The 57,671-nt window shown below is 71.1% G+C and carries 44 protein-coding genes and 2 pseudogenes (2 of these 46 running past the window's edge); 25 read left to right on the top strand and 21 right to left on the bottom strand.

What is annotated here, in order from left to right; all coding sequences use genetic code 11:
* Positions 1 to 497 carry the 3' portion of a hypothetical protein gene (locus OG329_RS24395; RefSeq protein WP_405798065.1) on the top strand. The gene continues 208 nt to the left of window position 1, outside the view, so only the last 497 of its 705 coding nucleotides appear in the window; the start codon falls outside the window, past its left edge; the stop codon is at positions 495 to 497.
* A 94-nt stretch (positions 498 to 591) separates the two neighbouring features.
* On the opposite strand, the gene OG329_RS24390 is transcribed toward OG329_RS24395, so the two are convergent.
* The gene (locus OG329_RS24390; protein WP_405798064.1) at positions 592 to 1,929 is read right to left on the bottom strand and encodes an FtsX-like permease family protein; all 1,338 of its coding nucleotides are present in this window, start codon (positions 1,927 to 1,929) and stop codon (positions 592 to 594) included.
* A 3-nt stretch (positions 1,930 to 1,932) separates the two neighbouring features.
* Complete coding sequence (locus tag OG329_RS24385) at positions 1,933 to 2,712, bottom strand: ABC transporter ATP-binding protein (protein WP_405801991.1); 780 nt, start codon at positions 2,710 to 2,712, stop codon at positions 1,933 to 1,935.
* A 228-nt stretch (positions 2,713 to 2,940) separates the two neighbouring features.
* Between OG329_RS24385 and OG329_RS24380 the strand changes: the two genes are divergently transcribed.
* The 4 genes from OG329_RS24380 (at position 2,941) to OG329_RS24365 (ending at position 9,638) form a co-directional block, all read left to right on the top strand.
* Positions 2,941 to 3,504, top strand: a complete 564-nt coding sequence (locus OG329_RS24380) for a dihydrofolate reductase family protein (protein ID WP_405798063.1) — start codon at positions 2,941 to 2,943, stop codon at positions 3,502 to 3,504.
* 107 nt (positions 3,505 to 3,611) lie between these two features.
* The gene (locus tag OG329_RS24375; protein WP_405798062.1) at positions 3,612 to 8,918 is read left to right on the top strand and encodes a DUF6531 domain-containing protein; all 5,307 of its coding nucleotides are present in this window, start codon (positions 3,612 to 3,614) and stop codon (positions 8,916 to 8,918) included.
* 54 nt (positions 8,919 to 8,972) lie between these two features.
* A complete protein-coding gene (locus OG329_RS24370) occupies positions 8,973 to 9,155 on the top strand; it encodes an e9imm peptide (protein ID WP_405798061.1) in 183 nt (60 codons plus the stop codon).
* A 120-nt stretch (positions 9,156 to 9,275) separates the two neighbouring features.
* A complete protein-coding gene (locus OG329_RS24365; protein WP_405798059.1) occupies positions 9,276 to 9,638 on the top strand; it encodes a hypothetical protein in 363 nt (120 codons plus the stop codon).
* 54 nt (positions 9,639 to 9,692) lie between these two features.
* On the opposite strand, the gene OG329_RS24360 is transcribed toward OG329_RS24365, so the two are convergent.
* Positions 9,693 to 11,264, bottom strand: a complete 1,572-nt coding sequence (locus OG329_RS24360; protein WP_405798058.1) for an MFS transporter — start codon at positions 11,262 to 11,264, stop codon at positions 9,693 to 9,695.
* A 98-nt stretch (positions 11,265 to 11,362) separates the two neighbouring features.
* On the opposite strand from OG329_RS24360, the gene OG329_RS24355 reads away from it, so the two are divergent.
* The gene (locus OG329_RS24355; protein ID WP_405798057.1) at positions 11,363 to 14,218 is read left to right on the top strand and encodes a BTAD domain-containing putative transcriptional regulator; all 2,856 of its coding nucleotides are present in this window, start codon (positions 11,363 to 11,365) and stop codon (positions 14,216 to 14,218) included.
* Between the two features lie 144 nt (positions 14,219 to 14,362).
* Here OG329_RS24355 and OG329_RS24350 read toward each other — a convergent pair whose 3' ends face one another.
* Entirely contained in the window at positions 14,363 to 15,031 is a 669-nt protein-coding gene (locus OG329_RS24350; protein WP_405798055.1) for a DNA-binding response regulator, read from the bottom strand.
* A gap of 67 nt (positions 15,032 to 15,098) precedes the next feature.
* Here OG329_RS24350 and OG329_RS24345 point away from each other — a divergent pair, with 67 nt between their 5' ends.
* The 4 genes from OG329_RS24345 to OG329_RS24330 all read left to right on the top strand — a co-directional run bounded on the left by OG329_RS24345 (position 15,099) and on the right by OG329_RS24330 (position 20,439).
* A complete protein-coding gene (locus tag OG329_RS24345; RefSeq protein ID WP_405798054.1) occupies positions 15,099 to 15,995 on the top strand; it encodes an oxidoreductase in 897 nt (298 codons plus the stop codon).
* A gap of 65 nt (positions 15,996 to 16,060) precedes the next feature.
* Positions 16,061 to 19,162 carry a hypothetical protein gene (locus OG329_RS24340; protein ID WP_405798053.1) on the top strand — a complete coding sequence of 1,034 codons (3,102 nt, stop codon included), beginning with the start codon at positions 16,061 to 16,063 and terminating at the stop codon, positions 19,160 to 19,162.
* Positions 19,163 to 19,220: 58 nt separating this feature from the next.
* Positions 19,221 to 19,913 (top strand): hypothetical protein, encoded by a 693-nt coding sequence (locus OG329_RS24335; protein ID WP_405798052.1) that lies wholly within the window; start codon positions 19,221 to 19,223, stop codon positions 19,911 to 19,913.
* Positions 19,897 to 20,439 (top strand): DinB family protein, encoded by a 543-nt coding sequence (locus tag OG329_RS24330; protein WP_405798051.1) that lies wholly within the window; start codon positions 19,897 to 19,899, stop codon positions 20,437 to 20,439. Before OG329_RS24335 ends, OG329_RS24330 begins: the two co-directional genes overlap by 17 nt.
* A 28-nt stretch (positions 20,440 to 20,467) precedes the next feature.
* On the opposite strand, the gene murJ is transcribed toward OG329_RS24330, so the two are convergent.
* Positions 20,468 to 22,204, bottom strand: coding sequence for a murein biosynthesis integral membrane protein MurJ (murJ, locus tag OG329_RS24325; RefSeq protein WP_405798050.1), 1,737 nt, complete (start codon positions 22,202 to 22,204; stop codon positions 20,468 to 20,470).
* A 693-nt stretch (positions 22,205 to 22,897) separates the two neighbouring features.
* On the opposite strand from murJ, the pseudogene OG329_RS24320 reads away from it, so the two are divergent.
* The 5 genes and pseudogenes from OG329_RS24320 to OG329_RS24300 all read left to right on the top strand — a co-directional run.
* A pseudogene (locus tag OG329_RS24320) lies at positions 22,898 to 23,352 on the top strand (helix-turn-helix domain-containing protein); the annotation flags it as partial.
* Between the two features lie 184 nt (positions 23,353 to 23,536).
* Positions 23,537 to 24,313 carry a phosphotransferase enzyme family protein gene (locus tag OG329_RS24315; protein WP_405798049.1) on the top strand — a complete coding sequence of 259 codons (777 nt, stop codon included), beginning with the start codon at positions 23,537 to 23,539 and terminating at the stop codon, positions 24,311 to 24,313.
* 230 nt (positions 24,314 to 24,543) lie between these two features.
* The gene (locus tag OG329_RS24310) at positions 24,544 to 26,073 is read left to right on the top strand and encodes a CehA/McbA family metallohydrolase (RefSeq protein ID WP_405798048.1); all 1,530 of its coding nucleotides are present in this window, start codon (positions 24,544 to 24,546) and stop codon (positions 26,071 to 26,073) included.
* A gap of 301 nt (positions 26,074 to 26,374) precedes the next feature.
* Positions 26,375 to 29,410, top strand: coding sequence for an AfsR/SARP family transcriptional regulator (locus OG329_RS24305; RefSeq protein WP_405798046.1), 3,036 nt, complete (start codon positions 26,375 to 26,377; stop codon positions 29,408 to 29,410).
* 291 nt (positions 29,411 to 29,701) lie between these two features.
* Positions 29,702 to 29,872, top strand: coding sequence for a sigma-like protein (locus tag OG329_RS24300; RefSeq protein ID WP_405798044.1), 171 nt, complete (start codon positions 29,702 to 29,704; stop codon positions 29,870 to 29,872).
* A 170-nt stretch (positions 29,873 to 30,042) separates the two neighbouring features.
* On the opposite strand, the gene OG329_RS24295 is transcribed toward OG329_RS24300, so the two are convergent.
* Positions 30,043 to 30,549, bottom strand: a complete 507-nt coding sequence (locus OG329_RS24295) for a hypothetical protein (RefSeq protein ID WP_405798042.1) — start codon at positions 30,547 to 30,549, stop codon at positions 30,043 to 30,045.
* 182 nt (positions 30,550 to 30,731) lie between these two features.
* Here OG329_RS24295 and OG329_RS24290 point away from each other — a divergent pair, with 182 nt between their 5' ends.
* Positions 30,732 to 31,379, top strand: a complete 648-nt coding sequence (locus tag OG329_RS24290; protein WP_405798040.1) for a hypothetical protein — start codon at positions 30,732 to 30,734, stop codon at positions 31,377 to 31,379.
* 30 nt (positions 31,380 to 31,409) lie between these two features.
* Here the strand turns inward: OG329_RS24290 and OG329_RS24285 are convergent, their stop codons facing one another.
* Positions 31,410 to 33,887: a PQQ-binding-like beta-propeller repeat protein gene (locus OG329_RS24285; protein ID WP_405798038.1), complete on the bottom strand. Its 2,478-nt coding sequence runs from the start codon at positions 33,885 to 33,887 to the stop codon at positions 31,410 to 31,412.
* 246 nt (positions 33,888 to 34,133) lie between these two features.
* The gene (locus OG329_RS24280; RefSeq protein ID WP_405798036.1) at positions 34,134 to 34,919 is read right to left on the bottom strand and encodes a VOC family protein; all 786 of its coding nucleotides are present in this window, start codon (positions 34,917 to 34,919) and stop codon (positions 34,134 to 34,136) included.
* A 402-nt stretch (positions 34,920 to 35,321) separates the two neighbouring features.
* Here OG329_RS24280 and OG329_RS24275 point away from each other — a divergent pair, with 402 nt between their 5' ends.
* The gene (locus OG329_RS24275; protein ID WP_078076684.1) at positions 35,322 to 35,969 is read left to right on the top strand and encodes a TetR family transcriptional regulator; all 648 of its coding nucleotides are present in this window, start codon (positions 35,322 to 35,324) and stop codon (positions 35,967 to 35,969) included.
* Between the two features lie 95 nt (positions 35,970 to 36,064).
* Here the strand turns inward: OG329_RS24275 and OG329_RS24270 are convergent, their stop codons facing one another.
* Positions 36,065 to 36,679 carry a TetR/AcrR family transcriptional regulator gene (locus tag OG329_RS24270; RefSeq protein ID WP_405798035.1) on the bottom strand — a complete coding sequence of 205 codons (615 nt, stop codon included), beginning with the start codon at positions 36,677 to 36,679 and terminating at the stop codon, positions 36,065 to 36,067.
* 108 nt (positions 36,680 to 36,787) lie between these two features.
* Between OG329_RS24270 and OG329_RS24265 the strand changes: the two genes are divergently transcribed.
* Positions 36,788 to 37,480: a pyridoxal 5'-phosphate synthase gene (locus tag OG329_RS24265; protein WP_405798033.1), complete on the top strand. Its 693-nt coding sequence runs from the start codon at positions 36,788 to 36,790 to the stop codon at positions 37,478 to 37,480.
* Between the two features lie 5 nt (positions 37,481 to 37,485).
* Here OG329_RS24265 and OG329_RS24260 read toward each other — a convergent pair whose 3' ends face one another.
* A complete protein-coding gene (locus OG329_RS24260) occupies positions 37,486 to 37,869 on the bottom strand; it encodes a winged helix-turn-helix transcriptional regulator (protein WP_405798032.1) in 384 nt (127 codons plus the stop codon).
* 116 nt (positions 37,870 to 37,985) lie between these two features.
* Between OG329_RS24260 and OG329_RS24255 the strand changes: the two genes are divergently transcribed.
* A complete protein-coding gene (locus OG329_RS24255) occupies positions 37,986 to 38,393 on the top strand; it encodes a RidA family protein (protein WP_405798030.1) in 408 nt (135 codons plus the stop codon).
* Positions 38,394 to 38,450: 57 nt separating this feature from the next.
* Entirely contained in the window at positions 38,451 to 41,729 is a 3,279-nt protein-coding gene (locus OG329_RS24250) for an ATP-binding protein (protein ID WP_405798029.1), read from the top strand.
* Between the two features lie 630 nt (positions 41,730 to 42,359).
* On the opposite strand, the gene OG329_RS24245 is transcribed toward OG329_RS24250, so the two are convergent.
* Together OG329_RS24245 and OG329_RS24240 are read right to left on the bottom strand one after the other, a co-directional pair.
* Positions 42,360 to 43,166 (bottom strand): ABC transporter permease, encoded by an 807-nt coding sequence (locus OG329_RS24245; protein WP_405798028.1) that lies wholly within the window; start codon positions 43,164 to 43,166, stop codon positions 42,360 to 42,362.
* On the bottom strand, positions 43,163 to 44,194 hold the full coding sequence (locus OG329_RS24240) for an ATP-binding cassette domain-containing protein (RefSeq protein WP_405798027.1): 1,032 nt from the start codon (positions 44,192 to 44,194) through the stop codon (positions 43,163 to 43,165). Before OG329_RS24240 ends, OG329_RS24245 begins: the two co-directional genes overlap by 4 nt.
* Positions 44,195 to 44,343: 149 nt before the next feature.
* On the opposite strand from OG329_RS24240, the gene OG329_RS24235 reads away from it, so the two are divergent.
* On the top strand, positions 44,344 to 45,492 hold the full coding sequence (locus OG329_RS24235; RefSeq protein WP_405798025.1) for a flavin-containing monooxygenase: 1,149 nt from the start codon (positions 44,344 to 44,346) through the stop codon (positions 45,490 to 45,492).
* 19 nt (positions 45,493 to 45,511) lie between these two features.
* On the opposite strand, the gene OG329_RS24230 is transcribed toward OG329_RS24235, so the two are convergent.
* A complete protein-coding gene (locus tag OG329_RS24230) occupies positions 45,512 to 46,852 on the bottom strand; it encodes an MFS transporter (RefSeq protein ID WP_405798024.1) in 1,341 nt (446 codons plus the stop codon).
* A 73-nt stretch (positions 46,853 to 46,925) separates the two neighbouring features.
* On the bottom strand, positions 46,926 to 48,248 hold the full coding sequence (locus tag OG329_RS24225) for an MFS transporter (protein WP_405798022.1): 1,323 nt from the start codon (positions 48,246 to 48,248) through the stop codon (positions 46,926 to 46,928).
* A 59-nt stretch (positions 48,249 to 48,307) separates the two neighbouring features.
* Between OG329_RS24225 and OG329_RS24220 the strand changes: the two genes are divergently transcribed.
* Positions 48,308 to 49,483: a GlxA family transcriptional regulator gene (locus tag OG329_RS24220; RefSeq protein WP_405798021.1), complete on the top strand. Its 1,176-nt coding sequence runs from the start codon at positions 48,308 to 48,310 to the stop codon at positions 49,481 to 49,483.
* A gap of 77 nt (positions 49,484 to 49,560) precedes the next feature.
* On the opposite strand, the pseudogene OG329_RS24215 reads toward OG329_RS24220, so the two are convergent.
* The 3 genes and pseudogenes from OG329_RS24215 to OG329_RS24205 form a co-directional block, all read right to left on the bottom strand.
* A pseudogene (locus OG329_RS24215) lies at positions 49,561 to 49,986 on the bottom strand (ATP-binding protein); the annotation flags it as partial.
* A 518-nt stretch (positions 49,987 to 50,504) separates the two neighbouring features.
* Positions 50,505 to 51,017, bottom strand: coding sequence for an EF-hand domain-containing protein (locus tag OG329_RS24210; protein ID WP_405798020.1), 513 nt, complete (start codon positions 51,015 to 51,017; stop codon positions 50,505 to 50,507).
* 106 nt (positions 51,018 to 51,123) lie between these two features.
* Positions 51,124 to 51,498 carry an STAS domain-containing protein gene (locus OG329_RS24205; protein WP_405798019.1) on the bottom strand — a complete coding sequence of 125 codons (375 nt, stop codon included), beginning with the start codon at positions 51,496 to 51,498 and terminating at the stop codon, positions 51,124 to 51,126.
* Positions 51,499 to 51,756: 258 nt separating this feature from the next.
* Here OG329_RS24205 and OG329_RS24200 point away from each other — a divergent pair, with 258 nt between their 5' ends.
* Together OG329_RS24200 and OG329_RS24195 are read left to right on the top strand one after the other, a co-directional pair.
* Positions 51,757 to 52,338: a sigma-70 family RNA polymerase sigma factor gene (locus OG329_RS24200; RefSeq protein WP_405798018.1), complete on the top strand. Its 582-nt coding sequence runs from the start codon at positions 51,757 to 51,759 to the stop codon at positions 52,336 to 52,338.
* Positions 52,335 to 53,882 (top strand): maleylpyruvate isomerase N-terminal domain-containing protein, encoded by a 1,548-nt coding sequence (locus OG329_RS24195; protein ID WP_405798016.1) that lies wholly within the window; start codon positions 52,335 to 52,337, stop codon positions 53,880 to 53,882. The genes OG329_RS24200 and OG329_RS24195 overlap by 4 nt, the downstream gene beginning before the upstream one ends.
* Before the next feature lie 62 nt (positions 53,883 to 53,944).
* Here OG329_RS24195 and OG329_RS24190 read toward each other — a convergent pair whose 3' ends face one another.
* The 3 genes from OG329_RS24190 to OG329_RS24180 all read right to left on the bottom strand — a co-directional run bounded on the left by OG329_RS24190 (position 53,945) and on the right by OG329_RS24180 (position 56,048).
* Positions 53,945 to 54,220: a hypothetical protein gene (locus tag OG329_RS24190; protein WP_405798015.1), complete on the bottom strand. Its 276-nt coding sequence runs from the start codon at positions 54,218 to 54,220 to the stop codon at positions 53,945 to 53,947.
* Positions 54,221 to 54,448: 228 nt separating this feature from the next.
* Complete coding sequence (gene purU / locus OG329_RS24185; protein ID WP_405798013.1) at positions 54,449 to 55,345, bottom strand: formyltetrahydrofolate deformylase; 897 nt, start codon at positions 55,343 to 55,345, stop codon at positions 54,449 to 54,451.
* 169 nt (positions 55,346 to 55,514) lie between these two features.
* A complete protein-coding gene (locus OG329_RS24180; protein WP_405798011.1) occupies positions 55,515 to 56,048 on the bottom strand; it encodes a hypothetical protein in 534 nt (177 codons plus the stop codon).
* 87 nt (positions 56,049 to 56,135) lie between these two features.
* Here OG329_RS24180 and OG329_RS24175 point away from each other — a divergent pair, with 87 nt between their 5' ends.
* On the top strand, positions 56,136 to 57,443 hold the full coding sequence (locus OG329_RS24175; protein ID WP_405798009.1) for an ABC transporter substrate-binding protein: 1,308 nt from the start codon (positions 56,136 to 56,138) through the stop codon (positions 57,441 to 57,443).
* A 55-nt stretch (positions 57,444 to 57,498) separates the two neighbouring features.
* Here OG329_RS24175 and OG329_RS24170 read toward each other — a convergent pair whose 3' ends face one another.
* On the bottom strand, positions 57,499 to 57,671 hold the 3' end of the coding sequence (locus tag OG329_RS24170) for a hypothetical protein (protein WP_405798007.1). The gene runs 1,549 nt beyond the window's last position; 173 of the gene's 1,722 nt are visible here — the last part of the coding sequence; its start codon lies off the right edge, out of view; its stop codon occupies positions 57,499 to 57,501.

The raw sequence follows: 57,671 nt of genomic DNA, 5'->3' as shown, positions 1-57,671 counted from the left end.
CCCGGATCGGGGACGTGTCGCAGGAGGCGTACGACGTGCTGGGCTTCGAGCACGACATCCGGTCCGAGGCGGGGAGCGGTTTCTGCTACCCCGACGGCCTGGAGAGCATCGCCGACGAGCCGGTGGACGGCGCGTACGCCCTGTCGCAGGACTGGTCGGTGGACGGTGTGAAGGAGAGCGAGGCCGCGTCCGCGCTGGAGCGACTGCACGGGCATCTGAAGGACGAGGGCTGGGACATCGACTCGTACGAGAACGGGGCGGACGGGGCGGGCGCGGCGGGCGCGGCGATGGGGCTGGAGCTGCGCGCCTCGCGCGGCGGCCCGTCCGACGACGGCGGCGACATCAGGCTGGTCTTCGACTGGCGGGACTACCAGGAGCGGTTCGAGGGCAGTGTCCATGCCCCGTGCGCGTACGACCCCGAGGCGGAGCCGGGCACGGATGCGGCCACGGAGGCCGGGGAGTTGGTGGAGTCGCCGGATCTGCGGTGGGCGGGGTGAGTGCGCTGAAACGCCCGGAGGGGCAGTCGCGGTGTGCGACTGCCCCTGGGCGGCTTCTGGTGTCGTGTCGCCGTGTCGTCGTGCGGTGTCATGTTCAGGCGGCCAGTGTCACCGCCTCGACGGCCGGGACGCGCAGGCCGCGGTACGCCGTACCGACGCTGGTGACGATCGTCGCCGCGGCGCCGATCCCGACGACCAGCAGCCAGATCCCCGGGCTCTGGTCCGGGAGGGCGGTGTCGGTGCGGACCATGCTGAAGGGGATGACTCCGGCGACCGCCGCCACCGTCGCGAAGAACACACCGGTCACGGTCAGGATCAGCGATTCGAGGCCGACCATGCCGAGGATCTGCGCCGAGGTGGCTCCGGCGAGGCGCTGCTGGCCGAACTCCTGGATGCGGTAAGTCGTCGCCGCGTAAAGGCTGTTGATCAGCATGACGCAGGCGAAGACGACGATGATCCCGACGACCACGTAGTTCAGCGTCTCGATGTTCTTGTCCTCGCCGGTCGGGCTGATGCCGGACGCCTTGGCCGCGTCGCTCTGGATGGCCTGCATGTAGAGCGTGGCGCAGGAGATGGCGATGAAGAGGATGAGCGGCATCAGGACACCGGAGAGCTGGGCGGCGCGCTGCCGCATGTTGTGCACGGTGAGATAGCCGCTGGCGCCGGTGAGCGCGATGAGGGGCCGGGCCAGTCGGCCGAGCAGGGACTTCAGCAGGACCGGTGAGAAGACCGCGAATCCCACGGAGATCAGGACCGCGCCGTAGACCGGTCCGGCCATCAGCGCGGCGTCCGTCTTCTTCATCGCGAAGGTGGACAGGACCCCGCCGACGCCCAGGGCGAGGGCGGCGAATCCGGCGAAGTGCCGTGCGCGGCCACGGGGCTTGGCGCCACCCGCCGCGGCCTTGGTCGCCCGGCGTACCGCGAGGAACGCGGCGCCGACGGAGGCCACCAGCGTGATGCCGAACCCGGACGCCGTCGCGATCGGGCCGAAGCTGAAGTCCACGCCCGCGGTGACCTGGTCGGTGTCCTTGAAGAGTTCGAGCAGCCGCCCGCCGCCGAGCATCGCGGGCCCGATCGCCAGCAGGGTGCCGACGACGGAGACGGCGGCGGCCTCGCTCACCACCATCCGCTTGATCTGCGCGGGAGTCGCCCCGCTGCGGCGCAGCAGCGCGATCTCCTCGCCGCGCTGGCGGACGTTGACGGTGAGGGTGGAGGCGACGGCGAAGAAGACGAGGAACGTGCCGTAGCCGCCGACGACACCGGCCGCGATGGTGAGGGTGTCCTTGCTGAGGGCGTCGATGCCCGGGGCCGAGGGGGTGTCGTGCATCGAGTTGAAGGTCATGACGACGACCGCGCCGAGGAACGTCGAGAGCAGGGTGGCGATGAAGCGCCCGGGGCGCTGGGCGATGGAGCGCATGGCGAGAGTGAACATGGCTCACACCCCCGCGTACGTGTCGTCGCCGAGGTGGGCGAGGCGTTCGGCGACGGTGTCGACCGTGGGGCGGTCGAGGTGTCCGGCGAGGCGGCCGTCGGCGAGGAAGATGACGGAGTCGGCGTACGAGGCGGCGACCGGGTCGTGGGTGACCATGACGACGGTGCGGCCGTAGAGACGTACGGTCTCCTGGAGCAGCCGCAGCACATCGCGTGCGCTGCGGATGTCGAGGGCGCCGGTGGGCTCGTCGGCGAAGACGACGCTGGGCTCGGTGACCAGGGCGCGGGCGATCGCGACGCGCTGCTGCTGACCGCCGGAGAGCTGGTCGGGCCGGTGGCCGAGCCGGTCACCGAGACCGACCTGGGTCAGGATCTCCTTCGCGCGGGCCTTGTCGATACGGCGGCCGGCGAGCTTGAGCGGCAGCACGGTGTTCTGCGCGACGGTCAGCGTCGGCAGGAGGTTGTAGCGCTGGAAGACGAACCCGATCCGGCGCCGCCGGAACTTCGTCAGCTCCGCCTCGCTCCCCCCGGTCATCTCCTCCCCGTCGACCACGACCCGCCCCCGGTCGGGCCGGTCCAGCCCGGCCGCGCACTGCAACAGGGTCGACTTGCCGGAACCGGACGGCCCCATGACGGCGGTGAACGACCCGGCCGGAAGGCTCAGCGACACACCGTCGAGAGCGGTCACGGCGCTGTCCCCCGCGCCGTAAACCTTGCTCACACCCTCCAGCCGCAGCGCTTCCGCACTCCTGCCCCGACCGGTAGTGCTCTTACGACGAAACATGACCCGCTCCTTCTTCTCGGACACTCCCTGTGCCACGACTACGAAGTTACGGACGCCGCGGGTCGACCACATTGGGCGTACGACCCGAGTCACGGGTGTCGCTGGGTACACCCCCCGCCGTGAACGGGCCCACGGATCGGCGCAGGATCCCGCGAGTCGCGATGAGTTCTGCGGCGTTCGGCGGTCGTACTGTCGTGCGGTCGAACCCGTTCCTGAGGAGGACTTCTGATGCGCAGCGTGACGTATTCGATGGGCGTCTCACTTGACGGCTACATCGTCGGGCCGGACGGCGGTTTCAACTGGTCGGAGCCCGACGAGGACATCTTTCGCTACACCACCGACGAGGTGCGGGGGGCCGGCGTCCATCTGATGGGACGGCGGCTGTACGAGGCGATGCTGTACTGGGAGCCGGTCGAGCAGGTTCCGTCACTCGACTTCTCGACGGTCGAGTTCGCCGCGCTCTGGAAGGCGCTCCCCAAGGTGGTCTTCTCCACCACGCTGTCGGAGGTGCGGGGCAATGCCCGGCTGGCCTCCGGCACTGTGGCGCAGGAGATCGAGCGGCTGCGGGCCGAGCCCGGGGACGGCGACATCGCGATCGGCGGCGCGGCGCTCGCCGCCGAGGCCGCCGCGTCGGGTCTGATCGACGAGTACCGGCCCAGGGTCTATCCGGTGCTGGTGGGCGGTGGCGTTCCGTACTTCCCGCAGGACGAGCGCCGGGTGGATCTCGAGCTCGTCGAGACCCGGACCTTCGCTTCGAAAATCGTCGCCCTCCGCTACCGCGTGGCGCGCTAGGCGCTGTCCGCAGGGCCTGTCCGTAGGCCCTGTTGACACACACTCCGCCCCCACCTACGTTCAATTCACAAACGCAAACGTACGGGGTGGGGTTTGTGGCGTTCTGGATGGCTGCCGCGTCTTTGTGGTGCGTGCTGCAACTGCTGTTGCTGTCGTGGCCCGCGCGTACCGTCGGGTGGTCGACCGTACTGCTCGCCTTCGGGGTGGGGGCGTACGGCTGCGGTGTCTTCTCGGTGCTCATCGAGACGGTCGTCACCCGCCAACTGGCCGCCGCCGACGAGACGTCGATGCGCACGGTCATGGACACCGTCATGTGGACGACCGCGCCGGGCGTCGAGGAGTTGCTCAAGATCGTCCCGCTCGCGCTCGCCGGCTGGGCGTTGCGCGGCCGGGTCCAGTGGGGTCTGACGGACTTCGTGGTGCTGGGCGCCGCGGTGGGTGCGGGGTTCGGGCTGCTCGAGTCTGTGCTGCAATTCGCGTTCGCACCGGATGTCCGTGTACAGCCCATCGAGTCGGCCGGTGGCTGGTCGGTCGCGACGCGACTGTTCGAGGTGCCGTTCGTCTCGGGCTTCCCCGAGCTGCTGGGGCACTGGTTCCCGGCGGGCGTGGGCACCCTGGAGCTGGGCTCCGCCACGGCGAGCGTGCCGGTGGACACCCATGTCGGGTGGTCGGCCCTCGGCGGTCTGTCCGTGGGGCTGGTCGTGTGCGGACACCGGTGGTGGGTACGGGCGTTGGGGCTGCTGCCGCTGCTCGCCGCCGTCGGTCTGCACACGGCCGTGAACTACATCGCCGCGCTGCCGAGCACCCACGGGGCACCGCGCGAGTGGTACGACCGGATCGTCGCGAGCGGGCTCTGGCTCGTGCTGGGCTGTCTCGTGGCGGCCCTGGTGTGGGACATACGTACGCGGCGGGCCGGGCGGTCGCGTGAGCCGGGCGTACGGCTGCGCGGCGAGGGTGCGGCCGAGGGCCGGGGCGGGGGCGGGGGCTCGTCGGCCGGGCTGCTGAACTACGCGCTGCTGCGCGCCCCGTGGACCACGTTCATCGCCCTCAGGTACGCGCGACAGCGCCGGGCCCTCCTCCACGTCACCACGCACCCCCGCGCCCGCCCGGAGCACGTCGCCGCGCTGCGGGACGAACTGGCCGCCCGTACCGCCGAGTTGGACGCCACCGCGACCCCGGAGTCATGGCGTGGCACCTCCGTACGCGAGGCATGGCGGCGGGTCCGGGCACGCGGGGACGGGCGGCTGCCGTGGTGGGAGAAGGCCGTCCTGGTCATGGGGCTGCTCCTACTGATCCCCTCCGCCCTCCTCGCCGCCACCTTCGCCTTCGAAGGGACGGAAGGGCTGGAGGAGTTCTTCACCGAGGGCCAGGGCTGGCGGCTCCTCATCGGCTGCGCCCTGGCGGGCCTGGTGCTGGCCGTGTTCCGGCTCGTACTGACGTGGCGCTCCCTGCCCCGTACCCGCGCCCTGCCGCCGGCCGAGCCGTACGCCGCCGCGCTGCTGCGGCTGGCGGTGGTCACCGGTGGCCTGTGCGCCGGGGCGCTGCTGTTGTCGCGCGCGGGCAGCATCGCCGAGTTCGGCAGGGTTGTGCCCGACCATCTGATCGTCTCCTTCGTCCTGGACAAGTTCCTGGACGTGGCCCCCGCGCTCATCCTCACCCTGCTGATGTTCGCCCTCCCCTACGCGCTGCCGCTCGGCCTCGCCACGGGTGGACTCGGCGCCCTGGCAACGGAGTTGCTGGTGACGGCGGCGGGCCGCGTGCTGGCCCCGGTGGCCGCCCGCGCCGCCGCCCAGGTCGGCGCGCGGCTCGCGGGCCGGGGCGCGCTGGCGTGGGCGCGGGGCGCGCTGCGCGGCGGCCGGGGCCGGTTCACCCGGCGTCCGGACGAGGTCAGGCACGGGCGGACGGACCCGGTGGATGTGGCGACGGGCCGGATGTTCCTGCCGGTGACCGATGCCGAACTGCCAGGTGTGCTGCCGCTGTTGTTCACGCGGCGGGTGGACTCCGGCTACCGGGGCGGCCGTTGGTTCGGTCCGATGTGGGCGTCGACGGCGGACCAGCGGCTGGAGTTCGACGAGCACGGCGCGGTGTTCTTCACCGAGGACGGTCTGCTGCTGGCGTATCCGCACCCGGTGCCGGGCGGCGACGCGGTGCTTCCCGGGGAGGCGGCGGGGCGGGCGCGGTGGCCGCTGGCGCGGGCGGCGGACGGCTCGTACACCGTCACCGACCCGGAGGCCGGGCAGGTGCGGACCTTCACCGCGCACGGCGAGAGCGGTGTGGCCCTGCTGCGTACGGTCACCGACCGGCACGGCAACCGGATCACGTTCACGTACGACGCGGAAGGCGCGCCGGTCGAGATCGCGCACAGCGGCGGCTATGTGCTGCGGCTGACGCGGGACGCCGAGCGCGTCACCGGTCTGTGGCTGGGCGACGTGCGGGTGACGGCGTACGGCTACGACGCGGACGGCCGCCTCACTCAGACGTACAACTCCTCTAATCTCCCCCTGCGCTTCGCGTACGACGCGGCGGGCCGCGTCACGTCGTGGACGGACACCAACAACCGCTCGTACACCTACGAGTACGCCGGCGCCGACGACGACCGGGTGGTCGCGGAGGGCGGCGAGGGCGGTCACCACAGCTTCCGGTTCGCCTACGAGGGATCCGAACCGGCCCTCCCCGGCCTCGCGTTGACGACTCTGACCGCTCCCGACGGCTCCACCACCCGCTATCTGGTCGATGAACGCGCCCTGGTGGTGGGCGAGATCGACCCGAACGGTGCCGTGTCGCGTACCGCCTACGACGCGGCGGGCCGTGTCACCGCCGAGACGGATCCGCTGGGGCGCACCACGCGGTTCACGTACGACGAGCGCGGTCATCTCACCGGCGTCGTCCGCGCGGACGGCAGCACGGTCGGGGCGGCCCTCGACGCCGAGGGCAGGCCGCTACGGATCACCGACCCGGCCGGGCGGGTGTGGCGGCAGACGTTCGACGCGTCCGGCAACCGCACCTCGGCCACCGACCCGACCGGCGCCACGACCCGGTGGCTGTACGACGGCCGGGGCGCCCCGCTCGCGATCACCGATCCGCTGGGCGCCACCACGCGCGTACGGTGCGACGCGGCGGGTCTGCCGGTCGAGACGACGGACCCGCTGGGCGCGACGACGCGACTGGCGCGTGACGCCTTCGGCCGGGTGGTGGCCGTCACCGACCCGCTGGGCGCGGTGACGCGCTTCGAGTGGTCCACGGAGGGCCTGCTCCTGCGCCGTACCGCCCCGGACGGCACCGCGGAATCCTGGACCTACGACGGCGAGGGCAACACCGTCACGTACACCGACGCCAACGGCGGTGTCACGCACCACGAGTACACCCACTTCGACCTGCTGACGGCCCGCACCGACCCGGACGGCGCGCGCTACTCCTTCACCCACGACGCGCAGACGCGGCTCACCCAGGTCACCAACGCACAGGGCCTGAGCTGGAGTTACACCTACGACGCGGCCGGACGTCTCATATCGGAGCGCGACTTCGACGGCCGTACGGTGACATACGAACTCGACGCGGCGTCCCAACTCGTCGGCCGGGTCGACCCGTTGGGTGTGCGTACCGACCACCGTTACGACGCGCTGGGCCGCCTCGTCTCGCAGGACGCGGGGGGCGAGGTCACCACGTACGACTGGACGGCGGGCGACGACCTGGAGCGCGCGAGCGGGCCGGACGCCGAACTGCTGCGTACGTACGACGCGGCCGGGCGGCTGCTGACGGAGACGGTGGACGGGCGCGAGCTGCGGCTGTCGTACGACCCGGCGGGACAACTGTCCGGCCGGCGCACCCCGGCGGGCGCGATCACGACGTACGCGTACGACCTGGCGGGCAACCGCACCGAACTCACCGCGTCGGGGCGGTCGTTGACGGTGACGCGCGACGCGGCGGGCCGCGAGGCCCGGCTCGACTGGGGCGCCGCGCTGTCCCTGACGCAGACGTGGGACCCGGCGGGGCGCGTGCGGTCGCGGTCGTACACCGGCGCGCCCGTCCCCGCGCTGACGTACACCTGGCGCCCCGACGGCCACCTGCTCGCGGCGGGCGACGCGCGCTACACGCTCGACCCGGCGGGCCGGGTCACCGAGGTCCGGGCGGCGGGCTGGTCGGAGTCGTACGCCTACGACCCCTCCGGCAACCCCACCCACGCCGCCTGGCCGGCCGACCTCGCGTACCCCGAGGCGACGGGCCCGCGCACGTACACGGGCACCCGGGTGGGGACGGCGGGCACGGTCCGCTACGAGTACGACGCGGCGGGCCGCACCACCCTGCGCCAGAAGCCCCGCCTCTCCCGGAAGCCGGACAACTGGCGCTACACGTGGAACGCGCGGGATCAGCTCACGGCGGTCACCACGCCGGACGGCACGACGTGGCGCTACGCGTACGACGCGCTGGGCCGCCGCGTCGCGAAGCACCGCATGGCGGCGGACGGTTCAGTCGCCGAGGAAACGCGCTTCACCTACCACGGCACCACCCTGATCGAGGAAACATCGGCCTCCACGGACTGGCCGGGCGCCCAGACGCTGACCTGGGACCACGACGAGTCGTCCCTGATCCCGCTGGCCCAGACGACCCGCTACACCCCCGAGTCCCCTCAGCACGAGACGGACACCCGCTTCTACGCGATCATCACGGACCTGATCGGCACCCCGACCCACCTGATAGACGAATCGGGCACGATCGCCTGGCACACCCGCCGCACCCTCTGGGGCACCACAACCTGGCCCCCCGACGCCACGGCGTACACCCCCCTGCGCTTCCCGGGCCAGTACCACGACCTGGAATCGGGCCACCACTACAACCTCCACCGCCACTACGACCCGGAATCCACCCACTACCTGACCCCGGACCCGCTGGGCCTGGCCCCGTCCCCGAACCCGACGGCGTATGTCCACAACCCACTGACGTGGTGCGACCCGATGGGGCTGGCGCCCTCATGCACCGGGCTATCCGCCTCACGTACAGCCACTCAACTGAGAAACAGTCCCGGAGCGACAACGGGCGGGTCGCAGCTCCGCGACGTGACAGGAACCTGGCTCAGAGGATCGGCCGGGAATGCCGGCCGAATACCTGGTCAAGTCGCAAGAGCCCTGCAAGGGAGAGAGTTCAACACTTTCAACGATTTCAGAAGAGCATTCTGGAGAGAGGTTGCTGACGCGCCAGAATTGGCCCGCCAATTCAGCCCTTCCAATGTCTCTCAAATGGCCGACGGCATGGCTCCGCGAGTCGTCCTGGATCAGCAAACGCCAGGCCAGCTTTGGTATACTCTCCATCACATAACACCCATACAGCACGGCGGGGGAGTATACGACCTCGACAATCTTGTCGTTGTGACACCCAGATTCCACAAGGAAATTCTTAGCGGCAGTTACCACTACTAGAATGAAAGTAAGCGCACCATGAAAGCAACTCCGCCAAGAGACAGACTGATCGAAATGGTTGAGAGAATCATGTCTGGATCGACCGGCTCCGAAGAACAGGATCTTGCCCTCATGAAAGAACTGGAGGCAAGTGTTCCGCATCCACGGGTCAGCGATCTCATCTTCTATTCGGATCCCCCGATGTCTGCGGAGGAAGTTGTCGAAGAAGCGCTCTCATATCGACCGATCGAACTCTAGGATCGGGTTGCCCGACAAGGGACGGTTACCGCTCGACAGCAAGGGCTGATTGCCGTGACACGGACGAGTGACATAGAATTCACATTCGCGGAACCACTCTCGATCCGCGAGGTGCTCCATGTGCTTCAAGAGGCCGGTCTGACACTGGCCGAGAGCGATCAGGTCTCGTACGTGATCGACCGCGACAAGATGTTTGATTGGACGACGGCGAACGCGTCACGCTTGCCCGACGTTATCGATGAGGCGGATCAAGCAGACTCGCGGTTGACGACTTTCGGCATCACCTCCTACTTCGGAAATGGCACCCACGGCGGCGATCTGCTGTTTCACCAGGGCCGCAAGGAGATTTCCTTCATCGTCACCGTCAACAAGCGGACCATGCTCGATTCCGTGTTCTGCGATTTCGGCTGGTACTTGAGTCGACTGGTTCCTCCCTTTGAACGGTTGGGACTTGTCGAGTTGACCGCAACGGATCTTCATTGACCATGAGCCGCCCCGGACGAGGGCCGGGGGGCTGGGGCCGGTTCCGACGTGCCGTCAGACTTTTGGCTTGGCGGGGGCCGCCGAAGCGCGCTCCGCAAGGTCCGGCTCGGCCGTGCCGATCACGCCCACGTGCCGCAGCACCACCGCCGACAGCAGCGCCAGCACCGCCGTGCACACCGCCGCGACCAGCATCGCGAGGTTCATCCCCGAGGTCGCCGCCTCCTTCGCGTGGTCCAGCCAGCCGGCCGGCAGCCGGTGGGCCGACGCAGCCGCGCCGGCGAGGCTGTCGACCGCCGTGTCGGCAACAGCGGTCGGCGTATCCGCCGGGGCGGCGGCCACGCGGTCGCGGTAGACCGCCGTGGCCAGGCTGCCCAGGATCGCCACGCCCAGGGCGAGGCCCAGTTCCTGCACGGTCTCCGACAGGGCCGAGGCCGAGCCGGCCTTCTCCGGCGGCGCGGCTCCGACCACCAGGTCCGTACCCAGCGCGGCGATCGCGCCGAGGCCGAGGTAGACCAGGCCGAATCCGATCACCATCAGGGCGATGCCGCCAGAAGTGTCCACCCGGGTGAGCAGTACGTACCCGACCGTGGACAGGGCCAGGGTGGCGGCCACCACGATTCCCGGCGGCACGCGGCGCGCGAGAAGCGGCGACCCGATCGCCGCCAGGAACATCAGCAGCGCGGGCGGCCCCATCCACAGGCCTGCCTCGACGGGTGGCAGTCCCTCCACGAACTGAAGCTGTTGGGTGATCAGCAGCATCGAGCCGCCGACTCCGACAAGGCCGACGAGCAGGACGCTCAGCGCGGCGCTGAACGTACGGTCGGTGAACAGGCGCACGTCGAGCAGCGGGCTCGCCAGCCCGCCCTGGCGCCGTACGAACAGGACCGCGAAGAGCAGCCCGATCACGGCGGCGGCGAGCGTGGGAGCGTCGAGGCCGTCCTTGGCGAACCGCTTCACCGCGTAGATCACCGGCAGGATCGCGATCAGCGACAGCACGACACTGAGCAGGTCGAACCGCCCGCTGTGCGGCGCCCGGTACTCGGGGATCAGGACCGGCGCGGCCACCAGCAGCACGATCGCGACCGGGACCGCGAGGAGGAACGCCGACCCCCACCAGAAGTGGTCCAGCAGCACGCCGCCGACCACCGGCCCGAGCGCCATGCCGAGCGCGAAGCTCGTCGCCCAGACCCCGATGGCCAGTGAGCGTTGGCGCTGGACGGTGAACATGTTGCTGATCAGGGCCAGAGTGGACGGCATCAGCGTGGCCCCGGCGATCCCCAGGGCCGCGCGCGCCGCGATGAGCGTTTCGGCGCTGGTGGAGTACGCGGCCAGTACGGATACGGCCCCGAAGGCAACGGCCCCGATCACCAGCAGCTTGCGGCGGCCGATCCGGTCGCCCAGCGTGCCCATGGTGATCAGGAAGCCGGCGATCATGAAGCCGTAGGCGTCCATGATCCACAGCTCCTCGGTGCCGCTCGGGCGCAGATCCTCGGCCAGCGAGGGAAGCGCCAGGTACAGCACGGTGACGTCGAGGCCCAGCAGCACGGTGGGCAGCGCGAGGACGGCCAGCCCTCCCCACTCCCTGGCACCGGCCCCGCGTACGCCGCGTACGGTCGTTGTGCTCATGGCACTCCCCTGCGTCTGATGTTTCGGGAACGTGCTGCGCACTGTGCCGACCGTCACGCACGATTTCCTGATGGTCACCCGGCGATAGACTGGCGACCATGCGTTACGGGGTGCTCGGCCCGCTGGCCGTCTGGGACGCCGGGGGTCGGCCGGTCAGGGTCCCGGAGGTGAAGGTGCGCGCCCTGCTGGCGAATCTGCTGGTCCACGGGGGCGGACCGGTACCGGCGGACCGTCTCATCGAGGACCTGTGGGCGGGCAACGCACCGGGCGGGTCGGTCAACACGCTCCAGACCAAGATCTCCCAGCTTCGCCGCGTACTCGGGGGCCGGGAGCAGGTGGTCCGTGAGCCCGCCGGCTATCGGCTGCTCCTCGGCGACAACGACGACGCGGTCGACGCGCTGCGGTTCCAGGAGCTGGCCGAGCGCGCCCGCGCCCACGACGAACCGGCCGTGAAGGGGGGCCTGTTCGCGGACGCGCTCGCGCTGTGGCGGGGCCCGGCGTACGCCGACGTGGCCGAGTCCCTGTTCGCCCACGGTGAGATCGCCCGGCTGGACGAGCTGCGCCTCACCGTCGTCGAGGACCAGGCCGAAGTACGGCTGACGCTGGGCGAACATACCGCGCTGGCAACGGAGTTGGGCGAGCTGGTGGCGCGGCATCCGCTGCGCGAGCGACTGCGCATGGCCCATATGCGCGCGCTGTACCGGGCTGGGCGGCAGGGCGACGCGCTGCGGAGCTTCCAGGAGTTGCGGGGCCATCTGACGCGGGAGCTGGGGGTGTCACCGGGGCCGGGAGTCACCGCGCTGCATATGGCGATCCTGCGCCAGGAGCCACGACTGGCCACGCCCGCGCTCGAGTCGCTGTCGTGCCGTACCAACCTGCCCACGCCGCTGACCCCGTTGATCGGCCGGCGCGAGGCGGTCGAGCAGGTGCGGGCACAACTGGGCGCCGGCGCGGGCACCCGCCTTGTCACGCTCACCGGTCTCGGTGGAGTGGGGAAGACGCGGCTGGCGATCGCCGCGGCGCGCGAGGTGGCCGAACGGTTCGCGGACGGCGTGTGGTTGGTCGAACTGGCCGGTCTGAGTGCCACGTCGACCCCGGACGACATCGCCGAGCGGGTCATCACGACCCTCGGTCTGTGCGACACCGCGGCGACGGAGCCGAACCTGGACGACCTGGTGGGCTGGCTGTGCCAGGCGGTGGCGGACAAGCACCTGCTGATCCTGCTGGACAACTGTGAGCACCTGGTCGAGCCGGTCGCCGTGCTCGCCGGCGCCGTACTGTCGGCGGTGCCCGCCGGGCACCTGCTGGTCACCAGCCAGGAAGCCCTCGACGTCCCCGGCGAATCGGTACATCAGGTGCCGCCGCTGGCGTTGCCGGACGGGGGGCCGGAGCGCACCCGTCCGGAGGCGGTCGCCCGGTCCAGCGCCGTAGAGCTGTTCGTGGAGCGGGCGGCGGCAGCGGCGCCCGGCTTCGTCCTCGACGCGGACAACGCGGCGGCCGTTTCCGTCATCTGCCGTCGCCTGGACGGTATTCCGCTCGCGCTGGAACTCGTGGCGTCCCGGCTGCGGACGCTGAGCCCGGAGGAACTCGCCGACTGCCTGAGCGACCGGTTCGCCCCGCCGCCCGACGTCCGGGTACGTGGGCTTCCGGCCCGGCAGCAGACGCTGCGGAGCATGCTCGACTGGAGCTGGCAACTGCTGACCGTGGACGAGCGGACCGTGCTGCGGCGCCTCGCGGTGCACGCGGACGGCTGCACCCTGCCGGCCGCCGAGGCGGTCTGCGCGGACCGTGACCTGGGCGCCGGGCGGGTGGCCGACCTGCTGGCCCGGCTGGTGGACCGCTCGCTGGTGGTACGTGAGGGGAACCGGTTCCGGCTGCTCGAATCGGTGGCCGCCTACTGCGCCGAACGACTGGCGGAGGCGGGTGAGGAGGCTGCCGTACGTGCGCGATTCCTGCGCTGCTACACCGAGTTGGCCGAGCGGGAGAGCGAGCGGCTGCGCGGCCCGGACCAGCGGTGCGCCCTGGAGCGCCTGGACGCGGAGACCGTCAACCTGCGCCGCGCCCTCGACCTCGCGGTCGCCGGGAACGCCACCGGAGACGCGGTGCGGCTGGTGAACGCGCTGACGTGGTACTGGTTCCTGCGCGGCCGGCTCACCGAGGCGCGCAGGTCGCTCCGTACCGCGCTGGCCGCCGACGTCGACGCCGCCCCGACCGCGCGCCTGACGGCGCGGGCCTGGCTGACCGGCATCGAACTGCGCACGTCGACCGCCAGTGACGACCTGGGTGAGGACCCGACGGCCGGTGTCGAAGATCCCGCGCTGCGCGCCCGGTTGCGGTGGTTCGTCGGCACCGGTCTGACCGGCCACGGCCACCACCGCGAGGGGCGGCGGATGGTGGAGGCGAGCCTGGCCGACGCGCGCGCCGCCCGCGACCGCTGGAGTGAAGCCGCGGCACTGGTCGAACTCGCGGGCCACGCGGAACTGGGCGCCGCGGAACTGGGCGCCGCGCTGTTCCATGAGGTCGGCGACCGCTGGGGCCGGCTCCGGGCCGGCCGGTCCCTGGCACTCGCGGCCGGACGCGACGGTGACCACGCGCGGGCGGAGCGCCTGCACCGGGAAGGTCTGCTGATGGCCGAGGAACTCGGGCTGTGGACCGAGGTGGTCGAGACACTGACCCGCCTCGGCGAAGCCGCCCTGGCAGGCGGCCACGCCCGGCGGGCGACGGAACTGTACGAACGCGCACTGTCCGTGTCCGCCGAACGTGCCTACAGCAGGGGCGAGATCCGCGCCGAGACCGGCCTGGGGCACGCGGCACGCCTCCGGGGCGACCGGGAGGCCGCCGAGCGCCATCTGAACCGCGCCCTGGCCAAAAGCCGTTCATCGGGCCACGCCGCCCATGCCACCCAGGCCGCCGATGCCGCAGCGGCACTGGCGGAGCTGGCGGAACTGGCCTGACCGCTACAGGTTGTTGGTCCAGACAGCCCAGTCGCGGTACTTGTCCTCAGTGCTGTTGTGCGGGCAGACCTGGAACCAGTACTTCGGCCCCTCCGGGAGGTCGTACGCGCCCCCCGTGACTTGGACGTTCGGTAAACGCACAGCTCAGCGTGGCAGCCCCAACTCGCCCGCGCGCAGCCCCGCCTGGTAGCGGGAGTCTGCCTCCAGCTTGACCATCAGTTCGGCCACGCGACGCCGGTAGGTGCGCAGCGAAAGGCCGAGCTGTCCGGCCGCCGATTCGTCGGTCAGCCCCGAACCGAGCGCTTTGAGGACCATGCGGCCGTCGGCGTCGAGGTGGGGGATGTTCTTCCGCAGATAGGTGTCGGGATCGACGGCCGTGTCCCAGACCGCCTGGAACAGCGAGTGCACGCCGTCGATCAGGATCCGCGACGTCGTCACGGTGTACTCACGGCCGGTGGGCGTCCGCGCCCCGGCGAGGATCATCACGCGCCGGTCGATGATGATCGTCTCGTGCGGCAGCGGCGAGCCGCTGATACGTACGAGAGCCCCGTGGTCCCGCACCAGCCGCAGATGCGCGCGGGCCTCCTCGTCGGCGAGCGCGACCGGGCTGAGCAGCTTGCGGGGGATGAGGTCCGGGGGGCGCGCGGCGCGCATCCGGTCGCGGATCGCGGCCCTGGCCCGCGGCTGCGAGAAGGTCTTGAGGTCTCGGGCGGCGCACAGGAACTCGCTCCGCGCGGACTCGAAGAGATGGCCGGCACGCACCATCAACTCCGCGTCCCCCCGGACGGAGAACAACACCTGCTCGTTCCGCATACCTCAAGTCTGGCAGCAAGCTGCCACACGCTCGCGGGACGTCGTGGCGGCGGACAGCCTGAGCCTTATGACGATCAAGAGGCACGACAAGAGGAACACGACGTACAGGACATACAAGACCTTCTCCCTCGGCGGAGACCTGACCGTCGACCGGCTCGGCTTCGGCGCGATGCGTCTGGCGGCCGGCACCTTCGAGGGCCCGCCGCGAGACCCCGAGAACGGCATCGCGGTGCTCCGGCGCTCCGTGGAACTGGGCGTGAACCACATCGACACGGCCGGCTTCTACCGAAGGGGTGCGGTACGGGCCAACGAGCTGATCCGCAGGGCGCTTTCCCCGTACCGCGACGATCTGGTGATCGCGACGAAGGTCGGCCCGCTGCCCACGCCGGACGGTGTGCCGAGTGGGCAGGCGGCGCCTGATCAGTTGCGCGGCCTGGTCGAGGCGGATCTGCGCGCCCTCGGGCTGGACCGGCTCGACCTGGTCTATCTGCGGGTGGGCGGGATGACAGGGCCGGGCGGCGAGTCGATCGCCGAACGCTTCGCGGTGCTGGCCGAGTTGCGGGCGGAGGGGCTGATCCGGCACCTGGGCGTCAGTAACGTCGACGCCGTCCAGTTCGCCGAGGCCCGGGGGATCGCGCCTGTCGCGGCGGTGCAGAACCGGTACACCGGTGACCTGGGGCTGCTGGCGGAATGCGAGGCGGAGGACATCGCGTACGTGCCGTACTTCCCGCTGGGCGGTGGCGTCACGCCGCTGGACACCGAACGGCTCGGCAAGGTCGGCAAGGTCGCGGCTCGTATGGGCGCGACCGTCACGCAGGTGCGGATCGCCGCGCTGCTGGCGGCCTCGCCGTCACTGCTGGCGATTCCGGGCACCGGTTCGCTCGATCATCTGGAGGAGAACGTCGCGGCGAAGGATCTCGTCCTCAGCGACGAGGACCTGTCCCGGTCCGACCTGTACGGCTGACCCGGCCCGCCGTCCGTCCACAGGTCCCCCGGCCGTTGTCAGTGCCCCCTCCTAAGATCGCTGCCATGAATTTACGGGGACGCAATGTTGTGCTGTACGGAGACTTCACGTCTGTCGGGGGAAGGGCCAGGGCGGTAAGCCGGCTCACCGCGCTCGGCGCGCGGGTGGCGGACGCGGTGACCGACGAGACCGACCTGATCTTTCGTACGCTTTTCGAGCGGGGCCCGATTCCCCGCACGGACGTAATGCTCCGCACGCCTTATTTCGACGAGGAAGCGCTGCTGGGCATGTTGGAACGCGCGGAGGAGCAGGTCAACCCAGCTACCGCCGCTACCGCCGCCGCCACCGCTACCGCCACCGCCACCGCTCACGACGACCGGCCGCCGCCGTTCCTGCCGCCTGCGGCCCTCGCCGGCGCGGCCGACTCGGCCGCTCTGAGTGCCCTCTTGGGCGACGCCGACTGGTCCGCCTTCACACCGGAGCGCGATCTGCCGCCGCTGCGCGCCCGGCTCGCCGAGCTGGAGCGCGCCGAGGGCGTGACCGACGCCCACCGCCTGGCCACCGGACGGGTGCGCGACGTCGGCGAGGCGACGCTGCTCCACCCGTACGGGCACGACGGGGAGATCGTGGGCCACGCGCTGAGTCCGGACGGCCGCTATCTCGCCACCGGTAGCTGGGTGACCGACGACTACGACGAGGGAGGCGTTCTACAGGTCTGGGAGGTCGCCACCGGACGGTGCGTCAGCACCGTGCGCGACATCGAAGGCGGCATCGGCTGGCCCGACTACGCCAACACGGTCCAGTGGTCCGCCGACTCCACCCGGCTCGCCATGTCCTACCTCACCAACTCCGTGGGGGTGTGGAGCCCCACGGGGGAGACCGGCAGCCCGATCGCGTCGATCGACGTGTCGAACGGCAATTCCCGCCCGTCTGAGTTCGCGCTCTCCCCCGACGGCCGGAGTGTCTACTACCACTGCGGTACGAACGGCGACGGCGGGCTGCAAGGCTGCCTTGTCCCGCTCGACCGCGGTGAGTTGTCCTGGCTGCCCAACCACCTGAAGGCCGACCACCCGTACGCCATGTCCCGGGATCTCCCGGAGGCGGTGCGCGAGAAGTTCGAATCGACCGGGACACACCGCGACGACGACAACGACTTCGAGGTCGGGGAGTGGATCGAGGGCCCGGTCTGGTCGCCCGACGCCACGCGTCTGTACGGCACCAACGCGATCGCCGTGGACGCCGAGACCCGCCGCGTCATCTGGTACGCGCCCGCCAGGACCGCCCGGTTCAGCCCGGCCCGCGACCGCGTCGCCACCGTCACCCACCGCGGTCTGTTTTTGCGCGACGCGGCCGACGGACGGATCCGCTGCGGCCCCTTCGCGCTCGGCAAGCCCTGCTCCCTGCGCTGGGCCACCGGGCCCGCCCACCGGCTGGCCGTCCTGACGCCCGGTTCGGACACCGCCCTGCCCGCCGTCCATGTCTTCGACGGCGACCGCCATGTCGGCACCGCCTCGATCGCCCATCCCGAGTGGGAGGACGGCGAACGGTGGACCGGCGACCGCAACGCCTGGGACTGGGCGCCCGGAGGGGACCGCGCCGCCTGCCTGACCAGCGAGGACACCGTCGAGGTCTGGTCCTTCACCGATCCCGCCGACGCCCGGCGGCTGTGGACCATGCCCGCGGCCGGGATCCACGCGGTGCACTGGGGCGCGGACGACACGCTGGTGCTGGTCGGAGAGACGAGCGTGCGGTTCGTCGCGGCCGGCACCGCCGGGTCCGTGGGCGACTTCACCTTCCTGCGTGTCCCGCAGGAGCCACGCCCGGTGGAGGGGGAGATCGCCGAGGAGTACGTCACCGACGACGCACAGTTCGGCAAGCAGGTCTTCGCCCTCGACGACCACACCTGGGCGATGACGCTGGTTCCGGACGCCGTCATCGCGTCGGCCGGCAGTGAGGACGCCCTGCGCTCCGTCCTCGCCTGGGCGGTGGGCCGCCGCCACGCCTGGCCCGTACGGTGGGGCGAACTCCAGGTGTTTCCGGACGCGTTGACCGCCGCCGACCTCCTCGATTCCGAGGACGGTGAACTGCTCCGGGAGTACCGCGAATCCCTGGCGGAGCTCGCCGACGCCGGTGACCCCGGCCCGTGGCCGCCGCCCAGCACCGCGCGGATCGAGGATCTGTACGAGGCGGCGCGCCGTACCGTCGCCCATCTCGACGCGGACCGCTGGGGATTCGCCATCGGCCCGTACACACGTGCCGCCGCCCGGCTGCGCGCCCGGCACGGCTCGGCCGATTCGGCCGCGGCGGCCCTGGCGCTGGTCGAGGAGATACCCGACGTGCTGGACCGCGTCGGCGCGGCGTCCGACGTCGCCGTGATCCTGGCCCGCGCGGGACAGGGCGAGGCGGCCCGTGCGGCGTTCGACCGGGCCGAGGCGCTGGTCGCCGAGGCCGGGGGCAAGGAGCTGAACGCCGACACCGCCTCCTCCTTCGGCGCCGCCCACCACGCCCTGGGCGACGTGCGCCACGCCGAGAACTGGCTCCGGCGCGCCCGCGCGGCCATCGATGTCGAGCCCAACCCGTGGCAGGAGCATCTGGCGGTCCTGCATGCCCTGTTGGAGTGCGGACGCGACGACCTCGCCCGCGAGATCCTGGCGGACCGGGCCGGCCATCCGCCGGTCGGCTACACCTCCGAGCCGCAGTGGCTGGTGTATCTGGTCCGCACCGGGCGCATCGACCTGGCCCGCGAATTCCAGGCACTTCCGGGATGGGAAGTCCCCTACGAGGTACTGACAGCGCTCGCCGAGGCCGGGCGCCCGGATCTGCTGGAGGAGTGGGGAGACCACAACTGGGCGCTCGGCGACGACCTGCCCGAGCGGGCCCGACGCGCCGCCACCGCCGGCACCCCACCGGTCCGGCCGCTGACACCGAGCGAGCGGGACATCGAGGAGCTGGCCGAGGGATACGCGGAGATTCAGCGCACCCCGCACGCCCATCGCGAACGCCCCATCGAGCTGCTGGCCCAGCGCGCCGCCGAGTGCGGGCATCTCTCGGCCGTACTCGACCTGCTCGAACTGCTCCCGGAGAACGGCGAGTTCAACGGCCGCCCGAGCGCCGCCTTCGACGCCCTGTGGCTCGCCCTCACCGGCTTCAGCCGCCCCCCGTGGTGACGGCGGCGAGACCCTGACCATCCCCCGTCCCCGCTCACCGCTGAACAACGGAGCCCGCATGGCCGCCCTCAACGCCACCGAACGACGCCTGCGCAGGATGCTCGGCGAATTACAAAAGGCACCCGATATCGAAATATTCTCCCCAAGGACGGGAGAGATTGCCCTCACAGACCAAGACACCGACGCGCCGTTCGCCGAGAGGTGCCTGGTCCGCTTCGACCAGATCTCCGCCCACTGGGATCTGGAAGGCTCCGGACTCTCCGGCGAGTTCTGCGTCTCGCACCCGGCCACCGCGCTCACCACAAAGGCTCCGCCCGACGCGACGGAGCTGATGACGCCGGCCGTACGGCAGCGGTACGCGGAGTTCCGGGTGCTCGACGATCACCCGGTGAGCGGCACGGGAGAGTTCGCGGCTCTGCGCATCCGCCCGGAGACTCCTGCCCCGGAGATCTGGTACCACGCGTCGGAATTCCGCCTGGGTGGATACCGGATGGACCTCGACTACTGCCAGTACCTGGAAGCGCTGACCCTCACCAAGGGAACATTCGGCTGGCAGTATCTGTTCTGCGACGTCTCATTCACGGATGACGATTTCTCCGGGATCGCTGCCGACCTGGAGGAAATGCTGGACGTCTTCCCGGAGTTGTTCCCCGACCACAACTACGAACCGCTCAGCTCACGCCTCACCGAACGCCTGCGCCGACCGCACCGACCGCACAGCGAAAATGGCGACCATGACACCCAGCGGTAAGCACACGGACAACACCCCGGACACCCGCGTAGGCCCTCCCCGCCTCGGCGATGAACGCGAGACCCTGCGCGCCTTCCTCGACTACCACCGCGCGACGCTCGCCATGAAGTGCGCCGGCCTGAGCGACGACGACCTGCGCCGCCGGTCGATGCCGCCCTCGACGCTGTCCCTGCTCGCCCTCGTACGACACCTGGCCGAGGTCGAACGCGCCTGGTTCCGCCGGGTGTTCGAGGACAACGCGGCGCCGATGCTGTGGTCACCCCCGGGCGAGGTCAACTTCCAGTCGGCGTACGACGCGAGCACCTCGACCCGCTCCGAGGCGTTCACCGCCTGGGAGGCCGAGGTCGAGAACTCACGCCGCGTCGAGCGGGCCGCCGACTCGCTGGACATGACGGGTCACCAGCCACGGTGGGGCGAGGACGTCTCACTGCGGATGGTGATGCTGCACGTCCTGCTGGAGTACGCCCGCCACAACGGCCACGCGGACCTGCTGCGCGAGGGGGTCGACGGGACGGTGGGCGCGTAGCGGGACCGCCCAGGTAACGCGTCAGGGATCAACGGCCCAGCCTGGCCCGCGCCATGGCCGTCAGTGCCGTCAACTCCGGGAGGCGCAGGAGGCGGGCGGTTGCCAGGAAGGTGCAGAGGAAGACCGTTCCGCCCGCCGTCAGGGACAGCAGCGAGGCCGGTGCGCCGTTGCCCAGGGTGTGGGTGAGGGCGAACGCCGCCGCGCCGCCCGTGAGCGCCGCCGGGAGCGAGGCCGTGATCAGGCGGGCGTACGTCCGCAGGACGCGGGTGCCGTCCAGGTCACCGCCGAGGCGCCGTCGCAGGCGGCGCCAGGCGATGCCGACACCGAAGGCGTAGCCGAGGCCGTACGACGCGGCCATGCCGACCACCGCCCAGCGCGGCGGGAGGACGGCGAAGCAGAGCGCCGACGCGGCGGCGTTGACCAGGGCCACGACGAGGGTGTTGTAGAAGGGGGTCCGGGTGTCGTCGTACGCGTAGAAGCCGCGCAGCACCACGTACTGCACGGAGTACGGGACGAGTCCGAGCCCGAAGGCCATCAGCGCGTAGCCGATGCCCCGCGCGCCCTCGGCGCCGGACCCCGCGTAGAGCAGCGTCGCCATCGGGACTCCCAGCGCCAGGAAGGCGAATGCGCACGGCACGATCGCGACGGCCGAGGTCCGCAGGCCGTACGAGATGTCGTCGCGTACCGCCGCCGTGTCGCCGTCGACGGCGGCGCGGGAGATGCGCGGGAGGACGGCCGTCATGACGGAGACGGTGATGATGGCCTGCGGCATCTGCCACAGCAGCAGGGCGTAGTTGTACGCGGTGATGCCGGTCCCGGTGAAGCCGGCCCGCTCGGCCGCCGCGCCCGCCTTGGTGGCGAGCTGGGTGACGACGACCATGCCGAGCTGGTTGGCGAGCACGAACAGCAGCGTCCACTTGGCCAGGCCGATGGCCCTGCCGAGCCCGTGGCCGCGGAAGTCGAAGCGCGGACGGAGCCGGAAACCGGCGTCGCGCAGATACGGCAGCATGGCGAGCGCCTGGACGGCGAGCCCGAGCAACGTACCGAGGCCGAGGAGCCGGACGCCTTCGGGGGTGATGGTGGCGGGGGTGAGGCCGGAGGCGGTAAAGCCGCCGAAGGCCCAGATGAAACCGCCGAACGCCGCGATGATCACTATGTTGTTGAGGAGCGGCGTCCACATCATCGCGCCGAAGCGTCCGCGCGCGTTGAGGATCTGGCCGAGCACGACGTGGGCACCCATGAAGAACATGGTCGGCAGGCAGTAGCGGGCGAAGGCCACGGTGACCGCCATCCGGCGCGGATCGTCCGCGATCTCCGGGGACATGAGGTGCACGAGGAGCGGCGCGGCGAGGACGCAGAGCGCGGTGACGGCCGCCAGCGTGACCATCACGAGGGTGAGGAGGCGGTTGGCGTACGCCTCGCCCCCGTCGTCGTCCTTCTTCATGGCGCGCACGAGTTGCGGCACGAAGACGGCGTTCAGCGCCCCGCCGCCGACGAGGACGTAGATCATCGTGGGCAGGACGTTGGCGACCTGGTACGAGTCGTTGAGCGTGCCGACACCGATGGCCGCGGCCATGACCAGGGTGCGGGCGAAGCCGGTGATCCGCGAGACGACGGTCCCGGCGGCCATGAGGGCACTGGCCTTGCCGAGCCCGGCGGAGCCGCGCGACGGAGCGGGCACGGGCGCGGACGTCGGGGCCTTTTGACCGGGGACGCCCGGGGGCAGCCGCAGCGTCACGGTGTTGTTGTCGTCCGGCGCGCTCATGCGCACACTATTTCACTTGCGGGTCGGACAAATGATCAAGTAATGAGCGTGGGAGGGGAGTTGGTCACGAGATCGGCGAACGAGAGCCTTGGCCATCTCGGACGTCACCGGTCCGTCGGGTGTCTCCACGGGGCGAACCGCCGGTCCGTCATCGGAGGCCACACGCATGGCAGTGCGGGTGATTTCGGAGTTCCGCATTGCACTCCCGCACAGTCACCGCCTTGCCGTTCTGCCGCGCCTCCTCGCGCTGCGCGGCCAGTGCTCCGCACACTCCGCACCCCTCGACGGGAACGGGCTCAAGAGTCGGCGCGACTGAGCGCTTGTCGAGCGTCATGGCATCAACCGCCGCGGTCCGCGTTCGACGTCCTTCAGGACCTCGCGGGTAACAGCGTCGTACACCCTGGGCACAGACTCGGGCACCGGACGCCAAAAGCCCCCGCCGTGAATCGTGGTCTCAAGTTCGCTGTCCGGCCCAACGGTTGATAGCGCGACGGATTGGGTAACCGGTCTGCCGCGACGAAGTCGCCGGGGGTTGCTCTGTTCATACGCCGCCATCCCGGCACCTCCACCCGATTCCGATGCAATGAGCATCGCGGTGGCGACCCCAGGCGCGTAGGGGCATCCCCAGGGGCAAGTAGTGCCGATCGCCCGCCAGTTCGGCCCCGAGGGCGCCTGTGAGGGCAAGATGGAGCTATGGGAATTGCTCGGCTGATCAGGGAACTGAGGAAGGTTCGCGGTTGGAGTCAGGGGCGGCTGGCGTCGGAGATCAACGAGGCATTCGGTACTTCGCTTGAGCGGGAATATGTGAGCCGCTGGGAGCGTGGCAAAGTGACGGCGGACCGTCCGGTGAGGCGTGGGAGGCGAAACTCGCCACGTACGGCACGCGGTACATGAGCCTGGGCGCCGCCGATATCCAGCGGCGGGTCGCGGGCGAGCTTGTGCTCGTACAGCAGCAGCTCGACTCCCCGCAGCTCTGGTCGGTGGCGGCCCGGCTCATGACCCTGTACGCGAAGACGTTTCCGGGATCCGACGGCGCCAGGGCGGTCAACTGGTACCGGACCGCCGCGCGCGCGGCCGACGAGAGCGGCGACGAACAGGCACGCGTCTGGGTACGCGGGCGGGCGGCCATCGCCCTGGGCTACGAGGGTGTCGGGGGCATCGGTGGTCCCGCTTTCCCCGGTGTCGTGGAGTGTGAGTTGCGTTGAGTGGGATGAGTAGGTCGTCAAGAGGAGTTGGCGTTCCTCGGGTCTACGGGGGCGCCCGTAACCAGGTGCCAGACTCATCCGTACTGCGGACCGCAGTGCGCCACAGCGACCGGGAGGGAACGCGCGCATGGACCGGGAGAGCCTTCAGGACGGTCCCCGCCCCGTCGTACGGATCGGCGACACCGTCCACCGCCCGGTCCAGCCCTGGACCCCCGCCGTCCACGCGCTGCTGCGCCATCTGGAAGCGGTCGGCTTCCCCTACTCCCCTCGTGTGCTGGGCTTCGACGGCGAGGGCCGGGAAGTCCTCACCTTCATCGACGGCGAGTCGGGCCCCGCGGTCTGGGCCAAGATCGTGAGCGACGACGGTCTGGCCGCGTTCGCCCGGCTGTTGCGCGCGTATCACGACGCCTGCGCGGGCTTCGTCCCTCCGGCCGGCACCGAGTGGTGCACGGGCGTCGGCGCCCCTGCCGCCGGCCAGATCGTCTGCCACGGGGACTTCGCCCCGTGGAACACCGTCTGGGACGGCGACCGTCCCGTCGGGATCCTCGACTGGGACTTCGCGCGCCCGGCGGCGCGGATCCACGATGTCGCCTACGCCCTGGAGTACGTGGCGCCGTTCCGGGACGACAAGGAGTGCGTGCGGTGGCTTCGGTACCCCGAGCCGCCGGACCGGCGACGGCGGTTGGAGCTGTTCTGCGACGTGTACGGTCTCGGCCGGGCCGACCGCCCCGCCTCCGGCATGGTCGACGCCGTCATCGCCGCGCAGTTGGACACCGCCGCCCTGGTGCGACAACTCGCCTGCCGAGGGCTGGAACCCCAGGCCACCTGGGTCGCCGAGGGGCATCTGGCGGTGCTGGCCGGCCGGGTCGAGTGGAGCCGGGCGCACCGGAGTCTCTTCAGGTGACGTGACCGGCAGCCGGTCCGGACGGTCACGGTGCGTACCCGGCGGTGGCGGGCGGGCCTGGTCGCGGGCCTGGTCGGGCGGGCCTCGTCGATACCGGCAATGTGCGCACCATCTGTCGACCCCCTTCCCTTGCACCGCCGTTCACGGCTCAATACCAGGGTTCGAGTGCACCACTCCCGTCCACTCCTGTTTCGTCCCGTCACTCTCGACACTCCTGGGGAGCCGCCCGCATGTGCAACGACCACACCGAACACGCGATGGGCAGACGCGCTCTGCTCGTGACCGGGGCCGCCGCGGCCCTTACGTTGAGCAGCGTGAGTTTCGCGAACGCCGCGCCAAGCAGTGGTGAGACGGAGACCAAGACCGTGCGCGGCACCCTGCCGACCGGCTCCCCCGACTTCGTCTATCTCCCCGTCGACGTGCCGCGCGGTGTGCGGGAGATACGGGTCGCGTACAGCTATCAGCGGCCCACCATGCCCGCCGGTACCCAGGGCAACGCGCTCGACATCGGCATCTTCGACGAGCGCGGCACCAAGCTGGGCGGGGACGGGTTCCGGGGCTGGTCCGGCGGGGCGCGTACGGAGTTCTTCATCCGTGCCGACGAGGCGACCCCCGGCTATCTGCCCGGCCCGGTGCGGTCCGGCACGTGGCACATCGCGCTCGGGCCGTACACCGTCGCGCCCGAGGGTCTGCCGTACGAGGTCACGATCACCCTCACGTACGGCTCCCCCGGCGCCACCCCGCGCCCGGTCCACCCGCCCGAGCGGGCCAAGGGGCGCGGGCGCGCCTGGTACCGGGGCGACTGTCATCTGCACTCCGTGCACTCGGACGGCAGGCGCACCCCGGCCGAGATCGCGGCGGGCGCGCGGGCCGCCGGGCTGGACTTCATCAACAGCAGCGAGCACAACACGTCCTCCGCGCACACCGCTTGGGACGGGCTGTGGGGCGACGACCTGCTCATCCTCACGGGCGAGGAGATCACCACCCGTAACGGCCATGTCGTCGCCGTCGGCATGGACCCGGGCACGTTCGTCGACTGGCGCTACCGCGCCCGCGACAACCGTTTCGGGCACTACGCCCGCGAGGTACGGCGCGCGGGCGGTCTGGTCGTGCCCGCGCACCCGCACGCCACCTGTATCGGCTGCAACTGGAAGTTCGGCTTCAACGACGCCGACGCGGTCGAGGTGTGGAATGGTCCCTTCACCCCGGAGGACGAGGTCGCCCTCGCGTCCTGGGACAACACCCTGGTCTCGTCGGCCCGTTCGGGCCGGCCGTGGACCCCGGCGATGGGCAGCAGCGACGCGCACCGCGACCCCGACCCGATCGGCACCCCGCAGACGGTCGTCCTCGCCGACGAGCTGTCCCGCGAGGCGATCCTGGCGGGCATCCGCGCGGGCCGCAGCTACATCGCGGAGTCGGCGGCGGTGTCCGTGACGTTCGGCGCCTCGGGCGGTCGCGGACTGCACGCGGGCATCGGCGAGCGGCTGAAGGTGGCCGACGACGACCCGGTGACGGTACGGCTGGAGGTCACCGGCGCCCCGGCGGGCAGCACGGCGCGCATCGTCACCGACCAGGGGACGCTGCACACCGCGGCGCTGCCGCAGTCGGGCACGGGCACGGTGGAGTGGCGTACGACGGCGGAGTACGCGACGTACGTACGCGCGGAGGTACGGCGTCCGCCGGCGTCCCCGGGCGTGCCCGGTGTGCCGGGGCCGTTCGTGGCGCTCACCAACCCGGTGTTCCTCGGGCAGGGTTCCTGAGCGAACGCGGCGCCGGCGCCGGCGCCCTTCAGCACACGAACTGAAGTACGGGCGGGAGTACGGATCGCGGTACGGATCGCAGTACGGAGCGGCGGTGCGGAATCGCGGTGCGGCAGGCCCTTGGCGGCCGGCCGCCCCGCCCGCCCGCCGTCTCGCCACCCGCAGCCGGATTTACCCGGAGGGGTCCCGTCCTTTACCGTGTCGAGGGCTTGTGCAGACCCCCGCCCGAGGCTGACGCCGCCACTGGGGACAAGGCAGACTGTCGGGGGCGATACCGGCAGTTCGGCGGGCAGGGGGAGCTATGGACCGTGACAGCGGGCCGCGCGTACCGGAGCAACGGGCTCCGGCCACACCGAACAGCGCACAGAGCAACGAACAGGCCGACGCGCGGGCCGACTCGCGGACCGACACACCCGCCGGTCCCCCGGCCCCCTCCACCCAGCTCCGTTTCGCCGTGCTCGGACCCGTACGGGCCTGGCGTGGCGGCGAGTCGCTGGCGTCCGGTTCACCGCAGCAGCGCGCGCTGCTCGCCGCCCTGCTCCTGCGCGACGGCCGTACCGCCACCGCAGGTGAGCTGATCGACGGCATCTGGGGCGACACGCCGCCGCCGCAGGCCCTCGCCGCCGTACGGACGTACGCCTCCCGGCTGCGCAAGGTCCTGTCCGCCGGTGTCCTGGTCAGCGAGTCCGGCGGGTACGCCCTGCGCACCGCGGCGGACGCCCTGGACCTCAACGTGGCACGGGAGTTGGCCACCGCCGCTGAGAAGGAGCGGACGGCGGGGAACCGGCAGCAGGCCCGCGTACTGATCAACAAGGCGCTGGGGCTGTGGGACGGCGAGCCGCTGGCGTCCGTGCCCGGTCCGTACGCGGACACCGAGCGCGCCCGGCTCGTCGAGTGGCGCCTCCAGCTCGTCGAGGGCCGGCTGGACATCGATCTGGAGCTGGGCCGGCACGCGGAGGCCGTCTCCGAACTCACCGCGCTGACCGCCGCGCACCCGCTGCGCGAGCGCCTGCGCGAACTGCTGATGCTGGCCCTCTACCGCAGCGGCCGGCAGGCCGAGGCGCTGGCCGTGTACGCGGACACCCGCCGCCTCCTCGCCGACGAGCTGGGCGTGGACCCGCGCCCCGAACTCGCCAGGCTCCAGCAGCGCATCCTCCAGGCGGACGCCGAGCTGGCCCGCCCGGTGGAGGAGGCCGCGCCGGTCGTCACGTTCACCCGGCCCGCCCAACTGCCCGCCACCGTGCCGGACTTCACCGGACGGGCGCTGTTCGTACGGGAGTTGGGCAACCGCCTGGCCAGCGCCGAGGGTTCGGTGATGGCTGTCTCCGCGCTCGCCGGTATCGGCGGCGTGGGCAAGACGACGCTCGCCGTGCATGTCGCGCACGCGGCCCGACCACGCTTCCCCGACGGCCAGTTGTACGTGGACCTCCAGGGCGCGGGCGCGCGCTACGCCGAACCGGAGGCGGTGCTCGGCTCGTTCCTGCGCTCGCTCGGCACGCCCGACTCGGCGATCCCGGACTCGCTGGACGACCGCTCCGCGCTCTACCGCTCGGCGCTGGACGGCCGCCGGGTGCTGATCCTGCTCGACAACGCGCGCGACGCCGCGCAGGTACGCCCGCTGCTGCCCGGTACGGAGGGCTGTGCCGCGCTCGTCACGAGCCGGGTGCGGATGGTCGATCTGGAGGGCGCCCATCTGGTCGACCTGGACGTGATGTCACCGGAGGAAGCACTCCAGTTGTTCACCCGCATCGTCGGCAGGGAGCGCGTCAGCTCCGAGCGCGAGGCCGCGCTGGACGTCGTCGCCGCCTGTGGTTTCCTGCCGCTCGCCATCCGGATCGCCGCCTCCCGGCTGGCCTCGCGCCGCACCTGGACGGTCTCGGTCCTGGCGGCGAAGCTCGCCGACGAGCGCCGGCGGCTGGACGAACTGCAAGCGGGCGACCTGGCGGTGAAGGCGACCTTCGAGCTGGGTTACGGCCAGTTGGAGCCCGCCCAGGCCCGCGCGTTCCGGCTGCTGGGTCTGGCCGACGGGCCGGACATCTCGCTGGCGGCAGCCGCCGCCGTACTCGATCTGCCGCCCCACGAGACCGAGGATCTGCTCGAGTCGCTGGTGGACACCTCCCTCCTGGAGTCCGCGGCGTGCGGCCGCTACCGCTACCACGACCTCGTCAGGCTCTACGCGCGCGCCTGCGCCGACCGCGACGAACAGCCGCCCACGGCAATGGAGTCGGCGCTCTCGCGGCTGCTGGACTTCTATCTGGCCACGGCGGCGCGGGTCTACACGATCGAGCGGCCGGGCGACCGGCTGAAGGACCATCTGGAGCCGACGGAGTACGAGGGTCTGGTCTTCACCGACCGGAACGAGGCGCAGGACTGGCTGTACGCGGAGGCCGACTGCCTGCTGGCGTGCGCCCGGCAGGCGGCGGGCGGGGCTCGGCCGAGGCACGCCCTGAGGGTCGCCGTCGATCTGCTGTGGGCCGCGAAGGACCTGGCGGAGTCGGGCGCCAACTCCAAGTCGTACGAGACGGCGGCCCGTTCGGCGCTGGCCGCGGCCCGCGCGTCGGGCGACGCCCGTACGGAGGGGCGTGCCCGGATCTCGATGACCAACGTCCATCTGGTGGCGGGCCGTTACGAGGAGGCGGACGACGAGGCCCGGAGGGCGGCGGTACTGGCGGACTCCGTACAGGACCCGGTGCCGGTCTACTGGTCGGACAACGACCGGGGCATCATCGCCCTCGGGCAGGGCCGCTTCCAGGACGCCGAGGCGCATCTGCTCAAGGCGCGCGAAGGCTCCCGCGCCGACGACAACCTGCCCGGCGAGGCGAGCGCCCTGTGCAACCTCTCGCGCATCCAGCACTCCCTGGGCCGTACGTCCCAGGCCATAGCGCTGGCCGAGCAGGGCGTCGAGGTCTACGACAGCATCGGGCACACGCTGCGGCTCGCCAACGCCCGTTACGCGCTGGGGATCGCGCTCACCCACGCCGGGCGGCTCACGGAGGCGCTGGATCAACTGAGGCAGGCGCTGGAGGGGTTCGAGACGAACCGACAGCGGCTGTGGGAGGGCACCACCCATTTCCGTATCTCGCAGGCCCATCTCGCGGCCCGGCGCGCCGCCTCGGCCGCGCAGCACGCCGAGCAGGCGCTCGCGATCGGCTGCATCGGCGGCGACCGGACCAGGGCCAACGTCCTGATCACGCTGGGCAAGGCGCTGGAGACTCTGGGGCAGGCGGACCGGGCACGGGTGTGCTGGCGCGAGGCGCTGTCGCTGCACGAAGGGTCGGGCGCTCCGGAGGCCGCGGAGGTACGGGGATTGCTCGAGGCCCCGCTCAGCGCGGCGTAGGGGCTCATGGGGCGGGTGGGGCGCGTATCACCCTGCCCAACAGGTCGCGCCGTCCGGTGTCCAATGACAAGCGGGGTGCCCGGCCTGGGCGTTCATCGAATGTTTATGCTCTTTCGGCATGCTCCAGTGCATATTCAGATCCGTTGCCTCGGGGGGCAGACGGGTCGCTCGGGACCATTGTCTCCGCAGGGGGTCAGCGGTCCCCCTGGCCTTCTGCCCGGCGACCTCGGGGGAGTATCCGGGCGGAAGGCCGCCTTCGGTTCGAGCAGGGCAATCCCAAGGGGGAAAAAAATGAGCAGCACCGAGAAGAACGCGGAAGACGTCACCACCCAGGGCGACAACCACGCGCCCGCGCCGCCGAAGGGCACCGCGACCACCCAGGGCGACAACCACGCGCCCGCGCCGCCGAAGGGCACCGCCACGACGCTGGGCGACAACCACGCGCCCGCACCGCCGAAGTAGTACCGGGCAGCGGTCGCGGCGGTGGGGGAGGGGAGCTGCCGCGACCGCGCGCCGTAGGCGAAAGACGTAACACTCGGGGGAAACAGGAGACGACGGCAGTCGGGACCGTTCAGGGGGCCCCGCCTGCCGTCGTCTCTCTTTGCGTGCCTGCGCGCTTTGCGTGTCTTCGGTCAGGTGGCGAGGCGGACGACGTTGTCGACCTTGCACTGGCCGCCGGACGCGCCTTCGTCGTCGGACAGGTCCACCGCGGTGACCTCGACGGTCTCGGTGCCGCCCGCGACGACGTCCGGGATGCTGCCGACGGTGTTGCCGACGGTCGCACCGGCCGAGTCGGTGAAGTCGACCGTGAACGAGTACGAGTAATCCACCGAGCCGCTGTTGGTGGCGGTGATCTCGGCGACGAAGCCGCGGGCGGTGTCGTAATCGCAACTGTCGATGGTCAGATCACGGCCGGCGTCGGCGGAACTGCCGCCCGTCACGGATCCGCCGGTGGTGGTGGAGCCCGACGTGCTGTCGCTGTCGTAGTCGTCGTCGTAATCGCTGTCCGAGTGGCTGCCGCCGCTGCTTGAGCTGCCGGAGCTGCTGGAGCAGCCGCCGCCGCCGGAGCCACGGGCGCCGGTCAGCGCGAAGACGGCGATGCCGAAGACGGCTATGGCGCGGACATGGCGAATTTTCACTTCAACCCCCGTTGAAAATGGTGCGGTTGGTCACTGTTGATGGCCTTTTGTCGGGCGCATGTCACCCTAGCAGGACGCGAGGGGTGCTCGTTACGGGACCAAATCTGGCGGCCCATGGTTCCCGGGCGTAGCGTCGGAATTTGGAAGCTTGTGCTCCGCACGCTCGTCCAAGGAGGCCGTCGATGGTCCGCAACATCATCGGGTCGGTCCTCGCCGTCATCGGAGCCGCCTCGGCGGTCGCGAGCCCGTTCCAGGCCTGGTACGACGGCCGGCACGGCCAGGACTACCGCGTCGAGGACCTGTTCAACGGCATCACCGGCACCAGCTCCGACCTGTGGCTCTCGCTGCTGCTCCCGTTCGTCTTCGCCGCCCTGGTCACCCTGCTCGGGCTGCTGCTGCGCTCGCGGGTGCTGGTGGCGCTGGCCGGGGTGGTCGTGCTCGGGTTCACCATTTTGTGGATGGTGCGCCAGGGGCAGGCCGCCGGGGGCCTGACGCTGACGAGCGACGGCACGGGTCTTGGGCTGGGCGTCGCAGGCGCCTTCGGTGGCGGGGTGCTGCTGCTGATCGCGGCGGTGGTGATGAGCGGCCGGCCGCGGCGCGGAGGTCGCGGAGGTCGCGGAGGTCGCGGAGGTGGCGGAAACCATCGGTACGTCGGGGGCGACCGGGACCGGAACCCGGACCGGGACCCGTACCCCTACCCGGACCGTTCCGGGTACAGCGACGGGTACGACCGGGAGGAGCCGTGGGCGCATCCCCCGCAGGATCCCCCGCCGGATCTCCCGCCTGATCCCCCGCCCGACGACACCACCCGCCGCCCGTACGGGAATTGACGCACTTCACGGAATTGACGCCGGGGTCGGTCAGCGGGCGCCGCGGCCCGTGGCCGTGCCCTTGATCGCGTCCAGCGCGTACACACAGCGGTCCTTGCTGCACGCGTACACCACTCCCCCGCGCGCCACCGGTGAGCCCGTGATCTCGCCGCCCGTCGCCAGCTTCCAGCGGAGCTGTCCGCCGCCGGCGTCCAGCGTGTAGAGGACGTGGTCGGCCGAGCCGAAGTGCAGTCTGCCGTCGGCCACGACGGGCGCGCCGACGACGTCGCCGCCCGCGGCGAAGCGCCACTTGGGCGTGCCGGCCACCGCGTCCAGCGTGTAGAGCGCGGTGCCGCTGCCCACGTGCACGTTCCCGGCGGTGACCAGGACCGGTTCGAGGGACTGACGGGCCTCGGTGGCGATGCGCCAGCGGTCCTTGCCGGTGGTGGCGTCCAGCGCGTACACCGTGCCGAGATAGTCGGCGAGATACACGCCGCCGCCGGTCACGGCGGGGCCGGGCGCGAAGGCGGGCGGTGAGAGGAAGACGGCGGGCGCCTCGAAGTGCCAGCGCACATGGCCGCCGGCGATGTCGATGGAGAGCACGCGGGTGCCCGCCGCCACGTAGACGTACCCGTCCGGCGCGGGGACCAGGCGTATCGGTACGCCACCGCAGGACGCGCCGTCGCCGATGGGATACGACCAGCGCTCGCTGCCGGTGCGCGCGTCGAGCGCCCTGAGGCGGGCGTCCTGCCACACGTACACCGTGCCGTCGAAGATCGCGGGGCCGGCCTCCGGGGTCTCGAAGTCGGTCTGGGCGCCGGTGATTTCCCACAGCTTCTCGCCGTTGGACGCCTCCCACGCCTGGACGCCGCCGCCGCGCGTACCGGTGACGACGGTGCCCCGGTCGGTCTTGAGCGAGTACACCCACGCGTCGGTCTGGAGCCGCCAGCGCTCGGTGCCGTCCGAGCCGTCGAGCGCGTAGAGCGTGGGACCGTCGGAGGCGTGGATACGGCCTCCGGAGACGGCCATCGCCCACGCCACGTCACGGGTCTTGAACTGCCGGCGTCCGCTGCCCACGTCCAGCGCGTGCACCTCGAACGACGTGACGTAGAGCAGATCGCCGTCGACGACGGGGGTGCCCCAGACGTCGTTGGACATCCGGAAGCGCCAGGGCCGCCAGCGGCCCGGCGCGGCGGCGCCGTCCTGGGCGGGCGACGGCGCGGGAAGCGGCGGTGCGGCGGGCGCCTGGACGGTGCCGGGGGGCGGCTCCGCCCCGTTCACCCCGGCGGGCGGGCGGATCCAGCCGGTGGCCGGTCCGGCGTCGGCGGAGGCGGCGCCACGGCCGTCCGGGACGCGGGGGCCGGGGCCGATCGGGACCGGTGAGCCGGAGAGCCTGACCGGGCCGCCGCCGCCGGGGGACCCGCCCTGCGGCGCGGGCACGGCGGGCACGGCGGGCGCCGGGCCCGCGCCGCCCCGGCCACCCCGCTGCCCCTGACCGCCCTGTCCGGCACCCCCACCATCCGGGCGCCACGCGGCGTCCCAGTCGGGCGAGTGCGCGGGCGGCGGCGGGTGGTGCGAGGGCGGGGGCGGCACCGGCGGGCGCGCGGCGGCCGCGGCGGCTGCCGCGTTGATACGCCCGCCACCCCGCCGCTCCTCGATCATCTCGGTGGCGGACGCGGGCAGCCAGGCCGAAGCCGTACCGCTGTCGTCACTGCCCGAGGCGAACAGATGCGGGGCGAGCTGCGACTGGAGATCGGCGGGCGACGGGCGCTGGGTGGCGTCCATCTGCATGCACGACTCGATGAGCGGGCGCAGATCCTCGGACAGCCCCTCCAGATTCGGTCCCTCACGCAGCAGCATGAAGACCGTCTCGACGGGGTTGGCTCCGTGGAACGGCGCGTGTCCGGTGGCGGCGAAGACGAGGGTGGAGCCGAGCGAGAAGACATCGCTCGCGCCCGTGACACTGCGCGAGTCGCGCGCCTGCTCGGGCGACATGTACGCGGGGGTGCCGACGGCCACATTGGTCATCGTCAGGCGGGTGTTGGAGACGCCGGAGGCGATACCGAAGTCGATGACGCGCGGTCCGTCCTCCACGACCAGCACGTTCGACGGCTTGAGGTCACGGTGGACCAGGCCCTCGCCGTGGATGGACTGAAGCGCCTCCGCGATACCGGCGGCCAGCCAGCGCACGCCCTGCACGGGCAGCGGGCCGCACCGGTTGACCATCTCCTCGAGCGAGGGCGCGGGCACATAGGCGGTGGCCAGCCAGGGCACGGCGGCCCGGGGGTCGGCGTCGACCACGGCGGCGGTGTAGAAGCCGCTGACCGCGCGGGCGGCCTCCACCTCGCGCGTGAAACGGACGCGGAACAGTTGGTCCTCGGCCAGCTCGGTGCGCACCGTCTTGATCGCCACGCGCCGGCCCGAGGCCGAGCGCGCGAGATAGACGAGCCCCATACCACCCGCTCCGAGGCGTCCCAGCACCTCGAAGGGCCCGATACGTCTCGGATCGTGCTGCGTGAGCTGCTCCACTTGCCTGCCACCTCCCCGTACGGGCCACAAAGGTACGGCCCCCTGCACCCTGATTCTTCCTGTCTGGCTCGATGGTTGCGAACCCGGGGGCGGATCGGGGTGTCTCACCCTGTTTCGGACAGGAAGTGAGCGAACGACGTCGTACGGGGTGAGTATCACGCCCGTACGAGTCCTGACGCGTACGGGCCAATGCGGGGTTGCTCCCCCTCCCGCACGCCGGCCCCCTCCCCGCGCGCGCCGGACCGCTCACGCGGCCTCCGGCTCCGCCAGGAGTGCGAAGACGGCGCCCTGGTTGTCCGCGACGACGGCGATGCGGCCGTAAGGAGTGTCGGTGGCGGACTCCCTGACCCGGCCGCCCAGTCGCACGGCCTCGGCGACCGTCTCGTCGCAGTCGGCGACGGAGAAGTAAACGAGGAAATGCCCCGGCATCTCCTTGGGAAATGCGTCGGTGATGACACTTCGCCCACCGATCGCCGAGTCACTGTCCGGCTCGGAGCCCGCCGGGGACCACGTACGGAAATCGGCCGGTTCGCCCGGCAGATCCTTGCCGACGAAGCCGAATACCGACTCGTAGAAGAGATCGACGCTCTCCTTGTCCCTCGTATAGACCTCTGTCCAGCAGAAAGATCCGGGCTCGCCCTGCTTTTCGAAGCCGGAGTACACCCCCGGCTGCCAGAGGCCGAAGACCGCGCCGCCGGGATCGACGCCCTGCGCCATCGTGCCGTACGGCCCGACGGCTGTCGGATCCATCACCATTCCGCCCCCGGCCTCCTTGATTCGCGCACCGATCGCGGCGGCGTCCGATGCCGAGAAATAAACCATCCATGCGGTTGGCATTCGCCCGTCCTGCTTCGCGGCGAGGGCGGCGACACGCTTTCCGTCACTGAAAGCATTCGTGTAGTGCCCGTATGCCGCACCGCCGTCCGCGCCGAATGTCCAGCCGAACAGCTCGCCGTAGAAACGCTTGCCCGCCTGAACGTCGGGAAGCGACACATCCACCCAGCACGGCGTGCCTTCCGCGAATGCGGCCATGAGCCCGGATCCTTCCTCCACGTGCGCACCGCCCGAGCGGCGCCCCTTCCGGCCACGCTAATGGCGCATTTCGCCTGGCGCAGGGCGGGGCAAATCGAACAATTGACTAATTGTCCCCCGGTGAGGGCCTGTGCGCACCGAGTTGTCCACCGCCGTTGTCCACAGGCTGTTGATAACACTTTTCCTGGTCACGGCTGTCCGGAGCGAGCCGCTTCGGGCCCTTCGGGCCCTTCGGGCCCTTCCGACGCCCGTCGGCCTCTTCCGGCCTCTTCCGGCCTCTTCCCGTCTTACGGTGTCTTCCGTCTCTTTCGACCTCTTGTAAGGACCCCGGCGATCAGCGGGCGGTTCCCCATTTGCAGTCGGCCGAATCGCGCTCCGATCACCCCTCGGTAAGCTGACGGCATGACAGGACAAGTGCGTACCGTCGACGGCCGCGTGGCCGGTCGGCGCGGCCAGGCGACGCGGCAGAAGCTGCTCGACTGCCTCAGCGAGATGCTCAGCACCTCGCCGTATCGGGACGTCAAAGTCATCGACGTGGCCCGGAAGGCAGGCACTTCACCCGCGACCTTCTATCAGTACTTCCCGGACGTCGAGGGCGCTGTCCTTGAGATCGCCGAGGAAATGGCCAAGGAGGGCGCCGGATTGACGGAACTGGTCTCCGGCCGCTCCTGGGCGGGTAAAGCGGGACGCCAGACGGCGGAAGAACTCGTAGAGGGATTCCTCGACTTCTGGCGCAAGAACGACGCGATCCTCAGGGTCATCGATCTCGGCGCCGCCGAGGGTGACAAGCGGTTCTACAAGATCCGCATGAAGATCTTGAGTTCCGTCACCAACTCCCTTACGGATTCCGTGAAGGAGCTCCAATCCAAAGGCCGGGTCGACAAGGACGTCAACCCCGCCGCGATGGCCGGCTCGCTGGTCGTCATGCTCGCCGCGGTGGCCGGGCACCAGAAGGGCTTCCAGACCTGGGGCGTGAAGCAGGCCGAACTGAAGCCGAATCTGGCGCTGTTGGTCCACCTGGGCATCACGGGCAAGAAGCCGGCGAAGTAACCGCGCCCGCAGGGCACGGTACGGGCGTGCCCTGCGCTCCGTCCTGTCACGCCGGCGGCGGATCAGTGAGCTGATCCACCGCCGGCGCTCCCGTCTCAAGGACCGGACGGACCGGACGGATCGGGTGGGTCGGGTGGGTCGGGCGGCAGCACACGTTCCACCAGCTCACCGATCAGCCGCGCGGTCTCCTCCTCGGAGAAGACACCGGGCAGCGTGAGCCGCTCCACCACCAGCCAGTTGGCGGCCAGATAGATCATCTTGACCGCGTCGGCATCACCGGGCAGCCCGGATCCCAGATGCGCCACGACGTTCGCCTCGACGTCCTGACTGACCCGCGCGGTCAGTACGGCGCGCAGCTCGGGGCGCCGGGTGGCCTCGAGCCGTAGTTCGAGCAGCGCGAGAAACCCGGTCCGGAACCCGGTGACGCGCGCCACCACCATCCGTACCAACTCCGCCGTCCGCTCGCGGGTGTTGGGCCCGGCGAGCAGAGTGGCCGCCGTGGCCTCGTCCGGGATCAGCCGCTCGTAGATCCGGTGGCCCACCTGGTTGAGCAGTTCGTCCCGGCTGGTGAAGTAGTTGGACGCCGTCCCTTTGGGTACGCCCGCCTCGGCGTCGACGGCCCGGAAGGTCAGCCCCCGGGCACCGTCACTGGCGAGCACTTCGATGGCCGCGTCGACAAGCGCCGCGCGCCGGGCCGGATTCTGTCGCATGAGGGCGGTCGCCCCTTTCCGTTGCTGCCATTGGTACCACTTCAAATGTAGTACTACATCGTAAGTGGTTCCGGGGGGCGTACGGGACCGGCACGGTTGAATGAGCCCATGAGCAACGACGAGAGCGACGAGCAGCAGGCGTTCCGCGCGGTTCTGCCGGAGCTGCGGGTCTGGGACACCGACCTGCCGGTCTTCGATCCGGCCGACGTACCCGACGTACCGCTCGTGCTGTTCCACCGGTGGTTCGTGGAGGCGGTGGCGGCCGGGCAGGCCGAGCCGCACGCCATGACGCTCGCGACCGTCGACGGCGACGGGCGGCCGGACGTACGCACCCTGCTCCTGCACGACGCCGACGACCGCGGCTGGCACTTCGCCTCCCACGCGACCAGCGCGAAGGGCCGCCAGTTGGCCGCCCGCCCGTGGGCCGCGCTCGGCTTCTACTGGCCCGCGCGGGGGCGGCAGATCCGGGTACGCGGCGCGGTGAGCGCCGCCGGGGCGGCGGAGAGCCGGGCCGATCTGGGCGTACGGTCCACCGGCGCGCTGGCCGCCGCCCTCACCGGGCGGCAGAGTGAAGTGCTCGGCTCCACCGAGGAGTTGGCGCGTGCTTCCCGGGCCGCGTGGGACCGGGCACGGGCCGAGCCGGACGCACCGGCGCCGACCTGGACGCGGTATGTGCTGGCCGCCGACGAGGTCGAGTTCTTCCAGGGCGACGCCGGGCGACGCCATGTCCGGCTGCGCTATCGCCGTACGGCCCCGGACGACGGTGGGGGCGGCTGGTCGCGCGAGCTGCTGTGGCCCTAGGCGGCCTAGGCGGTCTCGAAGCCGGCGCGGGAGGTCTCGATATCGCCCAGATAGCGGTGGGTCCAGTCGCACATCAGGTCGACCGTCGCGCGCAGGGCGCGGCCCGGTTCCGTGAGGGTGTATTCGACCTTCGGCGGCACGGTGGGGTGCACGGTCCGTACGACCAGGCCGTTGCGTTCCAGCATGCGCAGATTCTGGGTCAGCATCTTGTGGCTGATGCCCTCGACCTCGTCGCGCACCTCGCCGAAGCGCAGGGTGCGCTCCCCCAGGGCCTCGATGATCAGCAAGGCCCATTTGTTGGCCACGTCCGAGAAGATCTCGCGTGCCAGTGAGTCCGCGCGCCTGAGGTCCGCGTCCTCGGGCGAGCCGCTGAACTGCTTGGTCACCATCAGGTTCCCCAGTCACCAGAAAGTGCGTTCTTCCATGTCAGCGCACACTCTCCTACGGTTCCTGAGTAACCACAAGTGACCGGCAAACAGACCCGAACAGAAGGCGGACAGCAAGCATGGCCATCAGCCTCGTGAACCCCACCGGACTCCCGGAGATCGACGTCTACCACCAGGTGTCGATCGCGACCGGCTCGAAGCTGGTCTTCATCGCCGGACAGGTCGCCTCGGACGCGGACGGCCGCACGGTCGGCGAGGGCGACCTCGCCGCCCAGGTCGAGCGGTGCTACCTCAACATCGGCACCGCCCTGGCCGGGATCGGCGCCTCTTTCCAGGACGTGGCGAAACTGACCGTGTACGTGGTCGACTGGACACCCGACAAAATGCCGCTGTTCCTGGACGGGGTCGCCCGCGCGGCGGCGCGGTTGGGAATCACCCCGGTACCGCCGGGCACCCTGCTGGGCGTCGCGGCACTGGACGTACCCGAGCATCTGGTCGAGGTCGAGGCCACCGCCGTCATCGACTGAACGCGCTCGTAAGGCGTACGAAGACCCCGGCCACCGCCCACTCGGTAGCCTGAACAGGTGACCACCGAGCTCCGACTCCTGTCCGAGGTGTCCTACCGGGGCCGGCAGATCACCGGCCCCCGGCTGCACGCCCTCCTCGCGCTCCTCGCCGACGACCTGCGCGCCGGCCGGGGCACCACGGGCCTGGTGGACGGCCTCTGGCCGGAACCGGAGGAGCGGCCCGACCACCCCAGGAAGGCGCTCCAGGTACTGGTCTCGCGCACCCGCGCGCAGTTGGGCCCCGAGGTCGTCGTCAGCACCCCGACCGGCTACCGGCTCGCCCTCGGCGAGCAGCAGGTCGACAGCTCCGCCGTACTGCTCAGCGCGGCCGAGAGCGCCCGGCACGCCCGCGCGGGCGACCACCCCGCCGCGCTGCACCACGCGGAGGCGGGCCTCGCGCAGTGGGACGGGCCGGGGCGGGGAGGGGTTGACGGGGCCGAGGGGTCCGGCGACCCGGCGGCCGACGACCCCCTGAGCGCGCTGCGCCGCCGACGCGCCCCGGCCCGCCGCTCCCTGGCGCGGGCACGGGCCCTCGCGCTGTCGCGGCTCGGCCGCCGTAACGAGGCCGTCGACCCGCTCGCCGCCGTCTTCCGCGATCACCCGCGCGACGAAGAGGTCCTGCTGGAGCTGCTGCGCTGCCAGGAGACGACGGCGGGCCCGGCCCAGGCCCTGGCCACGTACGACACCTACCGCCGCGCCCTGCGCCAGGAGCTGGGCACCGATCCGGGCGCCCCGCTGCGCACCGCGTACCAGGAACTGCTCCGCGCGCGGACACCCGTCCTGCGGCACGGCGTCGCCCACGACCCCAACCCCCTCATCGGCCGCGACGACGACATCGCGGCCGTCGCCGAGCTGGTGCGCTCCTCGCGTGTCACCTCGATCGTCGGAGCGGGCGGGCTGGGCAAGACCCGGCTCGCGCACGCCGTGAGCCGCCGGGCGCAGCAGCGCGTCGTACACCTCGTCGCGCTCGCCGGAGTCGGCACCGACGACGACGTCGCGGACGAGGTCGCCGCCGTCCTCAGCGCCCGCGAGGCGCGGCGCGGCGCGCGCGGCGGCCCCACCGCCCCGGCGGACGTACTGGTGCGGATCGCCGGCGCGCTGGGACCCGACCCGGTCCTGCTGGTCCTCGACAACTGCGAGCACGTGGTGCGCGGTGTGGCCGAGATGGTGCGGGGCCTGGTGTCCATGACCCGCGATCTGCGCGTACTGACCACCAGCCGCGCCCCGTTGGGCCTCTCGTCGGAATCGGTCTATCTGCTGCCGCAGCTCGATCTGCCGACATCCGTCGAGCTGTTCGAGCGCCGCGCGCGGGCCGCGCGGCCGGATGTCGACCTTCCCCCGGACGCCGTCGCCGAGGTGTGCCGCCAGCTCGACGGGCTGCCCCTCGCCGTGGAACTCGCCGCCGCGCGCGTACGCGTCATGTCCGTCTCCGGGATCGCCCGGCTCCTGGGCGACCGCTTCGCCCTGCTGCGCGGCGGCGCGCGCGACGCACCCGCCCGTCACCGCACGCTGCACGCCGTCGTGGAGTGGAGCTGGAATCTGCTGGACCCGGCGGGGCAGGCCGCGCTGCGGGCCCTGTCGGTCTTCCCGGGCGGCTTCACGGCGGATGCGGCGTACGCGCTGCTCGGGCCCGTCGGGTCGCGGGACACCCTCGGGGTTCTGGAGGACCTGGTCGACCAGTCGCTGCTCAGAGTGGTCGACGCCCGGACGGGCGCGCGGTTCCACATGCTGGAGACCGTACGGGAGTTCGGTACGGCCCGCCTGGAGGCGGCGGGCGAGACCGCGCGCGTGACGGACGCGTTCCTGGCCTGGGCGTACGGCTTCGGCACGGCCCACCACCAGAGCCTCTTCGGCGCCGAGCCCTTCGCGACCGGCGAACTGATCAAGACCGAACAGGACAATCTCCTGCGGGCGCTGCGCCTGGCGCTCGCGAAGGGGGACGGCGCGACGGTGGCGGCCACGACCGCCGTGCTCGGCGGCGTCTGGATCATCGAGTCCGCGTACGCGCGGATGGCGGTGCTCACGGAGGAGACCGCGCGGACGCTGTCGCACTTCCGGCCGGGACCCGAAGCCGTCGAGATCACCAGGACGGCGCTGACGGTGTGCGTCGCGTACGCCTTCGTCACACGGGGGCAGCGTGCCACGCGCGCGCTGGTCGCCCTGCGCCAACTGCCGACGGCCCCTGCGGACACCCTGGTGCGGGCGATGGTGGCGGCCCTGGGGGCGGGGGCGGGGGCGGCGTCGGGGGCGGGGGCGCGGGCGCGGGCGGGTGGCGGTCGTGGCTCCGAGCCGCTGCTGACCGTGCTCACCAACTGCTTCGACAGCTTCGCCCGCGAGGCCGAGAACGACCTGGCGGGCGCGCTGGCCGCCGCCGAGCGGATGCTCGACGCGGCCGATGTCGTGACGGTCCCATGGATCTGGGTCATCGCGCGGTCCCGCGTGGGTGTGCTGTACGGGCGGACCGGGCGGCGTGAGCGGGCACGGAGCCATTTCGCGGCGATGCTGCCGGTACTGGAAGGGTTCAGGTCCTGGTCGGACGTGACGGGGATCCAAGCCGCCCTGGCCCTCACCGACCTACAACTCGGCGACGTCGACAACGCCGAGCGGCGGCTGGACCTGGCGAGGCGGTATCCGGCGGGCGACGAGACCGTGATGACGTTCGGTCTCGGCTCGGAAGGGGAGTCCGGTCTCGCGTTCGACTTCGCGGTACGGGGCGAGATCGCGCTCGCGCGAGGCCAGGTCGACACCGGGCTCGGGCTGTGGCGCGAGGCCCTTGACCAGGTGCGGCTCCTTGTCAGCCAGATCCTGATCGCCGATCGCGCGCTGGATCTGTGGGCGGTGGAGATCCGGACGGCCGCCGTGATCGCCCACGCGCGGCACGGCCGCCTCGACCTCGTCGCGGAGACCTCCGCCGAACTGCGGCACTCCCTGGACAAGTTGCTCACCGGCCCGCTCACCACGTCGCCGCTGTCGCTGTTGGAACTGCCGGCCTGCGGGGCGCTGTTGCTGGCGCTGGCCATGGTTGACCTCGCGGGCGAGGACGTCGGCGTGGCCGCGCGGCGGACTGCCGCCCGGCTGATCGCGCTCGCCGAACGCTTCCACTTCCTCCGGGAGTTCGAGCCGACCATGTCCCCGGCCCGAGCCCGCCGCGAGGCGGAGCGGGCCGACGCGGCGGCGTACGCGCGAGCGTCGTCGGCGTTCGCGGCGCTGGGCCACGAAGCCCTGCGCGGGGCGGCGCTGGAGGTACTGCGGGAGCGGGACGGTGCGGTGCGGCGGGGCTGTGCCGGGGAGGGATGACCGGGTCCGTCCGGTGGCCGGTTCGTCCTCAATCGCCGGACGGGCTGGGGTGGTTCCGGCCGGAAGAGGGTTGTCCTCAAACGCCGGACGGGCTTGATGGACCGCCGGCCGGGCCGAAATTCATCCGGCCGGTCGGTGGTGTCCTCAAACGCCGGACGGGCTGGACTGGCCGCCGGCCGGGCCGAAATTCCTCCGGCCGGAGGGTGGTGTCCTCAAACGCCGGACAGGCTGGACTGGCCGCCGACCGGGCCGAAATTCCTCCGGCCGGAGGGTGGTGTCCTCAAACGCCGGACAGGCTGGACTGGCCGCCGACCGGGCTTGAAAGACCACCCGACGCGCTCGAAATCCTCCCGCCGGTGAGAGGCGTCCCCAAACGCCCCGCAGGCATGAAACACCGCCCGGCCGGGCCGGAAACCCTCCCGCCGGTCGGTGGTGTCCTCAAACGCCGGACAGGCTGGACTGGCCGCCGGACGGGCTTGAAAGACCACCCGGCAGGCTCGAGAAGGAGACCGGGCGGGCTGCGGTTGGAGCCCGTCCGGCGATTGAGGACAGAACACCCAGCCCGTCCGGCGATTGAGGACAAAGCACCGCCGCCCAACGAGACCCGCGGCCCCGGTCACGGGGTCAGCGTCAGCGGGGCGCCGGGTCGCGGTTGTAGAGCTTTCGTGACCACGCGTACCCGAGCACGGCGATACCCGCGCTCCACGCCACGGCGAGCACCGCGCTGTCGCCGATCTCCGTGCCCGTGATCAGGCCGCGCAGCGTCTCCGTCACCGGGGTGAAGGGCTGGATGTCCGCGAACCAGCGCAGCGCCGTCGGCATCGAGTCCGTCGGGACGAACCCACTGCCGAGGAACGGCAGCAGCGTCAGCGGCATGGGCAGATTGCTCGCCGTCTCGACGCTCTTGCTGACCATCCCCAGCGCGACCGACAGCCAGATGACGCCGAAGGCGAGCAGCACCAGGATCCCGAACGCCGCGAGCCATTCGAGCGGCCCCGCGTCGGAGCGGAAGCCCACCAGCAGCGCGACGCCGATCACGATCCCGATCGTGATCACGGTCTGGATCAGGCTGCCGACGACATGACCGGTCAGCACGGAGGCACGGGAGATCGACATCGTACGGAAGCGGGCGATGATGCCCTCGGTCATGTCCATCGCGACCGAGATGGCCGTCCCCTGGGCCACGGCGGCGACAGCCATCAGCAGGATGCCGGGGGTCACGTACGCGATGTAGTCGCCACGGCCACCGCCCGAGCCGCCCGAGCCGCCGGAGATGCCCGCGCCGAGCGCGCCGCCGAAGACGTAGACGAACAGCAGCAGGAAGATGACCGGCATCCCCGCCAGCATGAGGGTCATGGACGGGTAGCGCATCATGTGCCTCAGGCTGCGGCGCAGCATCGTCGCGGAGTCGGTCACGGCGTAGGTGAGAGCGCTCATCGGGTCACGGCCTTCTCGGTCAGTGGGTTTTCGGCGGTCCCGGTGGGCCGGCCGGGCTTCGGCTGTCCGGTGAGGGCGAGGAACACGTCGTCCAAGTCGGGTGTGTGGACGGACAGTTCCTCGGCGTCGATCGACTCCGCGTCCAGCAGGTCGAGCAGCGCGCGCAGCGATCGCACCCGCCCGTCGCTCGGGACCTGGAGCGTGAGCGCGTCGTCGTCGCGCGGTACGTCGTCAAGGGTCCGGGACAGGGCCCGTACCGCCGTCTCGTACGTCGGCACGTCGGCGAAGCGCAGTTGGACGTGGCCGCCGGGGATCAGCCGTTTGAGTTCTTCGGGTGTGCCGTCGGCGACCAGCGAGCCGTGGTCCAACACCGCTATGTGGTGGGCGAGTTGGTCGGCCTCTTCGAGGTACTGGGTGGTGAGGAAGATGGTCACGCCGTCGTCGGTGACAAGGTCACGGATGATCTGCCACATGGTGCGGCGGCTGCGCGGATCGAGTCCGGTGGTCGGCTCGTCCAGGAAGATGACGCGCGGATCGCCGACCAGCGTCATGGCGAGGTCGAGCCTGCGCCGCATGCCGCCGGAGTAGGTCGACGCCAACTGCTTCGCCGCGTCGGCGAGATCGAACCGCTCCAGCAGTTCCGCCGTACGCCGCCGGCCTTCCGTACGGCCCAGATGGCGCAGGTCCGCCATCAGGTTCAGATTCTCCGCACCGGTCAACAGCCCGTCCACGGCCGAGAATTGACCGGTGACGCCGATCGCGGCGCGTACGGCGTCGGTCTCGCGTACGAGGTCGTGACCGGCGACGCTCACCTCGCCCGCGTCGGCGCGGATGAGTGTGGACAGGATCTGGACGGCGGTCGTCTTGCCGGCGCCGTTGGGGCCGAGCAGCGCGAAGACCGTGCCCTCGGTGACGTCGATGTCGATACCGTCGAGGACGAGCTTGTCGCCGTACGACTTGCGCAGTCCCCGCGCGCTGATCGCGCTGCGAGCAGTGCGAGCAGTGCGACGTGTGTGGTCGGTAGTCATGCCGGAAGCGTGCGGGGCGTCGCATTCACGCCGCTTTCACGGCGGTTTCAGCCTCCGCACCCAGGACTTACCCGTACGTGACCGATTCGCAATCGATTCCCATCTTGACCGAGACCCAACAAGTGCTCGCTCGATTACGCTCAGCTTCCATGGCCAGCGACATCGACCTCACCAACGACCGCCCCGTGTATGTCATCGGCGGCGGACCTGGCGGTCTCGCCGTCGCCGCCGCCCTGCGCGCGCAGGGTGTACGAGCCGTGGTGCTGGAGAAGTCCGAGGCGGTCGGGGCCTCCTGGCGCGGTCACTACGACCGGCTCCATCTGCACACCACCCGCAAACTGTCCGCGCTGCCCGGACTGCCGATGCCCCGGTCCTTCGGCCGCTGGGTCTCGCGCGAGCACATGGTGCGCTATCTGGAGAAGTACGCGGAGTTCCACGGTCTGGAGATCGTGACCGGCGTCGAGGTCACCGGCATCGAGCGTTCGGCGGACGGCGCGAGCTGGCTGCTGCACGCGACCGGTGGCCGGGAGCTGACCGGGAGCGCTGTCGTCGTCGCCACCGGCTACAACCACACGCCGCGGCTGCCGTCCTGGCCGGGCTCTCAGTCGTACGGCGGTGAACTGCTGCACGCGGGTACGTACCGCAACTCCCGTCCGTACGCGGGCAAGGACGTCCTGGTCGTCGGCGCCGGCAACACGGGCGCCGAGATAGCGGTCGACCTGGTGGAGGGCGGCGCGGCGCGGGTACGGCTCGCGATCCGTACCGTCCCGCACATCGTGCGCCGCTCCACCCTCGGCTGGCCGGCGCAGCGCACCGGCATCCTGGTCCGGCGGCTGCCGACGCGGCTGGTCGACCGGGCGGGCGAGATCATGTCCAGGATCGCGGTGCCCGATCTCGCGGCTCAGGGGCTGCCGCGCCCCGACACCGGGCTGTACTCGCGGGTGCGTGAGGGCGCGATCCCGGTGCAGGACGTGGGGTTGATCGCGGCGGTGCGCAAGGGTCGCGTCGAGCCGGTCGCGGCGGTCGAGTCGTTCGACGACAGCAAGGTGGTGCTGGCGGACGGTTCGCGGATCTCGCCCGATGTGGTGATCGCCGCGACCGGCTACGACCGGGCCCTGGAGTCCCTGGTGGGGCACCTCGGCGTACTGGACGAGCGGGGGTGCCCGGTGGTGCGCGGCGCGCGCACGTCCGACCGGGCACCGAGGCTGTACTTCACGGGCTTCACGAATCCGATCAGCGGGATGCTGCGCGAGCTGTCCATGGACGCGGAGCGGATCGCGAAGGCGCTCAAGTCGTAGGCGCTCAAGTCGTAGGCGCTCAAGTCAGGCTGGCTGTACCCGTCTGGGAGCGGTTCCTGATCAGCAGCGCCATCAGCGCCGCCGCCGCGCACAGCGCGCCCGAGGCGTACCAGACCACGTTGTACGAGCCGGTCATGTCCCGCGCCATACCGCCCGCGAAGGCGACGATCCCGGCACCGATCTGGTGCGAGGCGAGCACCCAGCCGAAGACGATCGCGCTGTCGGTGCCGTAGTACTCGCGGCACAGGGCGATCGTCGGCGGGACGGTCGCGACCCAGTCGAGGCCGTAGAAGACGATGAAGAACAGCATCGGCGGCCGGACGTCCGAACCGCCCTGCGTCAGCAGCATCGGCAGGAAGAGCAGCGAGACACCACGCAGCGCGTAGTAGACGGCCAGCAGCCGGCGCGGGTCGAAGCGGTCGGTGAACCAGCCCGAGGCGATCGTGCCGATGATGTCGAAGACACCGATGACGGCGAGCAGCGAAGCGGCGGTCGTGATCTGCATGCCGTGGTCATGGGCGGCCGGTACGAAGTGGGTCTTGACCAGGCCGTTCGTGGAGGCTCCACAGATCGCGAACGTCCCGGCGAGCAGCCAGAAGGGCCCGGTGCGGGCGGCCTTGAACAGGACGGTGACGGCCCGCCGCGCGGCACCGGTGACCGGGGGCGGCTTGGGCTTGAACTCCTCGGAGCCGTACGCCGCAAGCCCCACGTCCGCCGGGTGGTCGCGCAGCAGCAGCCAGACGAACGGGACGACGACCAGCGCGGACAGGGCGACGGTGATGGAGGCGGGGCGCCAGCCGTGGTTCTGCACGAGCCAGGAGAGCAGCGGCAGGAAGACGAGTTGCCCGGAGGCGCCGGCGGCGGTGAGGATTCCGGTGACGAGTCCGCGCCGGGCGACGAACCAGCGGTCGGTGACGGTGGCGGCGAAGGCCAGGGCCATCGAGCCGGTGCCGAGGCCGACGAGTACGCCCCAGTAGAGGACCATCTGCCAGGCGGCGGTCATGACGACGGTGAGCGCGGAGCCGGCCGCGATGACGGTCAGCGCGACGGCGACGACCCGGCGTATGCCGAACCGGTCCATGAGCGCGGCGGCGAACGGCGCGGTCAGCCCGTACAGCGCGAGGTTGACGGAGACGGCGAACCCGATCTCGCCGCGCGACCAGTCGAACTCCGTGTGCAGCGGCTCGATGAGCAGTCCGGGCAGCGAGGCGAAGGCGGCGGCGCCGATGATCGTCACGAAGGTGACGGCCGCGACGAACCAGGCCCGGTGGATACGGGGCCTGGGGCGGCCTTGCGGGGCGGGCGTCTCCGTGGGGATCTCTGGTGGCGTCTCGGCTGTCTGTGTCACGTCAAGAAGCATCCGCCGCCGGGATGTGCCGGACGAGTGGCCCGAGGGACAGGGGTCAATAGGATCGGGCCATCGGCGAGTACGACTACGTCTGGCTGCTGTCCTCGGCGGTCGGGCGGGCGGCGCTGTCCGCCCGCCCGGCTCCCGGTCCGGCGTTCGAGGACGGGCCTGGAGGCCGTACGACACGTTTCAGCTCGCGGATCGGGCGCACCGCGAACAGCGCCGCGCAGACCAGCACGTTCACCACCGCCCCGCCCACCAGCACCTCGCGCGTCCCGAACGCCTCCGCCGCCGGGCCCGCCAGCGCACGGCCGACCGCGAGCATGATCAGCGAGCCCGCCACGTCGTACGAGTGCAGCCGGTTCAGCGCCTCCGGCGGGATCATCGTCTGGACCGTCGTGGACCACATCACCAGCCAGAACGCCAGCGCCACACCGCCCACGAAGAATCCGGCGGCGAGCAGCGGCAGCGGGACGTCGTACGCCAGCACCAGCAGGTTCGCGGCGACCGCGAACAGCGCGACCGTCCCCGCGAACAGCGGTCTGGCCGGGCGCAGTCGCAGCGCCAGCAGCCCGCCCGCCACATTGCCCGCGCCCTGGACGGTCATCATCAGGCCGAACATGGCCGAGCTGTGCCGCTCGGTGACCACCACCGCCTCCAGCGGGACCAGCGGCCCGAGGACGGTGATGCCGTACACCGACCAGATCGCTATCACGCCCCACAGCCAGGACCGCGCCCGGAACTCGCGCCAGCCGCCGATCAGTTCGGCGAGCATCGAGTCGCCGCGTACCGCTTTCATGGTCGCCATCCGGACCAGGAAGAGACAGATCCCGCTGACGCCGAACGTCGCCGCGTTGACCGCGAAGATCGTGCCGGGCCCGCCGAATCCGGCCAGCGCGCCGGCCGCCGCCGGACCGGCCATCGTCGCCAGGGACTCGGCGACCCGCAGCACCGCGTTGCCGCGCTGCACGTCGGGCGAGAGTACGGGCAGCATGCTGGCCACGCCCGGCTGGAAGAGTGCGGCGCCGAGCCCGTTGATCGCGCTCAGCGCGTAGACGAGCCACAGCGGTGGCGCTCCCGCGACGAAGATGACGGCGAGGGCCGCCGTGGCGAACAGCCGTGTCACATCGGCGAGGACCATCATGCGGCGCGGTGTGAACCGGTCGGCGAGCACTCCGCCGAAAAGCACGAACCCGGCGAAGCAGACCATCCACGCGCCGAGCGCGAAGCTGACGGACGACGCGCCGTGTCCCGCGTCGAGCAGTCCGGCGGCGAGCGCGACGGGGACCATGCCGTCGCCGAAGCGCGCCACTGTCCTGGCGAAGAAGAAGAGTCGGAAGTTACGGTTCCAGAGCGGGGTTTCGGTCGGGTCGGGAATGGCGGGGTCCGTCGAACGCTTAGCAGTCACAGGTTCGACAGATATCAAGTACAGGTCTGGACCACCAGGGGATTACCAGGGGTTTCCGTATGACGGACAGCAGAACCGCACCGACCGGTCGGCCGCGTCATCGCGTCGTGGTCCTCGCGCTCGACGGGGTCATCCCCTTCGAACTGGGCATCCCCCAGCGGATCTTCGGCCGCGCCCGGAGCCCCGAGGGAGCCAGGCTGTACGAGGTGATCACCTGCTCCGTACGCCCGCCGGGCCCGGTCCGTACGGACGCGGATTTCGACATCATGGTGGAGAACGGCCCCGAGGCGATCGCCACCGCCGACACGGTGCTGATCCCCGCCTCGTACAAACTCGGCCCGGTCTACGAGCAGGGCACACTCACCGACGAACTCCGGGCCGCGCTCGCGTATCTGCGTCCCGGCACCCGTCTGGTCTCCATCTGCACCGGCGCCTACGTCCTGGCCGCCGCTGGTTTCCTCGACGGCCGGCCCGCCTCCACCCACTGGACGTCGGCCGCCCATTTCCAGCGGACCTTCCCCCGGATCAAGGTCGACGCGGATGTCCTGTTCATCGACGACGGCGACGTCCTGACCTCGGCCGGGGTCGCCGCCGGGATCGATCTGAGTCTGCATATCGTGCGCCGCGACCACGGGATGGCGATCGCCAACGACGTCGCGCGGATCATGGTCGTCCCGCCGCACCGCGACGGCGGCCAGGCCCAGTACATCCAACGGCCGGTCCCCGACGCTCAGTTGGCGACCACCACCGGGGCCAGGGCGTGGGCGCTCGCCCGGCTGCACGAGCCCATCCAGTTGCGGGACATGGCGGAACAGGAATCGATGTCCGTACGGACGTTCACGCGCCGCTTCCGTGAGGAGGCCGGGATCAGCCCCGGCCAGTGGCTGGTCCAGCAACGGGTCGAACGGGCGCGCCATCTGCTGGAGTCGACGGATCTGTCGGTCGACCAGATCGCGCAGAACGCCGGATTCGGTACGGCGCAGTCGATGCGCCAGCATCTTCAGGCGGCGCTCGGTGTCGCGCCGACCGTCTACCGGCGGACGTTCCGCGCGGTGGACGGCGAGGGCGGCGGGGACGGGCGGAACGGCGGCCCTGGCGCTCAGACTTGTGTGACGGCCTTGGACGGGCCGTCCGCCCCGGCGGGCCCGGCGGGACGGCCCCGATCACGGTCCCGGTCGCGGTCCCGGTCCACCGGCTCACCGGACCTGCCGGTCCCCGACAGGTCGACCGCGTAACGCCCGCGCTCGCCCCCGCCACCGCCACCGCCACCGCTGTGGTGCGGCACAGGGGCCGTCGCCGACGGCGGCGGCGGCTCGTACGCCACCGCCACTCCCGTGCCACTGCGGTCCACCTCGCACCAGATCCGCTTGCCCGAGCCCTCCGGCTGCCAGCCCCACCGGTCGGCGAGCCCGTCGACCAGCTCCAGGCCACGCCCGTTGGTGTCCTCGCCCTGCGCGTGGCGCGGACAGGGCGGACGCGCGCTGGTGTCGGCGACCTCGACCCGTACCGTCCCGGCCTCGGCGGCCCCGGAACCGAAAAGCATCCGCAGCACGGCCGGACAGCCGGTGTGCACCACGGCGTTCGTGACGAGCTCGGAGATCAGCAGGATCAGCGTCTCCGCCAATGGCTCGTCGTCGTTCATCCCGGAGCCGACAAGCCGCGACCGGGCCCATCGACGGGCCCGTCCGACCTCCGCCGGATCAGCCCCGACCTCCAACTGCATCTGAAGAACCTGCACCGCTCACACCATCCGAACCGGCGGGCACATCGCCTCGCGCCTCGACAAGGTCCACGACAAGGTCACAGAACGTGATTCCCTTGTGGGACAGCATGGTTGACGTACAGTCACCGCAACAAGCGCTTCGGGCATATTCCATCGCGAAGGAGTACGCGTGCGGCATACTGTGCGACGCGCTCCGCGAGTAGTCGAACAAGAACGCGCCCGGCGCCTTCGTACTGCGCGATCGGTGGGCATTCCCCGGTCCGGCGTCGCCGTACTGGCCACACCGGGTCCGCCGCGCCTCACCACCACTCGCACCCGAGGGAGCGTACCGGAGCCCGCCGCCGACTCCGGCCCGTGACGGGTCGCGGGAAGGACACAACCCGGTATCGACCTGCGCGCGCACGGTCTTGTCACGCGCGGTAACGCTCTGCGGTACGGCTCCGAGTCGGCCGCAGGACCCCGCTGCGGCCCGGCTCCGACTCGCCCCGCCGGGCGGTGTCCGGGCCCCGGTTCTCCCGGCGTCTCCTCGCGGTTTACGGCTCCGGCGTCACGTAGTACGCGGCGAACGCCGTCAGGATCTCCTCCTCGGTGATCCGGCCGTCACCGTCCCCGTCCAGCCCCCGGGCGGCCTGCGCGGCCACGCCCGGCTCCGTACCCAGCACGAGCAGCACCCGCTCGGCCGCCGCCGGCGTCACACCGCCGCCGTCCTCGTCCGCGATGGCGATCACCGCGTGCAGGAACGGACGGGCGATCTCGGCGAAGCGCTGGGGGCTGTCACGCAGTCTCTTCGCCGCGCCGGTGATGAATTCCTGCCGGCTGACCCGCTGGTCACCGTCGACGTCGGCGATGCCCGCCATGCCCTGCCAGAAAGCCTCGGCCCCGTTGTAGAGGGCCTGCCCCTTCTCGGATCGTGCGGTGACGCCGAACTCCGCGAGCAGTGCCGCTGCCGCTCCGCTGAAGTCCTCGCGGTCGATGTAGCCGTTGCCGTCCTGGTCGAAGGCGGCGAATCGGGAGGCGATCTTGCCCTCGTACTCTGCGCTGTCCATGACTGGGAGCGTACGACGCCCAAGGGCCGCCGTGTGATGGCTTCAGCTCGGCCCGGCGCACGCGCCCCGAGGTCGGCGCCCCAGGTCGGCTCCCCGGGTCGGCTCGCTAGGCGGAGAGTGGATGCGCCTCTTCGTCGACCGCGTCGGAGACGTCCACGTAGACCTCGAAGAGGCGACGCACGCCGAGAGCCGCCAGCACGCGGTTGACGTGTGAGCCCTCCTCCGCGCCGTGGGCGGGCAGGATCAGCCGCAGCCGGCCCTGGCAGGAGCGCATCAGCTTGCGGGACGCGATCAGGACGCCGACCCCGCTGGAGTCGCAGAAGAACACCTCGGACAGATCGAGCACCAGCTCACGGCGGCCTGCGGCGACCGCGTCGTGGACATGCTGGCGGACCACGGGTGAGGTCACGAGGTCCAGTTCTCCGGTGATGTGCAGCACGGTCCACAGACCGCGCTCCGCCCTGTCCACCTTGAGCGTCATGCCTGGACCTTCCCTCTTGCCGAACCGGAGATCGTCCTTCTCTCTCGCGGCTGCCCTTCTCACCTCTTACGAAACACAACGCACACGACCCGGGGGAATTCCATATCATCGCTGACGGCCTCAGGGGGCGCACTTGACGCAAAGGGGCGCACTTCGATGACACTGGCCAGTACATTCGAAACGGCGGGGTCAGGTCAGGTCACAGGTCAGGTCAGGTCACAGGTCAGGTCACGGAGCAGTCACAGGGCTGGGGGTCTCATGGCAAAGGACACACCGCCCCGCTGGGACCGCAGGATGCAGCAGCGGCTCGCACGGGGCGAGGCCGCCGCGCTCGGCGAGCTGTACGACCGCTTCGCCTCGCTCGTGCACAGCCTCGCGCACCGGGTTCTCGACGACGACGAGGCCGCCGACCGGATCACCCGCGAGGTCTTCGGCTACGTGTGGGAGAACCCGGACGTCTTCGACCCGAAGCAGGGCTCGATGCGGTCCTGGATCGCCAAGCTCGCCCGCGTACGGGCCGTGAACCAACTGCGGCACCGGGAAACGGCCGCGCACCAGGCCAGCGGCGAGGGCAGCGCGGAGGAGCTGGAGCAGAAGATCCGCGAGGCGTCCGCCGCCGCACGCGCCGACTACATCGTCACCTCCATGCCCGCGCCCCTGCGCGCCGCGCTGGACCTGGCGTACTTCCAGCGCCGCGACTACCGGCAGACCGCCGCCGATCTCGGGGTCACCGAGGACGAGGCGCGGCGCCGGCTGCGGCTCGGTCTGCAACTGCTCTCGTCCGCGAACACCCGCCCCCTGGAGGGCTCGTCACCGCCCGGAAACGGACGCTCGCTATGAGCCGGCCGTTCGACAGCGGGCGCAACGGGGAGCGCGGCGGTCCGGACGAGCCCGAGGACGTACGCGGCATTCCGCGCATACCGGGCCAGCGTGCCGCCGCGGACGACCTGGAGCCGCCCGCGACGGACGTACTGCGCCGGGCCGTCGAGAGCGCGGCGCGCGCCGAACGGGCGGAGCGAGCGAAGTGGGCGGCGAGGCCCAGCCGCGAACGGGAAGAGTCGGACACGCCGGATGAACCGGATACGACAGACGAGGCAACGGGCGCGGACGTGGTCGAGGGCACGGGCGAGGGCACGGCGGGGGAGCCGGCCCATCCGCCCGATCCGGATCATCCGGACCGTCCGGACCGTCCGGACCGTCCGGCCGGGGAGCGGCACATGAGCGGCGAGCGGCATCCGCACGATCCGCCGGGCCCGCCCCACCCGCCGGCGGAGCCCATCGGGCCGCCGCCCTCGCACTCCGTACTGAAGTCCCTGCTCGGCGCCTGGGCCCTGGCGGCCTGCTCGCCCGAGGAGACGGCGCACGTCGAGAACCACCTCACCGAGTGCGCGCCCTGCGCCGACGAAGCGCTCAAACTGCGCGACGCCGTCGGTCTGTTGCAGACCGACCGCAATCTCGATCTCCCTCCGCTGCTGCGCGCCCGCGTGCTGGAGAACTGCCTCGACCGCCGGGCCGCCCGTATCCCGGTGCCGGTCTGGGCCACCCCGTACGACGCCGAGACCGCCCGGCTCGACGCGCTGCTGCGCGACTTCGGCGACGCGGAGTGGCACGCGCCGCTCCAGCTCAAGTGGTTCGAGAAGGAGGAGCCCGCCGCGCGGCGGGCCACGGTCGCCGGGGTCATCGGGCATCTGATGACCGTCGACGGGCTGGTGGCGTCCGCGCTGGGACTCGGCGATCCGCTGGGCGAGCCGGCGCCGCTGTCGCCCACCGACCGGACCGAGGCGTTCTGGCGTACGGCACATCCGCCGCCCACCCGCACGATCCACGAACCGTGGCGCGACCAGAGCCACACACTGATCAGGACGGTGTCCTTCGCGGGCCGCGGTGTGGCCGAACTCTCCGTCTCGTACGGCGAGTTCGCCCTGCCGTTGCGTGACGCGCTGATCGACCGGGCCTTCGAGTGCTGGATTCACGGCTGGGACATCGCCGAGGCGGTGAGCTACCCGTATCCGGCGCCGAGCGGCCCGCATCTGCATGTGATGATCGACCTCGCCGCGCAGCTCATCCCGTCCGCCCTCGCGGCCCGCCGCCGCGCGGGCCTGGCCTCGCCCGCCCGTCATCTGGTCGTGCCGGGGTCGCCGGGGCGGTCGCTGCATCTGGAGATCGAGGGCGCGGGCGGCGGGAACTGGTACATCGCGCTGGACTCACCGGCCGCGGTCGGCACGGCGGAGCGCTCGGTGGCCCAAGTCGCGCTGGACGGCGTCGAGTTCTGCCAGTTGGTGGCGGGGCACATCTCGCCGGAGGAAGCGGCGGCCGGTCAGGACGGCGACCGCGAGGCGATCCGGGACGTGCTGTTCGCGGCGGCTTCGCTGAGCCGGCTCTGACACACGGCGACGCCGGACGGGGCGATCAAGCCCGTCCGGCGCCGCGGCTGGATCCGGTGAACCTAGCTCACGTACAGGTAGTAGTAGCCGGTGCCGCCCGGGGCCGGGTCGCAGCGGTAGTTGCTGAAGCCCTCACGCACGTACTGCTGACCGGCGTCGATGCAGTAGGACCGGCTGGAGTACGAGCCGATGTACTGCCACGCCGCTTCGGTCTGGGCGGTGGCGGTGGCGGTGGCGGTGGCGGACGTTCCCGGAGCCGCCGCCTGGGCAGGGGCGTTGATTCCCGTGATCGCCAGAACGGCGATCCCCGCACTCACGAGTGCCGCACGCTTACGCATCCTGATCTCCCCTGTGTCGCCGCCCGGTTGCTCACCGGACGGAAAGAAGCAAGCGGTTTCTGGTGCACGAGGATCTTGAATCACGCGCCGTCGAACGCGCAAGAACGGTGACAGCGGCGCGCATCGCTGTCCGCCGGATTTCCGCCCGTACTGCACCGGGGCTCCAGCACGGCCCCATCGAGACTTCAGTGGGAGTTCGGCCGGGCTCCGGTGTGCGTGGCTGTTCGGCTAGCCGAAGATCACCGTACGGCGGCCGTTCAGCAGGATCCGGTGCTCGGCGTGCCACTTCACCGCGCGGGCCAGCGCCTGGCACTCCACGTCGCGCCCGATCGCCACCAGTTGCTCCGGGGTGACCTCGTGGCCGACGCGCTCGACCTCCTGCTCGATGATCGGGCCCTCGTCGAGGTCGGCCGTCACATAGTGCGCGGTCGCGCCGATCAGCTTCACGCCCCTGGCGTGCGCCTGGTGGTACGGCTTCGCGCCCTTGAAGCTCGGCAGGAAGGAGTGGTGGATGTTGATGATCCGGCCGTTGAGCTGCTTGCACAGATCGTCGGAGATGACCTGCATGTAGCGGGCCAGCACGACCAGCTCGACATCCTCCGCGCGCACCAGCTCCAGCAGCTCCGCCTCGGCCGCCGCCTTGGTGTCCTTGGTGACGGGGATGTGGTGGAAGGGGATGTCGTACGAGGCGACCAGTTCGGCGAAGTCCGTGTGGTTGGAGACGACGGCGGCGATGTCCACGGGAAGCGCGCCGGTCCTCGACCGGAAGAGGAGATCGTTCAGGCAGTGGCCGAACTTGCTGACCATCAGGACGATCCGCATCCGGTCCTCGGCGTGGTGGAGCTGCCAGTCCATCCGGAAGGAGTCGCCCACGGCGGCGAAGCTCGCGCGCAGCTTCTCGACGGTCACGGGCGTCTCGGCCGAGAAGTGGACCCGCATGAAGAAGAGGCCGGTGTCGCGGTCGCCGAACTGCTGGCTGTCCTCGATGTTGCACCCGGTCATGAAGAGATAACTGGACACGGCGTGCACGATGCCCTTTTTGTCCGGGCAGGACAGCGTCAGGACGTACTGGTCGGACGGGGCGGGCCGGTCGGCCTGGGCGGCGGGCTGCTGCGGGTCACTCATGACCCCAGAGGATTCCACACGGGCCCCGTACGGGCCGGTCGTGACCGCCAGGCGGACCGCGCCGGGCGCGACGGCCCCGCCCGCGTCAGGCGGACCGCGTCAGGCGGACCGCGTCAGGCGGACCGCGTCAGGCGGACCGCGTCAGGCGGACCGCGTCAGGCGGACCGCGTCAGGCGGACCGCGTCAGGATCCGCAGCACGTCCAGCGAGCGCGGCACCGTGTCCGGGTCCTCACCGTCGTTGACGGCCAGCCTGACGTGCGCCTCACGCGCCGCCCGTATCGCCTCCGGCCAGCCGTGATGCTCCAGATACACCGAGATCGGGGCGTCCGGCCCCACCTGGTGCATGATCCGCAGCACCCGCAGGACGGCGACGTCGACGAGCGCGGCCTCGCCGGAGTCACGGAAGATCGTCCCGACGTATTTCTCCGCCGACCAGTTGTCCAGCCAGGTGTCCTCGACCAGCCGGTACACGGCGTCGGTGACGTCGCCGTACCCCTCTCGGCCGGCCAGCCAGTACTCCTGGTGGAAGACGGGATCGGAAAGCATGTGCAGCGCCGAGCGCACATTGCTGCGCCAGCGCCACCAGGGAATGTCATTGAGCGGCATGCCGCCCATGGTGGAGGAGCGACGGCCACGACGGGAAGAGTTCTCCGAACCTTGCTGCACAGCAGTCGATCGTACGGTCCTGCGTAAACCGATCATGTGGCCCCCCGTAATTCACCGCGTCGTCATGTGTGGTTGGACAAGCGCCACCTGGCAGTTACCCATAGGCCGGAAGTGTGCGGATACATGACCGGTAGGCAGCAGCGCTCCTCCTTCCCTCGCCCCTTCCGCCGGAATCCGATGGTCCGCGTCCTGTGCACGGTGGCCGCCGGGGCGTCCGTGGTCAGCGGATGTGGCGTACTCCCTGGAGGCCCGGGGGGCTCCAGGGAGCCCGTCACGGTCATGACGTGGGCCCCCGAAGGCACCGGCGCGACGAACATGCCGGGCATGCCGGCCATGGCCAAGGCGTACGCGCGCTGGGTCAACGCGGCGGGCGGGATCGACGGCCACGAGCTGCGCGTGCTGACCTGCAACGAGCGCAACACCTCCGCCGGCGCGGCCGACTGCGCGCGGCTGGCGGCCGACAAGGACGTCACGGCCGTCGTCGGCTCGTACAGCCAGCACGGCGACGCCTTCATGGCACCGCTGGAGGCGGCCGGCATCCCCTATCTCGGCGGCTACGGCATCGCCGAGCGGGAGTTCTCCTCCTTCGTCTCGTATCCGGTCAACGGCGGCCAGGCGGCGCTCCTGGCCGGCAACGGCATGCAGTTGGCCGGGGAGTGCGGCCGGGTGTCCATCGTGCGGCCCGACACGATCACCGGCGACGCGATGCCGGAACTGCTCAACACCGGTCTGAGCGAGAGCGGCGGCGCCCAGGGCACGGACGAAAGCCGGAAGGCGACGGACATACGCGCGGCCGAGGACGCCACCGACTACACCGACCCGGCGGAGCGGGCGCGCGAGACCGCGGCCGACGACGGCTGCGTGACGGCGGTGCTCGGTGACCGTACGGAGACGTTCTTCGACTCCTACCGGCGGCTCCCCGACGACGGCAGGACCATCCGTATCTCGTCCGTGCTCGGCAGCGTCGGCCAGCCCCTGGTGGACCGCACCGGCGGTTCGAAGGGCCTCTTCGAGGGCGCGTACGTCACGGGGTGGTACCCGCAGGCGCGGGATCCCGCGTGGCAGCCGATGCGGGACGTGATCCGTGAGCACGCGTTCGGCGACGACAGCATCGACCCGGCGGATCCCGGCGTACAGACGACGTGGATCGCCTACACCGCCCTCACGTCGGTGATCGAGTCGATCGGCGCGGACAAGGTCTCCTCGGGCGCGTTCTCGCACGCGCTGGACAAGGGCGCGAAGGTCGATACGGGCGGTCTCACCCCCACGCTGCGCTGGCGGTACGAGGACATGCTCGGCTCCCCCGGCTTCCCGCGCATCGTGAACAGCGAGGTGACCTTCCAGGTGGTACGGGACGGTCAACTGGTGTCGTTGAAGGACGGGTTCGTGGACGTACGCGGGACGCTGAGCGACGCGGGGTCCAGCGCGTAGCGGACCGGCAGCCCGCGGCCGGGCGGGCCTGGTGGGCCCGCCCGGCGCCGTGACATCACAGCTCCGTGGGGGCCCGTTCCGTGAGGCCGTACTTGGACGCGATGCCGTTCCACAGGCCCGACGCCTTCTTCTTCGCCGTCGTCGCCTCGCCGCTCGCGTGGTTGCCCTCGGACGCGGCCTTCGTCGTACGGGCCTTGCCGTCCTTGCAGCCCTTCTTCGTCTTCGCCT

Origin of the sequence: Streptomyces sp. NBC_01506, assembly GCF_045040295.1 — a bacterium.
GTDB lineage: Bacteria > Actinomycetota > Actinomycetes > Streptomycetales > Streptomycetaceae > Streptomyces.
Note: the sequence above shows the minus strand (reverse complement) of the source record. Positions and strands in the feature narration are given on the sequence as shown.

Coding starts and splice junctions, on each gene's coding strand:
- OG329_RS24390 (WP_405798064.1), bottom strand. CDS start 1,929: ATGTTCACTCTCGCCATGCGCTCCATCGCCCAGCGCCCCGGGCGCTTC.
- OG329_RS24385 (WP_405801991.1), bottom strand. CDS start 2,712: ATGTTTCGTCGTAAGAGCACTACCGGTCGGGGCAGGAGTGCGGAAGCG.
- OG329_RS24380 (WP_405798063.1), top strand. CDS start 2,941: ATGCGCAGCGTGACGTATTCGATGGGCGTCTCACTTGACGGCTACATC.
- OG329_RS24375 (WP_405798062.1), top strand. CDS start 3,612: ATGGCTGCCGCGTCTTTGTGGTGCGTGCTGCAACTGCTGTTGCTGTCG.
- OG329_RS24370 (WP_405798061.1), top strand. CDS start 8,973: ATGGTTGAGAGAATCATGTCTGGATCGACCGGCTCCGAAGAACAGGAT.
- OG329_RS24360 (WP_405798058.1), bottom strand. CDS start 11,264: ATGAGCACAACGACCGTACGCGGCGTACGCGGGGCCGGTGCCAGGGAG.
- OG329_RS24355 (WP_405798057.1), top strand. CDS start 11,363: ATGCGTTACGGGGTGCTCGGCCCGCTGGCCGTCTGGGACGCCGGGGGT.
- OG329_RS24350 (WP_405798055.1), bottom strand. CDS start 15,031: ATGCGGAACGAGCAGGTGTTGTTCTCCGTCCGGGGGGACGCGGAGTTG.
- OG329_RS24345 (WP_405798054.1), top strand. CDS start 15,099: ATGACGATCAAGAGGCACGACAAGAGGAACACGACGTACAGGACATAC.
- OG329_RS24340 (WP_405798053.1), top strand. CDS start 16,061: ATGAATTTACGGGGACGCAATGTTGTGCTGTACGGAGACTTCACGTCT.
- OG329_RS24335 (WP_405798052.1), top strand. CDS start 19,221: ATGGCCGCCCTCAACGCCACCGAACGACGCCTGCGCAGGATGCTCGGC.
- OG329_RS24330 (WP_405798051.1), top strand. CDS start 19,897: ATGACACCCAGCGGTAAGCACACGGACAACACCCCGGACACCCGCGTA.
- murJ (WP_405798050.1), bottom strand. CDS start 22,204: ATGAGCGCGCCGGACGACAACAACACCGTGACGCTGCGGCTGCCCCCG.
- OG329_RS24315 (WP_405798049.1), top strand. CDS start 23,537: ATGGACCGGGAGAGCCTTCAGGACGGTCCCCGCCCCGTCGTACGGATC.
- OG329_RS24310 (WP_405798048.1), top strand. CDS start 24,544: ATGTGCAACGACCACACCGAACACGCGATGGGCAGACGCGCTCTGCTC.
- OG329_RS24305 (WP_405798046.1), top strand. CDS start 26,375: ATGGACCGTGACAGCGGGCCGCGCGTACCGGAGCAACGGGCTCCGGCC.
- OG329_RS24300 (WP_405798044.1), top strand. CDS start 29,702: ATGAGCAGCACCGAGAAGAACGCGGAAGACGTCACCACCCAGGGCGAC.
- OG329_RS24290 (WP_405798040.1), top strand. CDS start 30,732: ATGGTCCGCAACATCATCGGGTCGGTCCTCGCCGTCATCGGAGCCGCC.
- OG329_RS24280 (WP_405798036.1), bottom strand. CDS start 34,919: ATGGCCGCATTCGCGGAAGGCACGCCGTGCTGGGTGGATGTGTCGCTT.
- OG329_RS24275 (WP_078076684.1), top strand. CDS start 35,322: ATGACAGGACAAGTGCGTACCGTCGACGGCCGCGTGGCCGGTCGGCGC.
- OG329_RS24270 (WP_405798035.1), bottom strand. CDS start 36,679: ATGCGACAGAATCCGGCCCGGCGCGCGGCGCTTGTCGACGCGGCCATC.
- OG329_RS24265 (WP_405798033.1), top strand. CDS start 36,788: ATGAGCAACGACGAGAGCGACGAGCAGCAGGCGTTCCGCGCGGTTCTG.
- OG329_RS24260 (WP_405798032.1), bottom strand. CDS start 37,869: ATGGTGACCAAGCAGTTCAGCGGCTCGCCCGAGGACGCGGACCTCAGG.
- OG329_RS24255 (WP_405798030.1), top strand. CDS start 37,986: ATGGCCATCAGCCTCGTGAACCCCACCGGACTCCCGGAGATCGACGTC.
- OG329_RS24245 (WP_405798028.1), bottom strand. CDS start 43,166: ATGAGCGCTCTCACCTACGCCGTGACCGACTCCGCGACGATGCTGCGC.
- OG329_RS24240 (WP_405798027.1), bottom strand. CDS start 44,194: ATGACTACCGACCACACACGTCGCACTGCTCGCACTGCTCGCAGCGCG.
- OG329_RS24235 (WP_405798025.1), top strand. CDS start 44,344: ATGGCCAGCGACATCGACCTCACCAACGACCGCCCCGTGTATGTCATC.
- OG329_RS24230 (WP_405798024.1), bottom strand. CDS start 46,852: ATGCTTCTTGACGTGACACAGACAGCCGAGACGCCACCAGAGATCCCC.
- OG329_RS24220 (WP_405798021.1), top strand. CDS start 48,308: ATGACGGACAGCAGAACCGCACCGACCGGTCGGCCGCGTCATCGCGTC.
- OG329_RS24210 (WP_405798020.1), bottom strand. CDS start 51,017: ATGGACAGCGCAGAGTACGAGGGCAAGATCGCCTCCCGATTCGCCGCC.
- OG329_RS24205 (WP_405798019.1), bottom strand. CDS start 51,498: ATGACGCTCAAGGTGGACAGGGCGGAGCGCGGTCTGTGGACCGTGCTG.
- OG329_RS24200 (WP_405798018.1), top strand. CDS start 51,757: ATGGCAAAGGACACACCGCCCCGCTGGGACCGCAGGATGCAGCAGCGG.
- OG329_RS24195 (WP_405798016.1), top strand. CDS start 52,335: ATGAGCCGGCCGTTCGACAGCGGGCGCAACGGGGAGCGCGGCGGTCCG.
- OG329_RS24190 (WP_405798015.1), bottom strand. CDS start 54,220: ATGCGTAAGCGTGCGGCACTCGTGAGTGCGGGGATCGCCGTTCTGGCG.
- purU (WP_405798013.1), bottom strand. CDS start 55,345: ATGAGTGACCCGCAGCAGCCCGCCGCCCAGGCCGACCGGCCCGCCCCG.
- OG329_RS24180 (WP_405798011.1), bottom strand. CDS start 56,048: ATGATCGGTTTACGCAGGACCGTACGATCGACTGCTGTGCAGCAAGGT.
- OG329_RS24175 (WP_405798009.1), top strand. CDS start 56,136: ATGACCGGTAGGCAGCAGCGCTCCTCCTTCCCTCGCCCCTTCCGCCGG.